Annotated in this window: 50 protein-coding genes and 1 pseudogene (1 of these 51 running past the window's edge); 19 read left to right on the plus strand and 32 right to left on the minus strand. The window is 39.1% G+C overall.

Annotated elements, in window-relative coordinates:
• The 3 genes from KV40_RS28035 to KV40_RS37060 all read right to left on the minus strand — a co-directional run.
• On the minus strand, window positions 1-1,481 hold a 1,481-nt coding region (locus KV40_RS28035), incomplete at its 3' end, for an NB-ARC domain-containing protein (RefSeq protein WP_172657356.1).
• Between the two features lie 192 nt (window positions 1,482-1,673).
• Complete coding sequence (locus tag KV40_RS28040) at window positions 1,674-2,120, minus strand: hypothetical protein (RefSeq protein WP_036488176.1); 447 nt, start codon at window positions 2,118-2,120, stop codon at window positions 1,674-1,676.
• A gap of 135 nt (window positions 2,121-2,255) precedes the next feature.
• Window positions 2,256-2,381, minus strand: a complete 126-nt coding sequence (locus KV40_RS37060; protein ID WP_256381174.1) for a hypothetical protein — start codon at window positions 2,379-2,381, stop codon at window positions 2,256-2,258.
• Between the two features lie 19 nt (window positions 2,382-2,400).
• On the opposite strand from KV40_RS37060, the pseudogene KV40_RS33825 reads away from it, so the two are divergent.
• Window positions 2,401-2,715: pseudogene (locus tag KV40_RS33825) on the plus strand (transposase); the annotation flags it as partial.
• Between the two features lie 124 nt (window positions 2,716-2,839).
• Here KV40_RS33825 and KV40_RS28045 read toward each other — a convergent pair.
• A complete protein-coding gene (locus tag KV40_RS28045) occupies window positions 2,840-3,124 on the minus strand; it encodes a hypothetical protein (RefSeq protein ID WP_156114220.1) in 285 nt (94 codons plus the stop codon).
• A gap of 477 nt (window positions 3,125-3,601) precedes the next feature.
• Between KV40_RS28045 and KV40_RS28050 the strand changes: the two genes are divergently transcribed.
• Complete coding sequence (locus KV40_RS28050; protein WP_036488184.1) at window positions 3,602-4,291, plus strand: IS1 family transposase; 690 nt, start codon at window positions 3,602-3,604, stop codon at window positions 4,289-4,291.
• 165 nt (window positions 4,292-4,456) lie between these two features.
• Here KV40_RS28050 and KV40_RS37065 read toward each other — a convergent pair whose 3' ends face one another.
• The 6 genes from KV40_RS37065 to KV40_RS28080 all read right to left on the minus strand — a co-directional run bounded on the left by KV40_RS37065 (window position 4,457) and on the right by KV40_RS28080 (window position 10,469).
• Window positions 4,457-4,588 (minus strand): hypothetical protein, encoded by a 132-nt coding sequence (locus KV40_RS37065; RefSeq protein WP_256381175.1) that lies wholly within the window; start codon window positions 4,586-4,588, stop codon window positions 4,457-4,459.
• Between the two features lie 533 nt (window positions 4,589-5,121).
• Window positions 5,122-5,916 carry a hypothetical protein gene (locus KV40_RS28055; protein WP_156114222.1) on the minus strand — a complete coding sequence of 265 codons (795 nt, stop codon included), beginning with the start codon at window positions 5,914-5,916 and terminating at the stop codon, window positions 5,122-5,124.
• A gap of 193 nt (window positions 5,917-6,109) precedes the next feature.
• Entirely contained in the window at window positions 6,110-6,496 is a 387-nt protein-coding gene (locus tag KV40_RS28060) for a type II toxin-antitoxin system VapC family toxin (protein WP_036488192.1), read from the minus strand.
• A 4-nt stretch (window positions 6,497-6,500) separates the two neighbouring features.
• Window positions 6,501-6,752: a type II toxin-antitoxin system VapB family antitoxin gene (locus tag KV40_RS28065; RefSeq protein ID WP_036488195.1), complete on the minus strand. Its 252-nt coding sequence runs from the start codon at window positions 6,750-6,752 to the stop codon at window positions 6,501-6,503.
• Between the two features lie 336 nt (window positions 6,753-7,088).
• Window positions 7,089-9,980 (minus strand): phage/plasmid primase, P4 family, encoded by a 2,892-nt coding sequence (locus KV40_RS32725; protein ID WP_052056026.1) that lies wholly within the window; start codon window positions 9,978-9,980, stop codon window positions 7,089-7,091.
• Window positions 9,981-10,241: 261 nt separating this feature from the next.
• Window positions 10,242-10,469 (minus strand): ribbon-helix-helix protein, CopG family, encoded by a 228-nt coding sequence (locus KV40_RS28080; protein ID WP_036488199.1) that lies wholly within the window; start codon window positions 10,467-10,469, stop codon window positions 10,242-10,244.
• A gap of 339 nt (window positions 10,470-10,808) precedes the next feature.
• Between KV40_RS28080 and KV40_RS28085 the strand changes: the two genes are divergently transcribed.
• The 8 genes from KV40_RS28085 (at window position 10,809) to KV40_RS28115 (ending at window position 14,351) form a co-directional block, all read left to right on the plus strand.
• Entirely contained in the window at window positions 10,809-11,519 is a 711-nt protein-coding gene (locus KV40_RS28085) for a hypothetical protein (RefSeq protein WP_036488202.1), read from the plus strand.
• A gap of 82 nt (window positions 11,520-11,601) precedes the next feature.
• Window positions 11,602-11,958: a hypothetical protein gene (locus KV40_RS28090; RefSeq protein ID WP_036488203.1), complete on the plus strand. Its 357-nt coding sequence runs from the start codon at window positions 11,602-11,604 to the stop codon at window positions 11,956-11,958.
• Window positions 11,959-11,972: 14 nt separating this feature from the next.
• The gene (locus tag KV40_RS28095) at window positions 11,973-12,176 is read left to right on the plus strand and encodes a hypothetical protein (RefSeq protein WP_036488204.1); all 204 of its coding nucleotides are present in this window, start codon (window positions 11,973-11,975) and stop codon (window positions 12,174-12,176) included.
• Entirely contained in the window at window positions 12,173-12,298 is a 126-nt protein-coding gene (locus tag KV40_RS37070) for a hypothetical protein (RefSeq protein WP_256381176.1), read from the plus strand. The genes KV40_RS28095 and KV40_RS37070 overlap by 4 nt, the downstream gene beginning before the upstream one ends.
• Window positions 12,295-12,819: a siphovirus Gp157 family protein gene (locus KV40_RS28100; protein ID WP_036488205.1), complete on the plus strand. Its 525-nt coding sequence runs from the start codon at window positions 12,295-12,297 to the stop codon at window positions 12,817-12,819. The genes KV40_RS37070 and KV40_RS28100 overlap by 4 nt, the downstream gene beginning before the upstream one ends.
• Window positions 12,819-13,034 carry a type II toxin-antitoxin system HicA family toxin gene (locus KV40_RS28105; RefSeq protein WP_036488206.1) on the plus strand — a complete coding sequence of 72 codons (216 nt, stop codon included), beginning with the start codon at window positions 12,819-12,821 and terminating at the stop codon, window positions 13,032-13,034. The genes KV40_RS28100 and KV40_RS28105 overlap by 1 nt, the downstream gene beginning before the upstream one ends.
• Before the next feature lie 31 nt (window positions 13,035-13,065).
• Window positions 13,066-13,971: a DUF5895 domain-containing protein gene (locus KV40_RS28110; RefSeq protein ID WP_036488207.1), complete on the plus strand. Its 906-nt coding sequence runs from the start codon at window positions 13,066-13,068 to the stop codon at window positions 13,969-13,971.
• Window positions 13,968-14,351 carry a hypothetical protein gene (locus KV40_RS28115; protein WP_036488211.1) on the plus strand — a complete coding sequence of 128 codons (384 nt, stop codon included), beginning with the start codon at window positions 13,968-13,970 and terminating at the stop codon, window positions 14,349-14,351. Before KV40_RS28110 ends, KV40_RS28115 begins: the two co-directional genes overlap by 4 nt.
• 44 nt (window positions 14,352-14,395) lie before the next feature.
• On the opposite strand, the gene KV40_RS28120 is transcribed toward KV40_RS28115, so the two are convergent.
• The 9 genes from KV40_RS28120 to KV40_RS28160 form a co-directional block, all read right to left on the minus strand.
• Window positions 14,396-17,641 carry a pPIWI_RE module domain-containing protein gene (locus KV40_RS28120; RefSeq protein WP_036488214.1) on the minus strand — a complete coding sequence of 1,082 codons (3,246 nt, stop codon included), beginning with the start codon at window positions 17,639-17,641 and terminating at the stop codon, window positions 14,396-14,398.
• Between the two features lie 6 nt (window positions 17,642-17,647).
• The gene (locus tag KV40_RS28125; RefSeq protein ID WP_036488217.1) at window positions 17,648-21,070 is read right to left on the minus strand and encodes a hypothetical protein; all 3,423 of its coding nucleotides are present in this window, start codon (window positions 21,068-21,070) and stop codon (window positions 17,648-17,650) included.
• Window positions 21,060-22,571, minus strand: a complete 1,512-nt coding sequence (locus KV40_RS28130) for a hypothetical protein (RefSeq protein ID WP_036488220.1) — start codon at window positions 22,569-22,571, stop codon at window positions 21,060-21,062. Before KV40_RS28130 ends, KV40_RS28125 begins: the two co-directional genes overlap by 11 nt.
• 533 nt (window positions 22,572-23,104) lie before the next feature.
• Window positions 23,105-24,928, minus strand: a complete 1,824-nt coding sequence (locus KV40_RS28135) for a carbohydrate-binding protein (protein WP_172657357.1) — start codon at window positions 24,926-24,928, stop codon at window positions 23,105-23,107.
• Between the two features lie 129 nt (window positions 24,929-25,057).
• The gene (locus KV40_RS28140) at window positions 25,058-25,315 is read right to left on the minus strand and encodes a hypothetical protein (RefSeq protein WP_036488224.1); all 258 of its coding nucleotides are present in this window, start codon (window positions 25,313-25,315) and stop codon (window positions 25,058-25,060) included.
• Window positions 25,316-25,342: 27 nt separating this feature from the next.
• Entirely contained in the window at window positions 25,343-26,104 is a 762-nt protein-coding gene (locus KV40_RS28145) for a DUF6753 family protein (protein WP_036488226.1), read from the minus strand.
• Window positions 26,101-26,871 (minus strand): hypothetical protein, encoded by a 771-nt coding sequence (locus KV40_RS28150; RefSeq protein ID WP_036488228.1) that lies wholly within the window; start codon window positions 26,869-26,871, stop codon window positions 26,101-26,103. The genes KV40_RS28145 and KV40_RS28150 overlap by 4 nt, the downstream gene beginning before the upstream one ends.
• Before the next feature lie 23 nt (window positions 26,872-26,894).
• Window positions 26,895-27,329: a hypothetical protein gene (locus tag KV40_RS28155; protein WP_036488231.1), complete on the minus strand. Its 435-nt coding sequence runs from the start codon at window positions 27,327-27,329 to the stop codon at window positions 26,895-26,897.
• 43 nt (window positions 27,330-27,372) lie between these two features.
• Window positions 27,373-28,491, minus strand: coding sequence for a ParM/StbA family protein (locus KV40_RS28160; protein WP_156114223.1), 1,119 nt, complete (start codon window positions 28,489-28,491; stop codon window positions 27,373-27,375).
• A gap of 662 nt (window positions 28,492-29,153) precedes the next feature.
• On the opposite strand from KV40_RS28160, the gene mobF reads away from it, so the two are divergent.
• Complete coding sequence (gene mobF / locus KV40_RS32730) at window positions 29,154-34,220, plus strand: MobF family relaxase (protein WP_052056028.1); 5,067 nt, start codon at window positions 29,154-29,156, stop codon at window positions 34,218-34,220.
• Between the two features lie 403 nt (window positions 34,221-34,623).
• On the plus strand, window positions 34,624-35,961 hold the full coding sequence (iscB, locus tag KV40_RS28170; protein WP_036488234.1) for an RNA-guided endonuclease IscB: 1,338 nt from the start codon (window positions 34,624-34,626) through the stop codon (window positions 35,959-35,961).
• Between the two features lie 131 nt (window positions 35,962-36,092).
• Here the strand turns inward: iscB and KV40_RS28175 are convergent, their stop codons facing one another.
• Window positions 36,093-36,956 (minus strand): hypothetical protein, encoded by an 864-nt coding sequence (locus KV40_RS28175; protein ID WP_036488237.1) that lies wholly within the window; start codon window positions 36,954-36,956, stop codon window positions 36,093-36,095.
• A gap of 167 nt (window positions 36,957-37,123) precedes the next feature.
• On the opposite strand from KV40_RS28175, the gene KV40_RS28180 reads away from it, so the two are divergent.
• Window positions 37,124-37,303 carry a hypothetical protein gene (locus tag KV40_RS28180; protein ID WP_036488239.1) on the plus strand — a complete coding sequence of 60 codons (180 nt, stop codon included), beginning with the start codon at window positions 37,124-37,126 and terminating at the stop codon, window positions 37,301-37,303.
• 10 nt (window positions 37,304-37,313) lie between these two features.
• Here the strand turns inward: KV40_RS28180 and KV40_RS28185 are convergent, their stop codons facing one another.
• The 3 genes from KV40_RS28185 to KV40_RS28195 form a co-directional block, all read right to left on the minus strand.
• Window positions 37,314-38,099 (minus strand): hypothetical protein, encoded by a 786-nt coding sequence (locus KV40_RS28185; RefSeq protein WP_156114224.1) that lies wholly within the window; start codon window positions 38,097-38,099, stop codon window positions 37,314-37,316.
• 207 nt (window positions 38,100-38,306) lie between these two features.
• Window positions 38,307-38,789: an RES family NAD+ phosphorylase gene (locus tag KV40_RS28190; protein ID WP_036488245.1), complete on the minus strand. Its 483-nt coding sequence runs from the start codon at window positions 38,787-38,789 to the stop codon at window positions 38,307-38,309.
• Window positions 38,789-39,208 (minus strand): antitoxin Xre/MbcA/ParS toxin-binding domain-containing protein, encoded by a 420-nt coding sequence (locus KV40_RS28195; RefSeq protein ID WP_052056029.1) that lies wholly within the window; start codon window positions 39,206-39,208, stop codon window positions 38,789-38,791. The genes KV40_RS28190 and KV40_RS28195 overlap by 1 nt, the downstream gene beginning before the upstream one ends.
• Before the next feature lie 102 nt (window positions 39,209-39,310).
• Here KV40_RS28195 and KV40_RS28200 point away from each other — a divergent pair, with 102 nt between their 5' ends.
• Window positions 39,311-40,375, plus strand: a complete 1,065-nt coding sequence (locus KV40_RS28200) for a tyrosine-type recombinase/integrase (RefSeq protein ID WP_156114225.1) — start codon at window positions 39,311-39,313, stop codon at window positions 40,373-40,375.
• Here KV40_RS28200 and KV40_RS28205 read toward each other — a convergent pair.
• The 5 genes from KV40_RS28205 to KV40_RS28230 all read right to left on the minus strand — a co-directional run bounded on the left by KV40_RS28205 (window position 40,365) and on the right by KV40_RS28230 (window position 46,088).
• Window positions 40,365-42,935, minus strand: a complete 2,571-nt coding sequence (locus KV40_RS28205) for an S-layer family protein (RefSeq protein WP_036488248.1) — start codon at window positions 42,933-42,935, stop codon at window positions 40,365-40,367. The two genes, KV40_RS28200 and KV40_RS28205, sit on opposite strands and share 11 nt — an antisense overlap.
• 8 nt (window positions 42,936-42,943) lie before the next feature.
• Window positions 42,944-44,278, minus strand: a complete 1,335-nt coding sequence (locus KV40_RS28210) for a cytochrome P450 (protein WP_036488251.1) — start codon at window positions 44,276-44,278, stop codon at window positions 42,944-42,946.
• 302 nt (window positions 44,279-44,580) lie between these two features.
• Window positions 44,581-44,901, minus strand: coding sequence for a hypothetical protein (locus tag KV40_RS28215; RefSeq protein WP_156114226.1), 321 nt, complete (start codon window positions 44,899-44,901; stop codon window positions 44,581-44,583).
• Between the two features lie 149 nt (window positions 44,902-45,050).
• Entirely contained in the window at window positions 45,051-45,830 is a 780-nt protein-coding gene (locus KV40_RS36455; RefSeq protein ID WP_052056031.1) for a Rha family transcriptional regulator, read from the minus strand.
• Between the two features lie 48 nt (window positions 45,831-45,878).
• A complete protein-coding gene (locus KV40_RS28230; RefSeq protein WP_216595758.1) occupies window positions 45,879-46,088 on the minus strand; it encodes a ribbon-helix-helix protein, CopG family in 210 nt (69 codons plus the stop codon).
• Window positions 46,089-46,294: 206 nt separating this feature from the next.
• Between KV40_RS28230 and KV40_RS28235 the strand changes: the two genes are divergently transcribed.
• From KV40_RS28235 to KV40_RS28240, 3 genes are all read left to right on the plus strand, one after another.
• Window positions 46,295-46,597, plus strand: coding sequence for a hypothetical protein (locus KV40_RS28235; RefSeq protein WP_036488260.1), 303 nt, complete (start codon window positions 46,295-46,297; stop codon window positions 46,595-46,597).
• A gap of 100 nt (window positions 46,598-46,697) precedes the next feature.
• Entirely contained in the window at window positions 46,698-47,000 is a 303-nt protein-coding gene (locus KV40_RS35390; protein WP_156114227.1) for a hypothetical protein, read from the plus strand.
• Between the two features lie 95 nt (window positions 47,001-47,095).
• Entirely contained in the window at window positions 47,096-47,746 is a 651-nt protein-coding gene (locus KV40_RS28240; protein WP_036488263.1) for a Uma2 family endonuclease, read from the plus strand.
• A gap of 6 nt (window positions 47,747-47,752) precedes the next feature.
• Here KV40_RS28240 and KV40_RS28245 read toward each other — a convergent pair whose 3' ends face one another.
• Window positions 47,753-50,029: a CHAT domain-containing protein gene (locus tag KV40_RS28245; protein WP_036488265.1), complete on the minus strand. Its 2,277-nt coding sequence runs from the start codon at window positions 50,027-50,029 to the stop codon at window positions 47,753-47,755.
• A 91-nt stretch (window positions 50,030-50,120) separates the two neighbouring features.
• Between KV40_RS28245 and KV40_RS28250 the strand changes: the two genes are divergently transcribed.
• Together KV40_RS28250 and KV40_RS28255 are read left to right on the plus strand one after the other, a co-directional pair.
• Window positions 50,121-50,822, plus strand: a complete 702-nt coding sequence (locus KV40_RS28250; RefSeq protein WP_036488267.1) for a DUF928 domain-containing protein — start codon at window positions 50,121-50,123, stop codon at window positions 50,820-50,822.
• A gap of 80 nt (window positions 50,823-50,902) precedes the next feature.
• Window positions 50,903-52,969 carry a CHASE2 domain-containing protein gene (locus KV40_RS28255; RefSeq protein ID WP_172657358.1) on the plus strand — a complete coding sequence of 689 codons (2,067 nt, stop codon included), beginning with the start codon at window positions 50,903-50,905 and terminating at the stop codon, window positions 52,967-52,969.
• On the opposite strand, the gene KV40_RS28260 is transcribed toward KV40_RS28255, so the two are convergent.
• The 3 genes from KV40_RS28260 to KV40_RS28270 all read right to left on the minus strand — a co-directional run.
• Entirely contained in the window at window positions 52,950-54,137 is a 1,188-nt protein-coding gene (locus KV40_RS28260) for a substrate-binding domain-containing protein (RefSeq protein WP_052056032.1), read from the minus strand. The two genes, KV40_RS28255 and KV40_RS28260, sit on opposite strands and share 20 nt — an antisense overlap.
• 13 nt (window positions 54,138-54,150) lie before the next feature.
• Complete coding sequence (locus KV40_RS28265) at window positions 54,151-55,539, minus strand: hypothetical protein (protein ID WP_036488280.1); 1,389 nt, start codon at window positions 55,537-55,539, stop codon at window positions 54,151-54,153.
• A 154-nt stretch (window positions 55,540-55,693) separates the two neighbouring features.
• Window positions 55,694-57,671, minus strand: the 3' portion of a protein-coding gene (locus KV40_RS28270) for a plasmid replication protein, CyRepA1 family (RefSeq protein WP_036488281.1). 1,091 nt of this gene lie beyond the right edge of the window; only the last 1,978 of its 3,069 coding nucleotides appear in the window; its start codon lies off the right edge, out of view — the gene reads right to left on this strand; the stop codon is at window positions 55,694-55,696.

Raw genomic sequence — 57,671 nt, forward strand, 5'->3', positions numbered from 1 at the left:
AATTTTAATCTAATAAAATTTAGATCGTATTCTTTGATTTTAATTCTTTTCGGTGCTGTTTCATAAAAGTTGTCAACCAATTTAACGAATTCTTGTGAATTTCTCTGTTCATAAAAAAAGTGACCAAGGATTATAGACAAAATAAACCTATAACTGTCTTCGCCAAAATTTTCTGTTTTTGCTAGCCATGTTGCTGCTATAGTAAGATTGTCATAATCAAAATTAAGTTTATCTATGATGTCCTTATAATTTATTTTATTTTTATTTGAGAGATCTTTGAGGTTGTATTTATCTTTAATTTTTTTATCTAATTCATTAAATGGAAAGAAATAATCTTGATTTACAAGATCTACAAAATAGCTGGCATGATTATTTTTTATATGTACATTATTTACATTTAGAGAATTAGAAATATCGAGCCATTCATAAAGTATTTCTTCTTCTAATAAGAACTTGGCAAAGTCATGAATAAGATTGTGTCTGGGTATAAAATAACCGTTACTTTCTTTAATCAAATAGTTGCTAACTAAATTTTTTCTTAAACACGTTTTTGCTGACTCTGGAGAATTAAATTCTGCTGTTCTACTAATTAGTTCCAGAGAAAAACCAGTTTTGGCGCAAGCTCCAAAACATACAAAAATTTTTTTTGCTTTTTGCTCTAAACCTTTGATAGCAAGAGCGAAAGCATACCAAGCATCTAAACCTTTTACATTTATTTCTTTATAAAGATGTTGAATTCTACTTTTCTCATCTTTTAAACTTTCCCAAAATTCATCTAAGTCATATTCCTGAAAATCAACTTCTAAAGTGTTAGAAATTAGTGTTATAGCTAATGGTAAATATCCTATTAAATCTAAAATTTTTTTAGCTATTAATGGCTTTTGCTCTATTTCATTTTTTCTATTTTCTCCTACATGATTTTTTAAAAGATTTAGTGAAAAATTTATCAGGTTTTCTCGCAAATCTGATGAATCTACTTCATTTGGAAGAAATAATTCTATCTTTTGATTATCTGTTAATTGATGCAAAAGACTTTTCTTAGTGGTTGTAACAATAATCGCGCATTTTCCGCCAGGAAATAATTTTATAACTCTCTCTGTCTCTACATTATCAAAAATAAGTAGTGCTTTAAGATTTGCGAAGCACTCTTTCATTTTTTTGATAATTTGTTTATTATTTGTGTTCTTATTTAGCTTTATTCCTAGCTCAGTCAGAAACTCTTTAGCAATTTCCCCAAGAAAGTCTTCACTTTCTGCAAACCTTTCTTCATTAACTCGAACTCCATAAATTCCATCAGGAAATTTTTTTTTATTTTGCAGTGCAAAATTACAGGCTAATGTTGATTTTCCTACTCCTGATGTTCCAGAGATAATTACTATTTTTTGATTGTTGTGCTGGTTTATTAACCATTCTTGCAGTTTCTTTTTTTCATTATCTCTTTCTGTAAATTTAATATCTAGACTAAATGTTTCTTCGTCCATAAAAGGATCTGGTAGAAGAATGTTCTGCCGCTTAGCTCCGCTAGTAGAAGGCTGGCGGTCTATGACTTTTATTCGTTCAAGTTCGTGTAGTCGTTGTAAATCTCCCTCTCTTCCGATGAAGTTTTGGGTAGCTAGTTGTGATATGTTACTAGGCAGCGTCAACTTTGTCCGTGCTGATTCGGACGACTTCAGCTAATAATTAAAGTGAACCCCTCCCTCTATATTTCCCGTAAAGACAGGGGCAGTTGGATCGTTAATCTGCACTGGCGACCCTCCATAGACGTTCTGCACGTTTTTACCCAAGATTTCACCAATTTCAATCTCTTGATTAATTTCCTTAGCAAGCTGCTGTATTTCTTCGGCAAAAACTGCGTCCTCTTTTATCCCTTCTTCTAATAGGGGTGTAAGCTCCTGTATTTCTTGCTCTGTTACCTTTTCATTTTTTTCTACTTTTCCCTGAAGTTTTTTGGCTACTGGATTCCCTCGTAGCTTTGCCCAGATTTTAGCTCGCAGAGCATCCATCTTACTAAGGACGGCAGGTGTTAGTTTCTTAGCTGCTTCTCCCGCACCAATCTCTAAAAACTTACTCAATGCTAGTGCCGCGATCGCTCCTACTGTTAACGTTCCTGGATCTGTCATGTTCTGGCAACATCTATTTTAAGCTTTTCCACCCTTCAGTTTATGACATAGATTAGCCACAACCTTGTATGTTTTTATATTTTTTTATACTTCACCCAAACCTCGACACAGTGCTACCATTATTTCTCAAACTGGCTATTTGGCAATCGCACTATAGAGCAAGCGCAGCGTATTTTCTCTATTTAGCCCTTCGACAGTATCATACCAAATAGTATTAGTTTGTAGAGCGATCGCCAGCCAACTTTTTCGCGTTGCTCCCATTGCGACTAGGCTCAAGTATGCTGGTCACGAAGCTGGAAAACTGCTGCGTTCGCTGCGAGATAAAACGGAGCAATGGTGGTATTTTCTAGAACATCCCCATGTCCCGCCTGACAATAATCTGGCTGAGCGGTGTTTGAGAACTGCTGTAACTAAGCGGAAAGTTTGTGGTGGCTCTCGTTCCATCGAACGATTTCAACACACGGCTAACTTGTTAAGTGTAATTCAGTCTTGTCGTTTGCAACAACGTTCGGTGATTACCTTTTTCCAACATACTTTACAAGCTACAGTTGGACATTGTTCTTATCCTTCTCTTATTCCTCAAGTTTGCACCTGAATCCTTACCGTGAAATGTAGTTGGGATGGTCTAATTGTTGTAAGAAAAATTCACTGGGTGGGATGCGATCGTAAAATTGAGTTTCTAGAATATCTTGATTTTCACTAATACTAAATGATTGATGTTATAGTCCTAAATATTTTTCAAGACTTTCCCCTAAATACTCAAGTCTTTTAACACACTTTTTGCGTTCTTTAATTCTTTTAGCTATTAAACAGTTATCTACTTTTATAGAGGCAAGTTCGTACATAATTGCATCTTCGTAGTCATCATCTACTCTATCAATATAATTTGTAGCAGCTAAAACCTTGTTATAAGAATCTGAAAAATCTTTTAAATAATTATTAATGGGGTTTACATTCACTAAACCTTTAAATTCGTCTGCTTTTACAGATAGTGGATAAAGCATTATGAAAAATACTAAAAAACTATTAAAAAAACGCATTTTATAACTTAATAACTATGTTTAGTTTTACATATTATATTTATTTAGCAGATGATTAAGATCAGCTTTATTCAGTGATTTAGATCATAGTTATTTATATAAAAACTTTGATTTATAATGATTAACTCTTATATATTATGTTCTGAATAGTTACATTTCTTACATCAGAAAACAAGTCATTATAAGAGTCACAATATCGATCTATTATAGAGACTGTAGGTATCGGCGATCGCTTTAAATGTTTGAGAATCTGTAATTCTACATCCATTGCCCTCTTTGCCTCACAGCTCCTAAAAATTTCTGTTATTGTAATTTATTTTTCGGAAAGTGACAGAAGAGGGCTATGATGTCGAGCCTTTAGCTTTAGCTTGGGGTCTTGATGAAGATATTTCTCAGCTGGCGTTGCTGAAAAGTAATGATAAATGATGCAGAATAAGAGACATGAAATGTCCTCAATGCAACTCAAATCGAATTTTTAAGAATGGCTATCGACGTGGAAAGCAAAGCTTTCGATGTCGTCAATGTGGTCGCCAATTTGTCTCTAATCCTCAAAACCGACCCTATTCATCAGAGGTTAAACAATTGTGTATCAAAATGTATCTCAATGGAATGGGCTTAAGGAGTATTGAACGAGTGACTGAAATTCATTATACTACTGTCATTAACTGGATCAAAGAGACAGGAATTAAATTACCTGATGACCCTCAAGACGATGAAATTCCTGAAATTACTGAGATAGATGAACTACAAACCTTTGTTGGATGCAAGAAAAATAAGTTTTGGATTTGGACAGTGGTTAATCATTGGAATCAAGGTATTTTGCTGTGGACAGTAGGCGATCGCTCGCATCAGACTTTTGAACAACTTTGGCAAATTATCAAGTGCTGGGGCAGTTTTTGGTACGTGACTGATGGCTGGAAAGTTTATCCGATGTATATTCAGTCTGAAGATCATTTGGTGAGTAAGACTTATATGACCAGAGTGGAGGGAGAAAATATGAGACTTCGACACTATTTGGCTCGATTGCACCGAAAAACATTATGCTACTCCAAATCCCTGGAAATGCTTAAGCACTCCATTCGTCTTTTACTTCATTATTTGAGGTTCAAAAGTCTTCCTCTTTTTATCTAAAACATTACAATTCAGCAACGCCCTTTTTCTTCTTCGGCGTTCTGAAGTTGATTCATCTTCAGCGTGGTTGTCAAGTAAAGAAGCTTCGTTCTTTTGTAAGCTAGAACCTAGTTTGCGATAGTTCTCTTTATTCTCTAAATCTTGTAGTAATACCTCGATTTTTTCTTAGTGTTCCTTAGCTTCCATCGCCTTAGCCAAATAATATTCATGTTCGTCTTGGTAATGGTCTTGTAATCTTTCTAAGCTTTCAATCGCTTTTAGTAACTCTTCTGACAACATTATTGATTTCTCCGACATTGAGATAATTTACCATTACAATCGTTTCCGTAGCTCGGACAACATACTGCGTAGCTCATTCTTTCTACAACACGGTCACATCCTTTACAGACGAACTTGTACTCTCGTTCGTACATTTTCCGTTCGTGTTCTTTGACTGTGTACTTTCTATAGTGTTCTGTCTTTGTTGCTTGAACTGTTTTTTCCCGACTCATTTGGCTCTAACTTGTTTTAAAAGGTTGTACTTTATTCTGGCTAATTTTAACGATTTGGAAGCAGTGAAAAACGACTGTGATGGATAAATTCAAAACTTCCTTAAATTTTTGTCTAGCTATAAAAATGCAGTGTTACTTTGGCTAAAGTAACACTGCTAATTGTAAGTTTTTAAATTTGCCGTCACATCAATCACATCCATAACTGACAAGGTTTCTAGCTATTGCGATTCCATCATACTTATCACTGTAGTTAAAACTTATTTATTTTATGTATACTACAAAACAAGTAGCTTATACTGCTGCTCATAATGTCCTTTGATTAGAGCTTTTTACAGGTTCTTACTTCAAATATTTTGGTGCTTGAGTTGTGCTATCTCCAATCTCTGCGATCGCCTCAAAGCAATCCTTCTCCGAGCAGAATTTAGCTTTCACGCGCACGAAATAGCGGGACATCTGCTGCTTTTTCTCAACATCAGGGTCGTATTTAAACGCATCGACTGATGAATCTGCCCAATCTACAGGAATATAATTTGGTTTTAGTATCTTCTTAGCTCTTTTACTCCCAACTCTTTCTACTGTTTGAGCTAATTTTTCACTATAATTCCTTAACACTGCTATGACTGAGGACTCACATACGGGTACATACTGCCAAAACCCTGACAGGTAAAACTCACCTGCTGCTAAATCTTGGAAAATACTAGTTCTGGCTTCTTCTGTGTTCGCGACCGTTACCAAATTAAAATCTACTTTGTAGCTTTCTTGTTTTTTGTTGTAGCTAATTTGAGGATAGACTGACAATTTTTTAGTGCTGCTGCCCTGTGAGTTTATTTCATCTACCAACGCTTTATATCTTTGCTTTGATTTGGCAGTGTAGCCCAAACGATATTTTTGTCCCTCTATAGTAACTGTAAGTTGTTCTTCGTTTTTAACCGCTACTAGACTCTCAAGCACTCCGATCGCTTGAAAAATACTATTAGATTCGGGATTTTGAGAGGTTTTAAGTTGGGTTTTGCTTGTATTTTCGGCTTTTAAATTAGATGATGAACTCTTCTTGGGACTAGAGACTTTATTGCCCCGTACTTGTTTCTGTGCTTTATTTTTCGTTGAAGGAGGCAAAGAGGTTTTATTCACCATCACTGATACCCAATAAAGTAAAGTAATTTTTCTTACTCTATCGAATTTTTTGAGCAATGGCGTTGCGGAAGCATACGCAAGTCATAGATTCAGCCATGCCGTAAGCTTATCGCCATTCTTTTTGAGACTTTTTTACTTCTAAGATCTCAAACGTCCTCCAACAACAACTCGACCGCCTCGATATTCTTCTTTATTAACAGCAATCGATATCAGTTTGGCTGAAGTCGTTGCCTTTAAACAATAAAGGTTCTCCAGTATGTTTGGCTAAAGCATAAGAAAAACAGTCCCCGTAATTAAGTCCTGCCCGATGCCGTCCTTTACCATATTGTCGATAAGCACGGCGGGCAATCTCTAACTGCTCTGCATCAAAGGGATATATTTGTATGGCTGCTTTGAGTAAAAAGAAGTCTAGTTCTCGGTACGCTTCTTCTCCAAAACGGTTTTCCAAAACAATGCTAGTTTCGAGAACCGAAGCAGCAGAAATAAGACGACGCGAAGCTGCTGCTATTTGGCGATTGAAATCGGGGCGTTCTGGTTCGTCACCAAAAATCGCTATTAACGCTGAGGAGTCAATTACCATTACGCTAAGGCAGTCCTGTTTCGTCATAGCCGATTATTGTTTCGGGCGAACGAGAATCCAATACGGGTAAAGCAGCACAACGCTGGGCAATGGCATCGAGTTCTTCAGCCAGAGAATAGGAAGAACGAGAAGTTTTCAAACGCTCTAACCGTTCTTTGACTGCTACAAAGACAGCTTCAGTAATAGTCTCACCCGTCAATTCGGCTAGCTGACGAACCAAAGCATCTGTTTTGTTGTCTTTGATACTAAGAGGCATTTTTCCACCTTATACCTTTATTTCTATATTATAGAATTAATCGAAAAAGGGGTATATTAGCTTCACCTGCTGCTAGAGCTACATTTCCTTTAGCGAATTTTTTATTAATGGCATTGCGGAAGCATACGCAAGTCGTAGACTCAGCCATGCGCCCTGGCTAATCGCTTCTATTTCTCTCTAAACCCGCTTTAATTGCCGTTCTACCACCTTGCTCGGCAGCGTTGGCACTGTAACAAACCAATTCAAAACTATAAACTTTTCCTACTTCATCTATGATTGAAAACTGATAACAATGTGCAGTTGTGTAATAAACCAGGAGAATATATCTATCAATCGCTATCCATTTTTCGACTCGGAATTTTTGTTGTGGCATATTTGCAATCGATTAATGTGGACTAATTCATCTACCAATTCTAAAGCCACCATATTACCCTCAATGGCTAACACCTGAAATGGTTGCGCCCATGACCAATAAGCAGGACAATCTTCTACCATCACGCGATCGCCGATGTTTATTTCTTCATCTACATCATCTACCTTGCTCTCTATAGTAGTTTCTTCGGCTTCTATTTCCTTAATATCTTCCTCTACTTGCGCTTGAATATCTTCAGCAGTTTTTAAGTTATTATTTTCTTCATCATTAATATTCTCATCCATTAAGCAATCGATCGCTTTAACCACCTTTTCCATCACTAAATTCCAGAGTTTATTAACGACATTTATACTACTAAAATCTGTCTTAGTTTTTACTGCACCGTTAGTTATCAACGGCGGTTCATCATCTGTTGCATCGCGAAGTCTTAACCCTCTGATGAAAGAGCCAAAGCGATCGCGTCCTTTCTCTATATTCAATCTCAACTGATTGTTTAACAGGTCAGATAGCAGGTTAACGAACCTACGTAACCCAATTGACCTAGTACCAGTATCGTGACAGTATTCAGCATAATTGGGATACAGCCATTCGTCATTGTGTAAGTACCAGTTATCTGAATTACTGTCTTTGTCGCGCTTGGCTACTCCGATATTAGTTCTCGCTTCGGGGTCTAAAATTACCTTATTATCTAGCCAGTCAGCGATCGGATTGGTTTCTACCAAAGTTTGTGCTTTCATCGCTAATAGAGATGGTACGGCAGTTTCATAGTTTTTAATAATGTTAGTAGCTTCTGCTTCGTCCATTGCTAGTACCCAATTGAGTAGCCCAGATAAATAGGGGACAAACTCACCAAACATTTCTCCATTGCGATGCTCGATTAGGTTTCTTTGGCGATCGCTCTCAATTCTATTAAACATCGGGATTGAAATTCTTCTTCTCTCTAATCCCGAAGTGTAGTCGCTACTCTGAATCACTTCATTAGTCGCCACAATGGTCATTGCTTGAGGAGTAAAGCCACCGCTACTTTGTCTGTACTTAACTTCATAGGGTAAAGTATCTTGACCAGTTAGAGCTTTGAGCTTACTAACTTCCCCTGCATAACGTTCCGAATCGTTGATTAAAACTAATCTTTTACCAGCAACCGAAGCTGATTCAAACTTTTCTCCTTCTAGTTTCTTCAGAGTGGTAGTATGAGTGTTCTCAGAGCCGACAAGAGCGATTGCCAGTCTAGTGAAAGTGGATTTTCCTGTTCCTCCAGGTCCTATTAATTCCAGATATTTCTGCCAATCGCTTCTTCCTGTTACTACACCTCTTAAATAAGCTCTCATTAGCTGGACTAGATCCTCGTCACCCCTACACATTTGGTTTAGCCATTGCTGTATTGGGTAGCAGGTTAACAGAGGGTTATAGCTATATGGCAGACACCAAGTTAACTTATGTTCGGGGGCATGGGGTAACAGCTTTTTAGTTTCTAAGTTTAAAACCCCATTTCGCAGTGGTAGCAATCCTGTAGCTTCATCCCAACAACGGACTGCTAGATCCATTTTTAACAGTCCGACTACACCATTGATAAAACTAATAGTGAAGCTTGGTTTTTTTCCTTTTGGATTTGACTGAGTTATTTTAATGGCGATCTCTTCTAATTCTAACTTTACTAACTGCCCGACAAATTCTGTAGGTTCGATGCTCCAGATTCCTGACATTACCGAGCTATAACGATACCACTGCTGTAACTCTGTATTCCAAGCTAGGTGCGATCGATACTTGTCTGCCAGCCATAAAGCCAAATCTGACTGCGACCAGTTAGGAACTTCGTTCGGGCAAAGGGAAAAAGGCAAAAGGTTAAAGGGTTCTTCACTCCTTTTTTCCCTTTCCCTTTGCCCTTTTTTCCTACACTCTAGACCTTTTATAGCAGCCTCTAATTTGGCTATTAGTTCTTCGGCATCTAAATGACCATGAGCTTTTACCCAATCAGCTAAATCTCCTTTCTCTGGTATTTCTGTCCAGATGTTTTTGGGATTGAGAACTAGACAAGGGAAGTCAACTTTAATAGCTGCTGATTCTACTAGGCTGGCTTTTTTTCTTCCTGCTTCGTCATTGTCGGGAAAGTAAACCAAACCCTCTGCACCAGATTTCTTGAGAGCTTTTATAGTTGAAGCGATTGCACTATGGTTCCAGTTAGAACCCTGCCATGTTATTGTCGCGATCGCTCTTTCTCTTGCTACTTCAACACATTTTTCTCCTTCTACTGCCAACACCCATTTGTTCTGACAATTAGCAGCAGCTTCATTTTGTCTGTAAGCGTTCCAATTTTTTGCTCCTTTTTTCCACCGTACTAATCCGTTCGAGCTAGTATGTGCCTGTCTAAAGGTTTTCTCTTTTCCTTTATTGGTTTGCCACTCAAAGCGTGAAACCCATTGAGTTTTTGAGTAATAGTAACGGGTTTCTAGTGCGTTCTTTGGTATCCCCTGTTTTTGTAGCCATTCGGGAACTTCTGTTTCGGTATTTGGATAAGGTGTTTCTTCGGCTGCTTTTGGTAGTCTAGCTAATTTGATTTCATTAGAAATCGCTTTAGCAGATTTAGATGAATGGTCGATCTTTTTCCGAGCCGAGCTACTTGAATTGCTGTTCTGTCTTTCTTCTTCGACTTCGCTCCAAGGGCGAATTGCTTCTCTGATATCTTTAACTTCGCAACCGCACTTGAAAGCTTGGTACTTGCCAGTAGGTTTGTCGATTTTAAAGCCACCATCATCACATACAGGGCATTTACAGTGGTATTCTGAACCTGTTTCTTTGACTATTTCGAGGCGATCTAAATAGTCCAGAATCTTAAAAGGTGCGATGAAGCCAATCATACTACACCTCCGCGATTCAGACAGTTTGTTTCCTGCTCTACTGAATTAGAGATGCACTTTTGCTGCACCTCTCGTAAAATATAGGTAATCATTTTTTCCCTCCTACGGGATTTGATTTAACTGAAGCGGTCGCTGTTCTTTTCCAGGGAAGGCGATCGCTTTTGCATTAGATAGGCTGTAACAAGCGTTGAAAACAATAAAAGACTTAAAAGAAATAACTAGCTTTTAACGAAAGACATTGCAATTAGAATTTTTCATTCTTCATGTCTGACATTTTCCAGTTTTAGTATCGAAACATTTAGCTTTTTCCATACCACTGCATCTAGCTGCTCTTTCTACTACTTCAGATCTACTAATACCTAGCTCTTTGGCTATTTTATCTATTGCTTGGGAAGCAGTATCGGTGAGCATAAATTGCTTGGCAAATTTTTTTTCGTTATAAATCCATTCTTCTGGTCTTTCTTGTTTCGCCACTACTGATATCAACATATCTACACCTAAAAATTTAACCTACCAATGTCGATATTTACAATATATCATGATAACTAGGTAACTTGACATCAACATATCATGATGGTACGATTTATTCAATGAGTTGAAGCAGAGCTATTAGTCCGCTAACAACTCAACAGCACCAAGAAAAATCAATAAAGCTCTTTTCTTAGAAACCTTAGTAGCAGATTTAGACCGAACCGCACAACAAAGTTTACCAGCAGGAGATTTCTTAAAATTAGCTATCGCTAAAGACCTAATGAACACAAAGGAGAGCATACAACTTTGGACGGTTCTTGCTCTCCTTGTCACTCACCAATATGAGGTTAATTAATTGTGACATACGTAGCAACAAAATCACCACTCTCAGCACTAACTGTAGACGAAACACTCCTCGTCACCATCGAATTTGCACCAAATATTCATCCTACAGAAACCGAAGAGTATAACTACCAACCAAAGTTTGTCTTTGGCGACGAAGTAATTAACAAATTTAATCCTTCCAAGATACTTACCATCTGCGGGATGGAACTAATTGAAAGTAAAACATCATCGGGCAAACTCCTAAACCAACCCCGTTGGAAATACAAGGTCGATGACGGTAGCTGGTACGAAGAATCAGTTTTAATCCGCCAATCTGACACCTGTGCTAAATGCACTTACTTTGAGGATTACCACGATGAAAGAGGTCGCGGATGGTGTCACCTATTTGACGACGCAACTCGAAAACATCATGTCCGCACCCATGACTGCGATTTAAATTCTTCATCTTTACAAGCTCTCCTGTATTCTGAATACGATTACGGAGATAGGGTTAAGATCGTTGACTCCGACGAAGACCATACTGAATGGGCAACGTTTGAGGTTGTTGAGAAAAGACACAACTCTCAATGCTATACCTCTGTTGTCAATTACCTAACTCAATCTGAGTGGTATTATCAGCTTTCTTCACTCGATGAAAAATGGATAGCTCCTGAATGGGTAGCAGAAAGAGAGCTTTGTCATGCCGATTTATCTCATACAGTCGGAACTGAAGAACTATTTTAGTACCAAGCTGTTGCAGGGGTGAGAGAGCATACTCTTTCTTACCCCTGCCATTCCAAACCCTTCAATTATCTATACCGTTAACATGGCTCAACCACAGCTTCTTTCGCTCGAACTCAAAACTTTTAAAAACATAGAAGATATTGAGTTAGAAAATTTGCCCACTATAACTATCTTCTTCGATTCAAAAGGTAACTTTTTTGCTACTACTGGTATCGAAGAGATTGAAGATGCAATTTTGAGCTTGATTCAAGATCGCGATCCTAATGATGAGGGGACAAAATTGTGCGACAGAGCCAATCGCTCTGTATTGTTTTCAGTCAATCTCTTACCTGGTGATCGGGCTTTGCCCGCTGGCTTCGCCAATCGCGTCGATAGCTATTTATCTTTTGTAGCTAAACGCACACTCAAAAAAAGAATCAGAAAAAGAATTACTAATTAACGGACTACTCGATCGTGCAATTTATCAACATTACCTGCCAAAATTCTACCCGAATCAAAATTATTAACCTGACCCAAGTTAGCTGTTTGATTTACACTCCAGAACTTACAGGGGGTATGGTCAAGCTAGCCAGTGGCGAAACCTTTAATTTAGACAGACAAGCTTTAGCTACTTTAATTGATTTGCTTCACCCTCGTTTAAAATCTCAAAAGTTATGAACCAACAACCGAACCATATTGCTGCTAAAGTTTGGCGACTGAAACTCCATCTACAACGTTTCCCCGAACTTAAAGCCAAAAGAATCCAACTACGCAAACTTTTACTACCTCAATTTTTATGAATCTCCTTGACTTGAACACGGAACTACAGCAGCTTAATGAGCTTATTGATTCAGTAAGTTCTTCCTTTATTCCTCCCGAATTGAAAACTGCCGTTGATGATTTACTCGACTGCCAAAAAGATACTAAAGCTGCCTACCTCGACAAGATAGACAACATCGCTGCATTGATAGAGTCTCGTAAATATTGGATTGAGGTCAGGCAGAAAGAACTCAAACGACTGTCTCGATTAATCAAAAGCGATAAAAATAAGGTCAATTGGCTTCAATCTTATCTGCTCGATCATCTTCAAGGTAAAGATTTAAACAGACTTAGAACTAGACGATTTAACTTAACCGTCGCTGATAACGGTGGTAAAAGACCAATGATTATCGATGACATACCTGCTAGTTCCATTCCTTATGAGCTTTGTAAGGTTCGCTTGGAAGTTGACCGCGATGCTGTAAGATACGCTCTCGAATCTGGACACAAACTTCGCTTCGCTCAATTGGCTACTCCAGGTAAACATTTGAGGATTAAATAATGAAAATTAGAAAGCTCAAATCGAAGTTATCCAAAGCAGGTTTTGTCTGCCTAAGAAACCGAGGAAAAGGTAGCCACCGCATCTATCGACATCCTAATTGTTCGGTCTTTGTCATTCAATCTGGTCAAGATGGTCAAGATGCCAAACCTTACCAAATAAAAAATGTTCGGTTGGCACTGCAACAAATTGACTGTTCTTACACGGCTCTGTCTTAGTACAATAGTATTAAATAAATCTTTTTTTATTATGAATACCAAACCTAGTTTGCTAGCTCAGTTCGATTCAGAAATCGTAACCTCATCAAGCATTCCGTTTTGCCAAATTAAGAATCCTCTTAATGTTCCTCTATCTCAAATCGAAAAACTAGATCTTCCTTGGGGCTGGTTCATCACTCAGGAAAAAGCAGAAATAGCAGAATTTAAACCTGATTCTAATTGGCAACCAATTAGTCTGACTTTTCGAGAAGATAGTGCCGACAGCAACTGTGAGGAAGGTTTTTTAGCCAAACGAATCAGAATTGTTGTTTTGCATCGCTCTCAAATCGAGGTTCAGCAAAAAATAGAAGATAATAAATGGCTATACGCTGGTTTGGCGTATCAAAACGGGCAAATGAGCGAGCAAGGACATTTGACCAGAAGCGATCGCCAAAACTATCGGCTTCGTACTCGCTATTTAATATTGTTCGTTGACGACAACAAGCAATTACTCCACAAAATTCCTTTCCAAATCGGCATGAATGCTGGTGCTGGTTCGGCATTTGGCGATGAAGTTAAAGCGTTCAGAAAAGAGATTGAAGCTGCATTTTTTGAGAGTATAGGTCAACCAGTGAGAGATTTAAGCGATCGCGCCCATGCTCTTACTGTATTGGATTTACAGCTTGGGCTTCACAAAAAGGAGGGTAAAGCTCCATACGTGTGTCCTAAAGTTCGTTTAGTTCCAACTATCAACAAAATTGGTGAAGAAAGAATCGTCGAACGCAGAGATAGAAAAGTCAAACTGATAAATCAGCCTCTCGAATCTTTTATTGTTTCCAAAGAATCTGAAACTGGTCAAACCATACTTAGACTGCAAGAAGAATATAGAGATATTTTTACTAGAGAGCCAGAAGAATTAAGTGACGAAACTGTGGACGAATTTGATTCAGACGAATGACCACAATTGATTTTTCCGAGCAATTGCGCGATCGCTTTCCCAACTTTAAAGACGATTTAGAGCAGGCGATCGCACTTACTCAAATGAAGCAAATTCGACATTATGACTTCTGGGTCGATCCTGACTCTCGCAAAATGCTCAAAGTACTAGTAAAAAACATTGATGCTATAGCTTGGGGAAAGAAATGCCAGAAAGAAAAAGTGGCTATTTTTAGAAAATCTGTAATTTTGTTCGCTGAAACCATCCAAAGTTTAATAGAAATGAACGGCGACAGCGAATTCATCAATATCGAACCAATACAAAAACTTTATTCAGAATTAGTGATGTTGTTGCCATCTAATGATGTCATACAACTAAGTATAAATCTCTGGCGTTGTTAAAATGTTCTTTTTGAGCAAAAAAACAAAGAATTAATCTAAAATTTTTAATATCTAATGATTGGCAACCCTTCTTCCTCTTCTTCTAAATTAAAATCGCTAATATAGTCTCGTACTACACGCTCGAAGAACAGTGGAGCAGCTAACTTTGTCCCTTCATTAAAATGACCATATCCATAGCGAAGAGACTCAACAAATCCAGCAATATAATTTGGTTTATCTTTTGGTTGACGCGATGCTACAACCATTTCCAAAGGATTTGGGGTAGCCCACTGATCCGTATATGGTTTTTGCTCAAGAAGCTTTTTGATTTTTAATTTTGCCGAGTTTGTAATTTTATTGTATTTCTTTTTATTCTTTGTACTTAATACTTTGGTTTCAAGATATTTGTCCTGTTCGACTTTTTGATAGCAACTAAAGCCTCTTTGTTTTTGATGAAGCGTTTTCTTACCAATAGAAAGATAGACAATACAGCCAGTTATATTCTGAAAATTAAGTTTATATAATCCTGTGGGGCTTGATGGGGCTAAAATTTCTTTCCGCCTATTTTTATCTGCTTTTAATTCTTCTATAGTTCGAGTATCTTCTAGGTATGTTTCGGCTAGATATTTAACTTTATCCTCAATGATACCTGGTGCTAAATCTTGTCTAATACGAACAATACGCGCTCCTTCCCAATTATTCTGCATATTAAGTTTTTGATTAATATCAATATCTTTTGTATTGAGTTTGCGATCGCTCAACCAATCCCAAAGTTGTACGCAATTTGAAGAGTCGATCATTACCACTGGATTATTACCCTCATCAACAGAATCAGAAATAATTGAATCCACAAACTCTTGAAAGCGATTAATACGAATATTTTTTTTGTTTCCAAGAGATATGGGAGAAATATCGGCTATGTCAAAAAGTGCTTCAGTGAATGGTAGCCAGGACGTAATAACAAAGTTATGTGTTTTAGGGTCTTCGTAACAACAAGACATTTCACTAACTCCAGTTTTAACATTTGTTTTAATTGCTATGGGGAGAAACGTTTTCTCTAGTCTTCCACTTCTTCTGCCAGCATTTCTTCGGATAATTGTAATGGCTATAATTTCCTGTGGTCTATTATTTGGTTCGATATCACCAAACCATTTATTAACTTTCTCCTGTATATTGTCGATACGCCCAGAATGCGCCCAAAGTAACTCTTTAGTAGAGGCTTGAGCGCGAATGATAAATTCCTCTATTTTTATATCTCCAGATGTCATCCAAAATTGCGGAGGGCGAATAAATTGTACGCAGCTACGACCTATTGAAGCTAAGGCTTTACGAGTTGAGGGTTTGTTTACTTTATCGTCATGTAATTGCTTATTTTCATCTTTAGGAGCGGGATAAAATTCATCTGCCATCACCAAACAAAATTTTGGACGCTCAATTTTAGCAATTTGTTCGGCTACTGAAGTCCAAGCCTCTACTCTTTTCTGCGCTCTTGCTTTGGTTTTTAACTTGTTTCCAGGTAGCACTGCTTTTGCACCATGAGTATCTTTGGGAAGTTTCTGTAATTGGATTTCTAGTTTATCTCCCCATAGCATTTTGATTACTGCTTCTAGTAGTCCAACAGTTTGATGATGCTTACCGTCATAGAAAATTATTAGTAAAGGTGTTTCATTAGGATATAGTTGCTGAATTGCTATTTTATTAGCTAATAATAATTGTTTTAACTCTTTCGTTTGATTTTTTTTCTCGCTATTAAGTCTTAAATTATTAATGCCTTTTTCACTCAATTCAAAGTTAAAGTGCTCCTTGAGCAAATTATTAATTTCTTGATGGCTCATTTCATCGGGAGATTTTTTTTCAGAATCAAAAACATCCCTATTTTCTAGAGACTCTAAGATAGTATTGACTGAAGTAGGAGCATTGATAGTTCTAGAACCAGTAATGTCTTTTGAGTGCGCCATTCCTTTATTAAATTTTACCTTAGAGTAGTCCTTAAAAGGCTTAATTCCTACAGTTGACAAAATTTGAGTTATGGCTTTAAAAGCTTCCAATTTATCTTTTTCAGGGACACCCGCTTTAATATCGTGTCTTTTTTCTTGAATACCATTACGATAAGTTAGAAGAACCTGACAATCTGCTGTTGAAGCTAGGTTTTGAACGATTTGTTTGACCTTAGAGATATTCAAGGGTAAATCAAGCTCGCGCTGTAAAGCTGCAAAAGAATTATCTGGTTGCCATTCCCATTGATTAGTTTTTTTGTCTAGGCGACGATTGAGTTGAAAATTAAAAATGCGATCGCTATGGTTTTCCGAAAAAATAAAACCATTGATAGCGTTAGAATCGAAACTATTTTCTTTGAGACTACTCAACCAACGCTTTTTGCCGACATCTACTTTTATTAATGGTTGGGATAGGGAAGGAAAAGTAATAATCTTTAGGTCTACAAATAAGCTAAATAAACCTTTATTCTCAAGCTCAATTGGATTAGTTACTAATTGAACGCTATTTCCAGATTGGCTAGTAATAATACGCTTAATGCCCCCTAATTCTGTAAAAATTTCGTGTTCGGCAATTAATCTGACCAAATAATCGGCTAATGCTGTGAAAGAATATTTGTTATTTGGTTTGGCAGTGCCACTTTCTTCGTGTTGTAACCAAGGAAAGATCTGAGATTGGAATGGATTAATTGATAAAAGAAGATTATCTAACTGTAGTTCTCTTAATTGTTCTATAATATCTTCATCTATTCCTTCTTTCTCTCTATAAGGAACGAGATAATTCTCCAGCCAATCATTGAGAATTGGTTTTAATTTTTTTACGATTTCTTCTCGATCTCCACCATCTAGATATGCAAAAGGATCTATTCTGTAGTCCCTGCCGTTTATTGCCGACTTACTCAAACCCATATTAGATTCAATTCGAGTGACGTTAGACAGCTTAATTTCCAAAAAACATCTTAAAGAAGCATAGGGGAGATTTTTTATTTGCTTTATTTCCTTCAGTATTTTTGAAAAGTTGGCTAATGCTTCGTTTGTCCAAGAAATTGTCCAACCGTTAACCGTGTCAGGAGCCAAATCATTAGGGATAGTAAAAACTAAAGGAATCGTGGCAGTTTTTCTTGCGTTTCCCAATTGAATATATTTTTTGGGTAGTAATACTTCTAATTTGGCTGAGATCAACCAGACAAATTGATGAAAATTATTTTGAGCCAATATAGAAAGAGTAAATATTCCTACCTTCTTACTGAAATCTTCTCTAGCAAATGGATCTAATTCGTACATTTTGATTTGTTCTAATTCTTGAGATTGAGTCATAGTTAATTACATATCTAGTAAAGGATCGAAGTCTTCGTAGTCATCGTCTTCATAAACTGAATCTTCTGACTGAAATAATTTTGGGGGATAAATTACCTTGCCTACCTTCCTTAAAGGTTCGAGAAAAGTGCCGTAAAGTTCTTGATATATCTGGCGAATTACAGGATCGGGGTGCTTTATGTACTCTTCTAAAATGACGCGCATTTGAACGAGCATACTGTCGCGGGGAGAATCAGGTTTTCCTCTCGCCGATTGGGGAGCCCAGGCTGCATCAATAAAGTAAACTGACACTGGACAACCATTCCTCATACCTCGTCCAATTGTTTGTAAGATTGCTACCATTTGATTGGCAGTGAAGGGTTTAAATAGCTCTGCACCCAATCTGCTAGCCATTAATGGCTCTTGTAGCAGTCGTTTTGTATCGCGGTAAATATCTCTTCTCGCAGTCTCCCAAGCTAGATCGATGTCTGCTAATTGGTCTTCTGGAGAAAATGTATAGCGGTCGAATGCTTGAGTCGCACGTCCTGCCAAACTGTACAATAGCTGCGTGTCATCAGTGGTAGGGTGAGGACGAGTTAGAAAATAAATCGAACCAATAGCAGCATCTCTTTCTCGCGCACCTTTGGTAAAGACAATATTGACTCCACGACCAATAGCCAACATGGGAAAAATAATTAGATCGCAAGCCTCATCATCGCCCAAAGCCTCGCATTGAGAAGTAGTAACATAATCAGAAGGTTTTTCTCCTTCTTCAAGATGACGCACCACAGCTTTAGTACGTTTACCCAGATCTGGATAATTTCGGTCGAGATATTTCTTAATATCTCTTACTTGTTGATAACCGTTAACTACAAAAGCAGCTTTACGATAAATATCATTTCTGACATCAAAGTTTCTAATCGCTTTTCTGACTTCTGACTTCTCACCATTTTTTACTAACTCATCAATCATTTTGCGTAGGTTAGTATCTCTTAGTTCGCCAGCACCGCTATAGCGTAATGGTTCATTTCGTCGTTCTTTATCTAGAAAATATTGAAAATAGTATTTACTCGATTCTGCTGGCTGCTGGTTTAGTTTAGGTTTGAGTAAATAGTTGGGATGAACATCAATATGATAAGCGGGACTGGCTTCCAAATAAGAAGTAGCAGAAGTCATCAAAACTACTGGTGCATCTTTTCTTCCGTCGGCAGCTAGTAAACGGTCAAAACGGTGCATCAACATTCGAGGCGCACCAACAAAAATAATATAAGACAGAGAAATATTACTAGAGTTGTTACGATTGGTATGAGCATTTTGTTCTTTATATTTAACTCCAGAAAGCCTTCCAATCAGATTTTCAGGAGTAAAACAGCGTAACTGGTGTGAAAGAGGAGGATTTAAAATTGGGTCTTTGATTAACCCCTCTGCAACCATCGTCCTAGTTTCAGGTACGGTGCGTTGATAGCCTAAAATAACGAAGGTAATAGCTACTAATAAAGGAATAACTTCACGGGTGAGATGGGGTGGTTCTCGATTTGGGAAACAAATGTTAAGAAATAACAATGTTATACGATCGACAATTTCATCTCTTTTCTTAATTAAATTTTCTGCTAAATATCGCCGAAGATGCTTGATAAGCTCGTTCCAGTTGGCTTCTAACTCATTTTTATTTATACCTAAAGTGCGAGAACATAAATCTTCTTCATAGCTTTTTTTCACTGTCTCCGTACCAGTGCGGTCGTAAAATGCCGTGTAAGCAGCAGTTGACCAAAAATCAGTTAAAGCATGACTTTTTTTAAATCCTTTAGTTATTTCGGCATCTGCTGAAGTATCTCTGAGGGAATAAAATTTATTCTGGTCAAAACCTTCTAATATTTCCGTAATAATCCGCGATACCGTTAGTAATTGACCTTTAAACCGTTTTTTGAGCCGAGGATGGATATTTTGTAATAAGCTGACTAAAGAAGTATTGTGATTGCCAAACTCAGCCATATTGCGACTGTAAAGTTCTATATGACGGTCTGCCAATCGATAATTTTCTGTTCTTGCTAAGGGATTGTGAACCTGTTCTAAAATAGTTCGATGAATAGAACTATCTGCACCAGAAAGATTTAATTCTGCTACGCCGTAAGAATCTAAACTAGACTGAACCATATCTACTTCATCAAAAATAACTAGATCGAAAGTTCTAGCCATCAGTTCAAAATAGCGAATCTCCTCATCAATCCCCTGATAAGGTACTGTGGTATCCATCGACCTGATATGCCCTACCCAAATATCAGCATCAATCAAGTCTCGCGGAGCTTTATTACGTCCGCACATCGTCCATACAGGACAAAGATGTGTTTTCATTTTTCCCTGAGAAGAACTTTGCAGAATACTACTACAGGGCGCGTTACCGTATTCCCATTGAGAAGTTTCTACAGTAGAAAAAGCAGGAAGAAGACAATTATGAGCAAAAGAATCTGTACCCTCAAGAGTATAAGCAAAGCCTCCTTGTCCTCCAGAAGCAGCAATAGTTTCGGCTATGCGATCGGCATGGTTTCTCCGTGTAGTCGAACTTTGACCTACCAGCATTCCAACCTTAACGCCATAAAACTTCAAATCCGCCATATATCGTCTGGCAACTTCAATGGAAGGAAAAACCAGCATTACTTTGTATCCTTTCTTTCCCAACCAAACCGCACTAACCATCAAAAGTGTGGTTTTCCCAGCCCCAGGTAAGCCAATTAAATGTTTTATATTTGATAATTCAATTCTTATTTCGGTTTTCAAACCTCGATCTGGTTCGGGTACTAATAGATCGAAATGTTCTAAACGTTTAGTCCAATTACCAGGTCTGCGTTCGGGATGTTCTCGATCGTTTTTATCCATCTCTTCTGCTATCTGATGTAATTCAGAGAGAGGAATAGAAATATTACCTTGTGGCTGTCGATTAATGTTATGGGTTCTGCGACTAGCTAGCGGTGTAGTAATCGGAGAGATTGGTAAACGAGTCGATGTAGCGAGATCTCCAAGCGATATTGCCATTTGTTGCTGTGGATTAGCAGTTGTTTTGCCATGAAACTTATAAGCCATTGGCGCAGACAAAATTTCTCTTGCCTGAGTAATTTTAGGATCTTCCAAAAAGTCGGTTTTCTTAAACTCTAATGTTTGACTATCAATTTCATATACTCCTTGAGTATTTTGTTGATAGTGAAAATCGTTATAAAGTGCGACGGCATATTTAACAGAATTTCTAGTGACATAATTCAAGGACATTTGACGAATATTAAATATTGCCTGTCGTGCGCCTTCTAAAACAGGTGCATTTAAAACACTCTCCATTCCCGACACGATTACAGGAACATATTCTAACGACTGAACTCCAACAAATTCTTCCATCAGGACGCATAGCCAGCAAATGCGCTCGTTTCCCGTCCAAAAATCGGGCTTTGGTTTAGCTCGCATACTTTCCCTCCTGTATATTCTTGATTACTAAAGACACAGGCATTATCTGTAAACTAGCAGTATCGCTTTTCTTATCCAGCAGAGAACGTAAAGTAGATAAATAGCCTGGACAGTCATCAATCAGTTCGTCTGTGATTGCCACGATTCTTTGCCGATAAAAAATCAGTCCGCCAATGCTACGATTGAGCTTGGAGGCTAGTAATACAGGACTGCGATAAGACTTGGCATCTATACCGACTGCCAGGTCGTTAATCGATACATCACATCGATCTGATTCTGGATATAATTCCGTATCTAAGCCTACCGACTGCGCTCGGTCGAAAATTGCTAGCTCATCGATTGCAGGAGCAGTCCAATAAGCCAAGATTTGCGGTTTAGCTACTAACAGTCGTTCCTGTTTTGGATCTAATCTTTCACCTACTTTTGGTGCATACTTGCTATTACATTGATGGATTGGACAATAGCCATCTGAATAAATAGACCGTTTGGGGTGAGGTCGCATTAAAGTTCCGCAATGAGCGCAACGATTGGCAAGATCTTTAATTAACCAAATTTCTGGAACTGGATCGTAAAACTCTAACACTATCTCTTGTAGAGGAGTTAGATTTTTTTCTTCTAAATAATTTACTAGCTCGTTTTCCTGAATTAGCGATCGCCTTCCTAGTAGTTGCCGTAACGCTGTATAAGCATGATGCTGTTTTCTTTTTCCCAGGCGTTCGGTAGCAGTTCTAATTCTGGTGTGTAAACGATTTTCGATTACGTTATCCTCTCCATAGCCACCAGAGATTTCAGCAATCTCGGCACAATCTGGAGTTGGTACTCGCAAATCGGTATCAATTAATTGAACATTCGCCAAGGGAAACTCCGAATCGCGAAAAATATCCAAATCCCAATATTCGTCTCGATTTAGGCTGTACCGAGAACGTGATAATAAATCATGAACGCAAGCAGCGCGATCGCATTTTCCCTCTTCGAGATAAAGACGACCTAGTTTGCACATTGCTGAATGTAGTTCTGATGGTAATTTATCATTCTGTCTGACGATTTTTGTACCAGTAAGAACGCAATCATATTGCCGTAAAATTCCTTGAGCCAGAAGAATAATGGCATCTTCTGCTAGAGCTAATTTGTTTTGTTTTCTAGGTTGAAAAAATGTAAATAATTCTTGGCTATGAATTGATTCTGTTTCATCTACTCCATCTATCCCAACTAAAATTTGCTGTTCGAGTTCTTTATCATTCCAAGAGGATAAAACTTGCGATATTGATACTAAAGTCCAGCCTTTTTTCAATAAAAGTAGAGTAGTCAATCCTTCTAATATCTGACGAAAGCCAAATTTTTGACCCTTCGGTTGAGATAAAAGCTTTTTAGATCGCCAAGCCCTAATGGTCCTAACGGTAGGTGATTCAACAGATAAATTTAGTCTGTTTATCTGACACTGCAATTCTTGCAAAAGATTTTCTGCTGTACCTTTCCAATCTCGAATATCGTCGAAATTCATTTTTTTACATCAATCAATGTAAACAGTATAGCCTGTAAAAAACATTTGGCAACAAAGTGTATCTTTACGCAAGGCTAGTATGTTCTGTCAACTATGATTAAAACTAGCGATGCTGACACATGAGGCAATCTAGCCTGAAATTCATGCCCCGTAAAAATTTCAAAATTGATTTTCACAGTTGTAAAGGAAAATTAGGAAATAATGTCAGATTCAACTAAATACAAATTAAGATTGGCTTATGTAGATTAGCTGATATATATTTATCAACAGCATCCTAGTCTGCGTCAACTAAAAATTCTCGAAGACCAACTCAAACGTGAGAAACTAAAAGATTGGGTATTTTATCTGTCTCTCAAAGTGAAACTAGCTATTTGCTAGTAAACAAATTTGGCTGGAGCCAATGGTCATAGCTCCAGCCAAATTTGTTAAACTTTTCTACAGCGCGAACTTTCCTACTACTGCATTTGGGCTTCTCGCCACGCTAAATTAGTTAGTTTAGACATTTGTTTATGCACAATGAAGTTTTTATTTACTCAAACAACTACCTCTAAAAGCATTACTTTATCCGATACGTTGACATCCATCGAATTTACATTGCTTACAGTTTGTTGAGACTCTTTACTAAGGTTAGGTTCGTATACTTTCGCCTGTTGTATGTTGCTGCCAAAATTTAGGGTCAGGTTTTTAGCAGGTACATTAATATTGGAATTAGTATTGAGGTCGTAACTAGGCACTTCTTGCCATAAAGCTAGATAAAATTTACCATCTTCCTTAGATAAAAGAGTTTGATGAATATCTTTGGTATCTCCGCCAATTGCAAAGTCCAAACTGTTTCTACCTCCCGAACTACCCACACCGCCTGAATCTAAAATATCAATCATATTTTCGATCGCCACAAATCCAGGTTTTTTAGAACCATCCGCCCGTAGTAAGCCAAAGTTAAATTCTCTGCTATCGCTGGCGCGATCGTTGATTAATTCATAAAGGTAAGTACGTTCGATACCAAGATTGAAATATTCTAAGAGCAGTCTCGGTAAATATTTACCAGCAGCTTCTTCCGATATGCCTTTAGGATATTGTGTAGAGTTAAAGTAGCCAGTTTCGGTGACAATCAGGGGTTTGTCTGCGCCACTAAGCTTATAGTAAATAGGTAAATGCCAGAAAAGCTCRTCATTRTATGGGTTTAAACCAGAKGGRTARTGATGGGCATTRTTRAAATCGGCTTTTACTCGTCCCAACTCTGCTACGTCGGTTTTAACTCCGAAAGCATTGGACAAGCTAGGAGCAATTACTGGAATATTGGCAGTATCAGGGTCGCTTTTTATTGCCCGATAAAGATCTGCTTGATAGTTACTGAGTCCATTGGGAAAGTTTTGTCCTTCGTAGGTTTCGTTTCTAGTATGATTCCATTCATTTGGTCCTTCTACCGACTCTACTGCCGCTCCAAATTCTTCTACAAGAGCGACAGACTCATCGAGATTGAGTTCTTCAGGGTCCATAACTAAATTGAATTCCATCCCCAGTTTTGCCAATTCTTTGAGCCTACTAATGGTTGTATCGTCGTCTGGGCTGACATTGGTTCTTAAATGACGCACATCTAATTCATCCAGCCTGGGTTTGATAACCGAATCAAAATTACCATAAGCAGTTTCTCGGTTTCCTGCTTGAACTATAACTCCTATTGAGTCGAGAAAATCATCGGTGCTGCGAGCTTTAACATTACTCGTGTTAACGTTATTAGTATTTTGAGCTTCAACTGCGTTGAGGACAGAAGATTTACTTTCAACGATAGCGTTTTCTACTTTATTATTTGCGGCATCTTTTGTGCCATCGTTTGCGCCTTGTTGCTCGAACGCCAGCCAGTTGAGGTTAAAGTAACCACCATCAACTTCCAAACGCAGAATTTTATCCTCGCCACCATCGAGTTCGACATCTTGTAGCTCTATTGTCCGCCAGTTTTGCCAGTCGTTGGTTCCCGTTACAGTAACTTGTCCGAGCAACTTATCATCTAGCTTGACATTTAAAGAACCAGAAGTATCATTGGGCGCGGCAACTCGAAATTTTAGGTCATAAGTACCTGCGGTAACGTCTGTAGTATATTCCAACCATTCATCGTTTGCCAGCCAGAACAAATTGTAACCACCACCGACATCATTAGTCTTTTCGATGTCTACACCCTTGCTTTGGCGATAGTCACCGCCATGATTGATTCGGTCAAAATCTTGATAGGAGACACCTGCACCTCCGTTGTCAAAATGTTCTACCTGAAGATATGCCTCTTTCTTAGTGTCACCGATGACAAATGCCTCTCCGTTAAAAGGAGTTTGTAGAGAATTTGCTGAAGATTTATTATCCATAATATTTTTTTTGCCGCACATATTGCTGTGCGGCATTTTTCGTCCAGACTAAAAGAAAGTATTAATGACGAGCGGAAAATTTTAATCAAGCACTAGCAAAAGCACCATCAAACACGTCAGGATTAACGCTTACATCCTTACCAAAGTCAAAATTGCCATCGTGGTTAACTTCAATAGTTCCCATAACATCGAAGTCATGTGAGCCACCACCGCATTTTCATCGGTCACTTCTTGAATATCTTCCTCGATTTCTTCGCTAAACTCATATTTATCCGAATCAGAGTAACTGTCTTTTGTTTCTTTCTTACTGTTATATAAGTTGTTGGTATTATCGAACAGATTTTCTAGTTGCTCTATTAAACTATTAAAGCCAAATGTTGTATACATAAAAAAACTCCAATGTTATTTGCTTTGCTAAAAATTTTGACATTCAGGACTGTTAGATTCTTTAATTCCTGCCAAGCAGTCCTGACGATTTGCTTTTTCAAGCAGCCACTTTACTCTTTGACTGGTATCTTCATCGATCCTTTTTTGACTCACACCAAAGCCAATAACTATAAATAGCACAAATGTAGTCAAGCTTAACCACATACTATCTTTCCAAGTCCAAATCTTCTTGAGTGCGGGTAGGCTGGATTTTTTCCACTCCTCTATGGTCGAGTTCAGGTCGGTTATTTTTTTCTGGAGTTGGGAAAGTTCTGTCTTGGTTTCGACCACTAAGTTCCTTAACTCGATTTCCGAGGTTTGTAATTGCGAGAGGGAGTTCGCGAGCAATCCATTCGACGTTTGTAACTGACTTATCAGCCCCTCGCAGACTTGCAGCAATTCGACCAAGGAGTTGCCGAGCGATTCCGAGTTGCTGGCTAGCCGCTCCGTTATTGTCGCTTTTTCCGAAAGGTGTTTCAGAGTCTCCAGATTCGCGTCTGCCCATTTTGATATTTCCCTTTTAAATCCTTCAAATAATTCCCGTATCTCATCGGGTGAATTTTCCAGAAATGTTTCTATTTCTCCCAAAGCTGTAAAAATGACAAAAAACTCGTTTTCTGGATCGATATCGTACTTCATCATATAGTCGAGTACGTTTACTTTTACCGATTCGGAACGCCCCTGCAAAAGTCTATCGATCGCCTCTGTTCTTTTTTGAATCCGAGAATTGATGTAACCGTTATTACTCATGACGATTCGGTAACATTTACTAATCCATTATTTTCTTGGTGTTTGAGAACTGGCTTGTCAATACTAGCAACTTGGAAAACCCCCGCATCATCAAACACCCGATACGCTTTCTTTAAAAAACTTTTAACTCGCTGACGATCTATCGAGTCAAACTGCTGTTCTTCCCTTGCCGCACCAAAAGTCAAATTTTTCTCGTCAATGATGTTTCTAGTTTTGTTGCCGATAAACTTAGGAAAGTCTATTACCTTTACCCCATACTCTTTAATTTGAGACTGGAGGTACTCATTAGTGTCTAAACTTTCCCAATCGTCACAAATTCCCCAGTTTTTAACCAATACATAGCTAACTCTTTCCCGAAAATACTTAAAATACTGCTTCAAAAGCATTAAGCTATCGTAACCGCCACTACAGACAAACCAAAGCACGAATTCAACTCCATCTTCGGGAGCAAGAACAAATAGCTCATTCTTTTCAAACCAATCTTGGAAAGGATTTGTTATCTGAGCGGGAAGATTTACTAAAGTCTGCTTATTAGTTGCCGTTAGGTAAATTGATTTGGCTTTATCTTCATATTTTTCATTCTCGCTAAAGATTGCTTCGCGACATCCCAAGCTACTATAAATTCTTTTAACATCGGGATTGCTACGATCCGCATCAAATAAAGCAAATTCAATTGCTCTATCTAAATGATATTGAACGGCAGTACGACAAACAAAAGATTTTCCAACTCCACCTTTCTCTCCGCCAAATAGTTCTAACTTTGCCATAATTCTCTACTCTATAATCTTTCTTACTGAGAAACCCCAAAAATCAAATCTAGATCTTTTAAATCTGGTTGCTCTTTTGAATCTCGTGCTGTAGATTCTGCTTGAGAATCAATATCTGTGACATCTTGGTTCTGGAAAACATTGTCAACATCAACAGGTATTGTTGAGGCTAAAGATGTCGGATTTTCTGACTTTATGCCGAGAACCTGCTTCATTGCGAATAAATATTGAAACAATCTTTCTCGTACCTCCCAATAACAACGTTCTACTTCTTCTTCTGTTTTTTGGTTGGCTTCTAGAGCATAGGGAAGTAAAGTCATCAGACATACTTCGGCTACTTTTTTTCTTCTTTCTCTAACAGACATACTATTCAACCAATCAGCTACTTGAGCTAGAGGTTTTCCTTCACTTGGTTGCCAGCGAATTGTCAAACTACGAAGTTTGTTTTTACTTGCCATTATCTAAGTTCTCAGTTTTTTATCTTGTTTGCCTACCAGGTTTTTATTCTGCTTTTAAATACTTAAATAGACTAAAAACATCTGCAAAGCGAACTGAAAAAGCCGACTCTATTGCATTTATAGATTTAAACTCCAAAGCTTCAGCTACATCTTTGATGATTCCACCATGAGCTAAGACAGGAGTATACGGTCTAGCTAGATCTATTGGCGAACAATCCATCTTTTCACCCTTTTCACCGAGCGCACAGTTAAAGTAAGCTTCTATAAAGGGTTTGAAAAATGGCAACGGTCCTCCGCATACATTGAGTTCTGTCAGTCGATTGGGAAATATCTCTTTAAGAAAAAGCTTCAGCTTTTCTTCCCATTCCCTCTCTCCAAGAGTTATAGCTTTATCTAGATCTTCTATTTCCGACTTTCTAAGATTGCTATTTCTGGCTGTAGCTAGAGAGCGAATTGCCTCAAGCTCACCCCACAAAGGTTTGKSARAATWGTATTCACCTTTGCTWGCCTCCGTTATTCCCTTGAATATAGCGTTGTTTAGTTTGTCTCTATTTAACAAACAAGGTGCAGTTTTAATAACTCGATCCAACAGAAAGGAAAAACCCATAAGAGGACTAGCACCTCTTTTTATCTGCCCCGATTCAAAACAGAGTCCCGTCCAATTGCGATCGCCTAGCATCAAAATTCCCAATCGCTGTTGTTTGAACCAATCTAGACCTTTTTCTGCAATCCTCGACACGGCTATACCACCTCCTTCTGGATAACAAAGAAAATCTTCTATCTTGACTCGGATTTTACGGCTGCGAAATTCATATTCTGGAGTCAGTCTTTGTAACTCTCCCAACAAACGCTTTCGGTCTTTATATTCGTCCCAAGGCAATAACAATCCTAGTTGTATTTTGATTTTTCTCCTTCTCGATACAAAATGCGTTTCTACTATTACTCCTATTGCTGCCAAAATTTTGTACAGTGCATTTTCATACTTGGGAACGCTTCTTCTATCGGTCGGACAAAACTTTTCCGCCATCTGTCCTACTACTACTAAGCTGTTGCCATTTCTTATCCATGCTTGTTGTTCGGGTTGGGGAAATCCTATCCAATTAGAATGTTTGAGTTGATTCTCCATTCGCTCGGATGAAACTTCGTCTATTGCCGATGACATAAATAAAGAGTTTGTTTTCTCTGTCTGTGAGAGCGAATAAACTATTTTAGTCCCACTATTACCCGTATCGATACATATACAGCAATCGACCATCTTTCTTCAACTAATAAATTTTTAGAAAAACATTAATCAAATATATTACGCCTAGACTACCGATAAGTTCTCTAACTAAAATGTTTAATGTAGCCTAGAATACATTTATTTTTTCACTTCATATAACGTATAGAGTGAAAAAAATTGATTCGCACTATTTTTTTATAACATATACCACTAATTTTTCTTCAAAATTAATGTATTTGATAATATTACACAGCAGTTTTTAGACAGTATTTTCACTTTTTTTTAGCTATATAGTGAAAAATATATTACTTAGAAGATAAGACTATATCCATAGTGCCAAAAACTAACTATAATAGCTGCAACAATTATTGCTGCGCCTTTACAGGCTACACTGATAACTTCCTTCGGTCGTCGCACAGTACGCAAAAATTTTGCTCTAACCTAAAATCTAAAAACATATTTAAACATAGTTTTTAGACAGGTTTTGTAAAAAAAGTAGTTTTGTAAACTTGACTTTTAAATACTAAAAAATAATCCTAAATTGAGAATATTAATTCAGTTTATTGTTGAATTAATCGCGAAATTATCTAAGTTACAAGTAGTTGCTAACCACTAAAGTAATTACTCCCAAACAGGGAGAATCTTACTATGCCCAGGAAAACTATTATTCGGCAGCAGAATCTGTCGCTAATTCTCAGTGGATGGGTAAGGGTGCGGTCAAACTCGGTCTGAAAGGTAAGATAAAACCCCAGAAGTTTAAGCAGTTACTCTACGGAGAACTACCCAACGGTACTCGCTTTAGAACCAGAAAAACCGAACGTCAAGGCTACAAAGAAAGAGCGGGACTCGACTGTACTTTTTCCGCACCCAAAAGCGTCAGCATCTTGGCTTTAGTAGCGGGGAGAAAAGAGCTAGAGCTAGCTCATAAACAGGCAGTTTTAGAAACTTTAGAAATTATCGAACGAGATTACGCTACTACTAGGGTTAGTAAGAATGGACGGGTAACGGTAGTCAATACCAATAACCTAGTAGTCGGACAGTTCCATCACGATACCAGTAGAGAATTAGACCCCCACCTACATACTCACTGCGTCATTATCAACATGAGCCTATACAACAATAGGTGGTATAGCTTTCGTAACGATGATGTTTTAGCTCACAAAAAACTTTTGGGGGCAATCTATCAAAATCAGCTAGCTCTAGCGGTAAAGAAACTCGGCTATGAAATCGAACCCTTAGCACACGGTCAGTTTGAGATTAAAGGGTTTAGCGAGGAACAGCTACAGTCTCTATCGAAGCGGAGACAGCAGATAAAGTCGCAGCTAAAGAAAGAATCTACTTGGAAAGAAAGGGAACGAGTTTGGGATAGAACCCGCAAGCGCAAAGGAGAAGGTATTCCCAGAGAAGAATTACAGGATTATTGGCGTAAAGAACTAGCTGATGTCACCTATCCCCAACCTAATCAGGAAAAAAAGCGCGGTTTACAGTCAAACCTCGAAGCTTCAAAATTGGTATCGGTAGATGTAAACCAAGCCGTTAGCGATGCTATCGAACACTGCGCGGAACGAAGCGTTGCCTTTAAGCCTCAAGCCATCCAGCAGTTTGTCTTTTCCGAGGTAGGCAAATACCAATACCGAGAATTGGAAACAGCGATCGCCACCAATAACGAACTGATTCATTTAGACAAACAAGTAACCACCCAAACCGCCTTACTTAGAGAACTAGCTACCATCAAGCTTGTCGAACAAGGGAAAAATCAAGTTAAAGAGATTGCTACAGCAGAAGCAATAATTCGCTCTACAGCAGGTCTGACAGAGGGACAGAAAAACGCCGTTACCCTAGCTGCTACAACTAAAGACCGCTTTATCGCTTGGCAGGGCAAGGCAGGTGTGGGCAAAACCTATGCCCTCAATGAATTTAAAAAACTTGCCGAAGCTCAAGGATATAGCGTTAAAGGTTTTGCCCCTTCAGCTAAAGCCGCTCAAGTGCTATCGGCAGAAATGAATATCGAAACTACTACCGTCGCTCGTAAGCTGGTTTCTCAATCTCTGGCAGCAGAACAGTCACAGCAGCAAATTTGGATTGTCGATGAGGCAGGGTTGTTGGGTGCGAAAACTGCTTTAAAACTATTACAACAAGCAGCCAAAGAAAACGCCAGGGTATTACTGGTAGGCGATACCAGACAGCTATCTTCTGTAGAGGCTGGCAATCCGTTTAAATCTTTACAGCAAGCGGGAATAGCTACCGCCTATCTCAACCAATCCCTACGACAGCGAGCTAGAGATTTAAAACAGGCTGTCGATTTACTTTCAGAGGGACGAGTTACCCAAGGTATCGAGATTTTAGATGCCCGTCAACGCTTGTTAGAGATACCAGAGGCAACAGCTAGAGCCAGTCGCATCGCCCAAGACTATCTAAATTTGAGCGAGCGCGATCGCCAACAGACCCTTATCGTTGCGGGTACTCATCGAGAGCGAGAAGCAATCGTAGACTGCATTCGTCAGGGACTCAAACAAGAAGGTAGTCTGGGTAAAGAGGTTACAGTCGAACGTCTCAAAGCAAAGAATCTAACTGAGATCCAAAAGCAGTACGCTTACTATTACCAAGCAGGTGATGTAGTTATTGCCTTTAGTAACTACAAAAGATGGGGACTGGAGAAAAACCAACAGTATCGAGTAAAGGCAGTAGAAAAAGATAGTTTGGTATTGGTAGATAGAGAAGGTAAAGAACAACGAGTATCACCTACCTGGTTTAAGCATAAAGAGGTCTATCGAGTCGAGGCTACCGAGATTGCTGTAGGCGATCGCCTGCGGTGGGGTAAAAATGAGCGTCAGTTAAATCGTATCAACGGTACGGAGTTTGTCGTCACCAGCATTGACGGCAACATTGCCACGATTGAAACCGATACGGGCAAGCAAGAACAAATAAATTTAGAAACCCCCCAACATTTAGAACACGCCTTAGTTAGCACCACCTATAGCAGTCAGGGAGCGACCGCCAATAGAGTATTAGTCAGTCTTACCGACGATCTGACCTCAAATCTAGAAAGCTTTTACGTCGCTGCTTCACGGGCTAAGTACTCCCTCCAGCTTTATGTCGAAAATCGCGCTCGATTTATCGAGAAAGCCAGTTTTAGTAGGGCGCAACTCAATCCCCTCGAACTGATTGGGGAGCATCGGCGACGGGTAGTTACAAAAACCCCTTTAGAAACAGCTAAATCAGATTTAAACCAAACATCAGAAACAAACTATGAGCCAAACCACCCCACCCAATCTAACCCTGAAAGAAATTCTTCAAGATGCCCTCGAACCAGTCGAGCAACGCCTGGAAATTATGAAGTCAAACCAGAACGACTTGAGAAACTTGCTGATGCAGTTAATCGATTCGCTGACGAAACCAAAATCGAGTGGCTTGAAGGAAGTTTTAGAGAGCTTAAACGAAACCTTAATAAGCGTATCTTACCAACTGAAAGAGCAGCAAGCCTTAGAAACTCAATTAAACGACTCGATAGAACGCTTGCAGCATACCATCGAGAGCGACAGTGGCAAAGAAAATTAGCATCCGTTAGAGATTCTGTAGAACATCAAACTCTGGCAGCCGATACCGAATTAATTAACGCCGTTACCAAACTAGACCGCGCTCTAGAAGCCAGGTTGCCCGAAATTGCTATTAACCTCCAGCAGCTTCAAGAGACGTTGGAGCGGTACGAGAAGCTACAGCAAGAGAAAATTGAGAATCGGTTCGACAATTTTGCCAAAGCAGTTACCGATATTTCCGAGCAAAAAGAATTAGAAGCAATAGCTCCTGCTTTCGTTCGATTAAATGCTCGACATGAAATCATCGGGCGGTCAGCAGGCTCTGGAGAGCCTCGACGTTTCTCCGAAACGGCGGCACGCTCCAGCGTGCGAGGAAGCCTCGAAACTACGCCCGTTCAACAATATACTGCCCGAAATTCTCTAACGACAATCGAACACCTGCATTACAGCATTATTCGAGAACAAATCATGCAGAATTTAAACCGTGTAGATCTTGCTGAAAGTGAAGTAGTAAAATTAAAAGCCGAAAAGTTGAGCGAACAACTCCAACAGCTAGATGTACAACCCAGAAAAAAACGCTACTTAGCAAGACAACTAGCCGATCTTCGTTCCTATACTCAACTTTCAACAGGACAGCGAGTAACTGTTAACACGAAACAAGGAACTATTACCGATCTAAAACTTTCACCAGGGGGAATGCCCGAAGCTTGGGTGAAATGGGACGATTATTCGGTTCCTATTTCAGAGCAACCAAGCAGACTACAAGTTTTAAGCCAACAGCAGATAAATAAACCAAAATTTGTAATACCGACTACGGCTAAAGCCAAACCAGAGGTTAGTAAGAGAAAAAGTGTCGGACGACCAATCAAAAAGACTGACACGCAGCGACAAAACGACGAGCGAGAACGTAGAGAATTAATCTCCAGAGCTAGAAATATGCTCCTAGAAGAAGTAGCTATAGATTTGGGATTGCAGTTAGACCGCTACGACAAGAAAAAGTACAGGAGCGACACTCATATTATCAGCATTGACGACCAAAAATTCTACGATCATCTAGCTAGTGTAGGCAGTGGTGGCGCGATCGATCTCGTCATGCACGTTCGAGATTGCAATTTTAAACAAGCAGTAGAATGGCTAAACAACAGACAATTGATTCCAGTACCCAACCATAAAGTAAACTCTGTTTCCAAGCAGCCTTCAATTCGTCCTCCTTTTAAACCACCAGCACCAGATACTACTAAATGGTCGGCAGTCAGAGATTATTTGATAGCTACCAGAGGATTACCCGAATCTTTAGTTACTGCTTTACACGAACGAGGTACGGTTTATGCCGATGAAAAACAAAATGCGGTTTTTATCAGAAAAGATTTAGATGGGAAGATAACTGGGGCTTCATTGCGAGGGACTTACCAGGATAGTAAATTTAAAGGGCTGGCTACGGGGACTCAAAGAGACAAAGGCTGGTTCTCTTTTAAAAAAGGTACAGGTGAACCACAACGGTTTGTGCTGACAGAATCTCCTATCGATGCGCTTTCTGCGGCAGCTATCTCTCAAAAACCAGAAACCACTTTATTTATATCGATTGATGGGGCTGGAGCAATACCCAAGCAGTTATTACTTCAACAGCTAGATAAAGGCAAGCAGGTTATTGTCGCCTACGATAATGATGAGGTGGGAAACCAAATGGCACGACAAGTATTAGAAGAATTACCAGGAACTCAGCGGATTGCTCCTAGTGTCGGTAAAGATTGGAACGAGCAGTTATTACTTCAATCTCAGAGTCAGCTAGAATCAACTAAGCAACTTTTTGAAACAGAATATCGAGGGTTTAGACAACAAGTCGAACGAAATCCTCAAATGTGTAATGCAGGAGATGAAAAGTTAGACACTGCTGTAGCTATGCTGGTAATTAAAGAGGCGGTTGAAAACAATGGCTCGGAACATTTACTTAAAAGAGTCGGACAAGTTTTATCTCAAAGCGATCGCCTTAAAGAATGGAAACAGACAATGCCAGAAGCGGAGTATCGTTCTGTGGCTCAAAAATATATCTCCCAGACGTACCAAAGAGCTAATCAAATAAGAGAGAGTATTCGCTCTGGCGAAAAAGAGCAAAAGTTTGAATTTGAGCGATAGTTCTGTCAGGCTGATAGATTCTGTTGCAGAAAACGAACGGCAAAGATGAACTACACACTCCACTACGATACTTAAAAAATTGAAATTTATAATTCTCTATCATGCACAAATATTTTGACTTTAAAGACCTAACGATAATTCTCTGCCTTGCTTTAGGAGGTTGTCAACAACCCACGCTTCATCCAATTGGATAGAATCGGAGCATGAAAATGCTTATAGTTGACCAGTCTAAGTCTTTACTGACTACGTTATTGAGGCTATCACACCTATAAATGCGTCGAGCCAGTTTGTAGCTCTGTGGTCTGTTATTAAACGTTCGAGTTGGGTTTAGACAGTGTAGCAGACATAACAAACCTTAATAACCTTGACGAGGCTCACATTACCCGTTTTACGGAGAATTCAAATGTCTAATTATATATTCGTAATTGACACCAACTTTCAACCCCTTAATCCCATACATCCAGCACGAGCTAGGAAATTGCTCAAAGCAGGAAAAGCTGCCATATACCGCAAGTATCCTTTCACGCTTGTTCTCAAGAAGGCAGTAGAGCCAAAAGAGATAAAACAGTGTCAGCTAAAGCTCGATCCAGGCAGCAAAACTACAGGCATTGTCCTGCTTCAAAAGAATAAACTTATTTGGGCAGCAGAATTAACTCATAGAGGACAACGGATTAAAAACGCTCTAGAATCACGTCGCTCTTTCAGAAGGGGACGTAGAAATAGAAAAACTAGATACCGACAACCAAGGTTTCTCAACCGCAAACGCTCCGATGGATGGATAGCACCTAGTTTAAAACATCGCGTTCTTACTACTATGACCTGGGTTAAAAGACTAATCAAACGCTGTCCGATTAAGTTCATTGCCGTAGAGTTAGTTCGCTTTGATACCCAAAAGTTACAGCAACCCGAAATTGAAGGAGCGCAATATCAACAAGGTACTCTCTATCAGTACGAAGTTAAAGAATATTTGCTGGAAAAATGGAGCAGAACTTGTGCTTATTGTGATGCTAAGAACGTACCTTTAGAAGTCGAGCATATAGTTCCTAAAAGTCGAGGAGGCAGCAATCGAGTATCTAACTTGACTCTAGCCTGTGTACCGTGTAATCAGGCTAAATCCAATAGAGATATTAAAGATTTTCTAGCAGATAAACCAGACTTACTCTCAAAAATACTCAAACAAGTCTTAGCTCCTTTAAAAGTGCGGAATGCACCGCCAGGCAAGCTCTTGAGTTCAACTCAAGAGAACCTGGCGGATGCTGCTGCGGTAAATTCAACTCGTTGGAAATTGTTTGAAGCCCTAAAAACTACTAATTTACCCGTAACTACTGGCACAGGTGGACAAACGAAGTTTAACCGCACTCAACAAAACTTGCCCAAAACTCATTGGCTAGATGCGGCTAATGTTGGGGAAACTCCCCAACTGAAAATATTAACTAGTCAACCATTACTAATTACCGCTAAAGGTCACGGTATCAGGCAAAGAGCGATAACAGATAAATATGGGTTTTCCAAACGGCACCGAGGACGATTTAAGTTATCTCACGGATTCAAAACGGGAGATATCGTCAAGGCAAACATTCCCAAGGGAAAATATGCAGGACATTATAACGGGCTAAGGATTGCCATCAGAACCAAACCTACTTTTGCCCTCTCTCCCCAAAACGGAGGCAAACAGTTCGACGCGCACTGTAAGTATCTCATTAATATCCACAAAGCAGATGGCTATTCCTATTCATATTAAAAAGTCGATTCCTCCGTCGCTTGACAATAGTACAAGCGCGGAACCTTCTCCACATTCTGCTGGAGTAAAGCAATATTTGACAATTTAACCTATGGTGTCGATCGCCAAGAACTGATTGATTCAGGGGCAATTTATCGAGATTGACTTTCACTGCTTTTTTTGCAACCAATAACTTCCTCGGTAGCCGACAAATAAATCTCCTGCCATTTATTGAGATGGGGAACGGGAGCAGTAGCAATTTCTCTGAGTAAATTGCGAACTGTATCGTCGATAAGATCGCTGGCTGCTATTTTTTGCACCCTATCTAAGATCGTGGTAGCTTCAGAATCACTTTCTCGAATAACCATCAAATATTGCGGATGAACGGTTCGAGCCATCCCCAGACAGGTTGCCACATCTACTGAATGTTCGTAACGGTTTAAAACTATGCCCCAACAGTTGCGGAACTGTTTTAAATCGGGATTGTTGCCGACGATTCTGACTGCGGTATCAATTTGCGGAATGGTTAGCGAGTTGGAATTTGATACGGCAGTAAAGGAAGCGACGGTATGGCGAATCTGTTTGGCAGTAATTTTATTCTCATCTGACTCCAATATTTCTTGCCAGGCTTGTCTTTGGAGTTCGGCGGTTTTTAATTTAGCAATTTCGCGACATTGAGACTCATTTCGCGGCAGAGGATAGTCTAGTTTTTCCGCAATTGCGGAAAATGATTGTGGAAAACTTTCAAGTTGCGGAATTAGATTTACTACTACCTCGGCGGCTTTAAGCAGATCGTAAGCGTAGGTTTTGTTTATCTTCCACTCGCCCGCGCAGTAACTAGTATAGCTACTGTAGCCCTTAGCCAGATAAAGCTCTCGCTTTTTAACTTCTGCTAGTGCCAATCCAACCTCGAAAAAAGTCTGACGCAGTACTTTAAGCCCTTTTTCAATAGTGCGTTCTAGCTGTTCTAAAGTAGAGAGCGAATCAGTAGGAACTACTTCACTAAGACCATTCATCTAATTTTAATTCTCGGTGTGGAAACCCCTTTTAAAATTAATTATATCCATGTCCTCACGGATATAATTAATTTATTTACATATATTTATATAAAGAATCTACGAGAACGGCAATATAATAAAAAAATACTCGACTCACTTTATGGAAGTAGAGACTGTAACTTTCGATGCCTAATCCCAATCCCTCGCCTAAAACTCGTTTTAAAAGTGACCGCCCCGAACCTCTATCTAGCAAAATTACGGTGCGATTGACTGACTCAATGTTGCAGGAGCTTAAGGCACAAGAAAATTATCGAGAATTTATCAGACAAGCGATCGCCGAAAAGTTACAGAGTAGTTCAGCGTGATGATTGGCAACTATTCTGCATCGTGGAATAGATATACATCTTCCAATACCTGAAGCAATCGCTCCTCTAAAAAATTGAGTTGAGAACGATTGAGCTTTTCTAGTCCCTTTAACAGCCATATTGCAGCTTCGTCTAAAGAACCTACCTCAAATAAAGCAGACATTCTCGCCCCCCAATCTAGCATTTGCTCCGATTCGGCGCGGTCGAATTTTAGGGACAAAAGATCGTCAACCGAAACGACAAATCGATCGTCCCACGTATTGACTACGCATTCGTCTTTTCTTACCTCGGCGACTACACACCAACAATTTTTCTTCCCTGGAACTCCCGAAGTTATGCGACAAATTTCCCCTGGAGAAAAAGGATTAACAGGAGGATATTTCTGTTTGAGATAAGCTTTAACTGCCTCTTTAACCATAATAGCTGGCGGTACTTTGCCCATCGCTAAACTGACAGCTATCACCCAAACTTCACCAGCTTCAATCGGATTTAAATGGGCTTGAAAAATTGGTCGCAGTTGCCTTTGTTTGGTGGGTAAGGGGTCGTTTAGACCATTGGTCTTTAAATATTCTTCTATAAAATAGTAAGTCTCGGCAGCTTTCATACAACGCTCGATGTAGAGCATCGTAAAACCAAAAACTGACTCGCAGTAAGACTCAAAATTATCAAAGCGATCGCGATACAACTTAAGTCGCCTAATACTTTTCAATGCCTGACCTCGAAGTACGAACCCCGTTCGTACCTGATGCTCTAATTTATCCCTTAACTCCGCTTCTTGTGATGATAAGACATACAACCTGAAATATGCCCCAATTGACTGTAATTACTTAACAATTTTACAGCTTTTGGTGTAAATAACAGGGATTCTACGCAGTAAGATTTTGGTGAGGGTTCTAATTTACTGGTATGGTTTGGGTAAGGGGGAAAGGGGGAAAGGGGGAAGTCGCTTCGCGACGGGGTAAAGGTTAACGCTTAACAAGTTGACTAAACAAATTTTGATAAATTATTCACCCAGTCCTGTAAAGGCGCGATCGTTATACAAACTCGATTCAACAGACGATAATCTTAACTCATCAATTTGGGGATGTCCAGGATTAATTATGGCAATATTTTCTAGACCAGCAGGTACGGCTACACTGGGTACGAACAAGATTAAACTACTACCTTCATTAAGCCACTGGCTACCAATTTTTTGCGTACTCGACGGATAGGGATATCGACTCCAATCTTGAGGTAAATCAATCACTTTAAGAGTTTGACTCGATACGGTATCTGGTAAATGATAAATTCCCAATCGGTAATCTACTGGAATCAGTCTGGGGTTGGGTAGGTAATTTGCCATTTCTAAAAGAGCGACACTGGGAGTTGAAGCGAAATAAAGTACTGGTATTCCAGGTTCGTTCCACCGCGCACCATTTAAGAAAGAACCACCGCGACCCGTATAATTTTCTAAATATTTAGTGCGGGTAATTCTAAACAGTTCCATCAGGCAAACTCGCCATATTCGATCGCACTTAAGGTTTCTCTAACCAATTTTCTGCCTTCAAAGGTATCGCACAAGCTAACTGGGGATTCTCCATTTAAAGCAGGAATACTAGTATGCAGCCATTCTTTAGCTAGGTTTTCATCCCCAAAAACATTGATAGCTTCATCGAACACTTTGAGAGTATCTAAAACACCCTCAGTTTGAACTTTACTTAATAGCTTAGAATGATACAGGCGATTTAAATTACCCGAACTGGTACTCAGTAAACGAACGAATAGTTCTCTCTCTCCTAAAGCTTTGACCGCTTGCTCGACAATTTTTCCAGAGACTCCTTGTCGAACTGCCTGAATGTATGCTCCGCGATCCTCTAAAATCTTGGGGTTTAAATCTGAAGTTTTTAGCAGTAAAGCAATATTCATCTGGAATTAGTCAAGCATTTGCTTCAATTGTACCTCATTATGATGTTGTATGGTAATCACAATGATGTATGTTAGCAAGCCCGAATTTTTGGTAAAATTCTCTTGAACTTTGCTTGGGACATAGAGATGGCAATTCAACGGTTAAATCGAGATCATAGATTTACCAGACGCAACCGCGCCACTGCTACTGTTTCTACTCTGCCAACAGTGAAGGCAATGGTAGATTGTTTCGAGCGATATCTCAGTCTGACTATTGCCGATGGAAATGCTAGCTCCGATACAATTACAACCTATCGCAATCGCACCGCTCAGTTTCTTAGCTGGTGTAGAGAGCGAGAACTCTATCCCGCTTTAGTTAGTACTTCAAATATCCTTGAATACCGCAAACACTTGATTGATGGGGGAAAAACATCTCCAACGATTCGATTATCTCTAATATCCATCAAGCATTTCTATACGGCTTGTTTGGCAGAAAAACTGGTCAAGGACAATCCCGCTCTTGGGGTGAAAGCACCAAGGGAAAAGCGCGAAGTGAGTAGCACGATTAATTATTTGAGTTTGGAAGAGTTACAACGGTTAATTGACAGCATTTTACCTACCTATAAAATTCGCGGAGATAAGACCAAACAAATACAGGTATTGCGCGATCGCATTTTGTTGGGGTGTATGGCACTTCATGGCTGTCGCAGCGTTGAAATGTATCGGGCGAATTTGGGGGATATTAGCGAATCAGGGGAAAGCTATTATCTTAAATTGGATGGTAAAAACAGCATTAGAACTATCCTGCTACGTCCAGATTTGGCAGAAGAAATAGTTGAATACAAGAAGGTTCGCTCGAAAACAAAGGAAAAACTCAACCAAAATTCGCCCTTGTTTATTTCCCTATCTAACCGTCGCTACGGTCAACGGTTGTCGAGGAGCGGCATCGGTCATATTGTCGATCGCTATCTAGAAAAATGTGGCTTAAAACATAGCGATCTTAATCGAAATCTCTCACCTCACAGCCTACGTCATACCGCAGGTACGCTAGCCTTGAGAAATGGTTCGGACTTAAGGCAGGTGCAGGATTTTTTGGGACACGCCGATCCTAAAACTACTGCTGTCTATACCCACGTTCTTAGTTCTCAAGAAGATAATCCTGCTGCTAAGATCGATATTAATTTTTGAGTTGTGACGGTTGGTTATTGCAGAGTAATTCTCTTGCTTCTTGTGGCGATAGTTCGGCTACCAGGTAAATTTCGCCTTTTTTATCGATTCTAACCGCGTTGCCTTGCACTATAGGATCTTTTTCTTTCCAAGCAGAAAGTTCCCACTCTTGTTGTTTTTCCTCGACGGGTGGCACGAATCCAGGTGCGGCAATATATTCTTCATTATCTATCGGATCGTAGGGAGATTCGGGAAATCCTCCTCTTCCCGTATATACCAGTCTCGCTCCTCCTCGATTGGGGTTTTCTTCCGAACATAAATTCATTCTCTTTTCTTCGCTATTGTCAATCTTTACCTCTCTTATGGCAACAATCGGATCTTGGATTGTCAATTGGGGATTGGTAATGGTTATCGTTCCGCTTTCCCCAAACTCCGAACTCGCATCAATATCGCTGGTCGTATTATTAGGTATTGCTTTTCTTTCTTCAATTCCTAAAATCCCATTGGCAGTGATATTTATGTTGCCTCCATCTCCTCGAAAAGCGTTGGCGGTTATATCGCTGTTTTCTAGTGCTAAGATGTTGTCGGAATTGATATCTATGTTACCGCCATCTCCCGCACCTCCTGCTGTAGCTGAGATTAAGCTATTGTTTGTGAGGGACAGGCTATCTGTGTTGAAATCGACATTTCCTCCCTGTCCCGATGCTGTTGTGGCGGTAACGCTTGCAGAGTTATTTAAATTGATTGAATTGGCATTCACTATAATGTCGCCAGCATTTGCTGTTCCTTGATTATCAACTCTTATCAAACCTCGATCTTGAAGAGTTAGTCGATCGGTATTTAAAGTAATTGAACCCGCTTGTCCTTGAGGTATAGAGGGTAAATTAAAAATTTCTCTTAAAAAAGGGTCGGCAATTTCACTAGAAGCCGTAATTTGACTAGAATTAATTGGATTATCTTCCCTAGTAATAAAGTTTTTGCCGCTAACTTGAATTGAGTCAGAAGCATTAATCACAATATTTCCCGTATCTCCAAAACCAGCAGTCGTAGCATTGATTTTTCCCGCATCTTCAAGTTGCAAACTTCTGGTATTAATTTTTACATTTCCTCCCCGACCTAAAGTTGTCGTTGTGGTTCCTATGGTACTCTCAGAAAAACTATTAGAAGATGGGTCGAATTGGAAAAAGCCCGATACTTTAATAGTCTCATCAAAAGCAGCGTTTATATCTCCACCTCTGCCATCAAATACGGAATTTGTTAATATTAATCCTCCTGATTCAAGTAACAAATTTTTTCCTACTAAATTAATATTTCCGCCTTGACCAGATCCTAAAGTTTCAGTAATAATTGAACTACCTACGGGAAAAAACTCTATTGGTGGTTTTCCATTTATCATTATGGTATTAATAGCACTTATATTTATGTTTCCTCCATTGCCAGTACCAAAAGTTCTAGCATTTATTACGCTATAATTTTCAAATTTTAAGTCAGCGGCAGAAATAATTATATCTGAACCTTTTCCATCTTCAAGCGTTTGAGAAACTATTCCTGGTAATCCAACAATAGAAGAAAAGTCAGCAGGTGACACTATTTCTTTCATGTTAAAAGAATTTGTCATTTTAATATTTATACTCCCAGATGGAAAATTTCCCAAGTTGGAATTTAAAATAACAGAATTTCTAGACATAAAAAAGTTTTTTCCTCTCAGGTTAATTTGTCCTCCTGGACTGCCACTAGCGTTCAAGAGAGATCTGTTCTTTAGAATGACATCTTGAAACTGAGATACTTGTTCATAATTAAAAGCTAAAGTTTCTGAAGATAAATCTATTTTCACCACCCCAGACTCTACACTGCCAATTTCTATTCGTCCTGAAGGACTTGTTATTATTTCACCATTAAGCTCTATTCCATTTCCTATTAGAGCTAAAGTATTTTTAGAAGAAACGTTTATTCCTAGTCTGTCGTTTCCAAAGTTTATTATTGGCGATCCAAAAGCATTTTCAATAGTTGATGTATCAGCAAAACCTACTTGATGCCCCGTTCCTCTTGCTATGATTTTGCCTGAATTGCTACCAAAATCTAGACCAATAGGAATTTCTGAGGTTAATAGTGGTATTTGAGACGGCTTGACAGCATCAAAGATAGTACTGTCGCTAAATTTAATACTTTCTGCTGTCGTCGCTATGAAAGAACCACCAACGTCTATAGCTGCATTTTCGCCAAACAGTATTCCATTGGGATTTATCAAGAATAGGTTAGCAGTACCGTCAACTCCTAATGTGCCAAATATCTCAGAAATATTTCCTCCTGTAATGCGAGAAAATATGTTTTCTATATTTGCAGGATTGGCAAAATAAGCTTCTATTCCTTCTGAAATTCCAAATTCTTTAAAGCTATGAAACAGGTTTTCTCCTCTAATCGCTCCGCCTTCTATGCGCTGGCGTGATTCATTAATCGAGTCGATCGTGGAACTTTCCTTACCTAACGTGCGATCGGGAACAATTTGAGCCTTACTAGAGCAAGGAAAAACAATTAAAAAACAAGCTGCTAAACAAGATTTTGTTAGAAAATTTAAAGACATTTTTTAATTCAAATATGTTTAAAGTTAACTTTTAAGCCACTACGAGGATGAGGAAAAGGTGTTTGCACTATTTTTAAATTTTGGTTTTTCGTTAATTCCCAATCATACTCACGTATTAAAATAGCCGCAAAAATTTTCATTTCTAAACGAGCCAGATTTTCTCCCAAGCAACGTCTTCTTCCTCCACCAAAAGGAATATAGCTTTCTACAGAATCTTGGTTTATCGAATTAAATCTTTCTGGGTCAAAAGTATCGGCAAAAGCAAATAAACTAGGTTCTTGATGAGTAAGAGAAATTTGATAAATAACTTGCCAGTCTTTTGGAAATAGACACTCATCGAAACTACATTTTCTGATTACTTTACGAAAACCACCTCCCACTGGCGGTATTTTTCTTAAAACTTCTTTAAGAACTTTCTCTAAATAAATCATTTTTTGGAGATTTTCTAGAGATAGAGATGAAGATAAATTTAGTTGTTGCTGTTCTTGACGACATTTAACTAATATTTCTGGATTTTTGGCTAATAACAAACAAAATGAAGTTAAAGCTGATGCTAATGTTCCATGTCCAGCAGACAACAAATTTAAGATTTGCTCCTTAATTTCTATTGAAGACAAAGAATTTCCATCTTCGTCGCGAGCTTGCAATAAAAGACTCAAAGCATCTTGATATCTATCTATATTATTAATTTTAATTCTCTGACTAATGATTTTTTCTAATTGCTGTAATATCTTTTCACGGCTTCGTAGCGCACGACCTAATTTTGTCCAGGGAAAATTTGGTGAAAAGGAAAATAACCCTTCGCTCCAAATTTTGTATAAATTACCCAAAGAGCTTGATGATGCAAAATCTTCACCAATGAAAAGTTTTCCAGCAATATCAAAAGAATAATTTTGTAGTTCGTAATACCAAGCAAACTTCCCCAACTTTTCCCATCTTTGACAATAATTTTGCGTAATTGCTTGTATGGTTTCTGTTTGTTCGTTTAAATATTGTCTTGAAAATAATTTTTGTAAAATCTGTTTTCGGTTCTTATGGATACTAGCTGTTTGAGTCGTCAAAGCTGAAGAACCGATGAGAGTTTTCATATTTGGAAGCATATCATTTTGAAAATAAACATTTTCGTTGCTAAGAACAAAACGACAAGCTTCTATTCCACTCACGAAAATCGTAGGCTGACCGAAAATAGAAGTTTTAAAAATCGAACCATATTTTTGATGTCTTTTTTTAGCAAAATTTTGAGGATTGCTAACTACAAAGTCAATAGCTTCTCCAAGAAACGGTAGACCAAAAGAGCCTGGAGGCTCAGAAGGTAAAGTATTTCGCTTTTCTATGGTAGTCATTACTAATTTAGTGGTCAAATTTATTATCGCAGCATTTTTACGAATGCGCGAATATTTAGTTTAGCAAGCGTAATTTGCTAAAATTTTATCTCAGTTCAGACTTTTAATTGCCTATTTATTTGTTTCTAGTTGATATTTCTCAATGAGGGCAATCGCTAAATACATTTACAAGTGTTGGCGATTGCCTTTAAAGCTATTGCTCTAAATGGATTTGGCTAAAATTGTTCTACAGACTTTCACAACAACATTGACGGGTAAAGGATGACGTGGAGACTGCGGAAGGGGAGACGCGGAGAATAAATTTAACTCTCATTTGTGTCTTGACAGAGCAGTAGTAGTTTGAGAGCCTGACCCGCAGTAAAAAAGGCTTGCGTTAGGGTATTTTCCAGCTTGTCTCTTTCTTCTATTTCTAATGGAGACAATGGCGATAGTTCTAGTTTTTGAACCAGACTGCCCACTAATCTCCATTCATCACGGTCGTTACAAACAACGCACTTGCCAAGCTCATTTAATCGTTGTCTGACCTCCATTACCGAAGCCTCAAGTATCAATGACAATTTTACGGCTGATATATAGTCGTCATGTTGCGATAACTCATCGCGAACCGAGACAATTGAAATCATTTTAGTTAGCGGATAAAAGTAAATAGTAAAGCGAGAAGTTGTTCGAGAAGTTATACCTGTTCGCTCTTCTTCTAACGATCGCACAAAATAGCCAACAGAATTTAAAATATAATTGTTACTTTTGAAATACAGATATTGCACTTGTCTTTTTACTCCCCAAGCAAGATCTGACGCGAACCAGATCTGCTTGCCCAGAGCGCATCTAGTTCGGTTAAATATTCAATCGGTACATATTGACAGGGAGTCGCTGTCAATCCCGACTCTAATAAATCTTCCTTGCCAACTGACTTTAGCCAAATAACAACATCTGCTGCTTTCTTCATACCGTATCGTTTTGCCAGCTTAGTTTTAGAGATGCCCTGGTAGGAAGCGACCGCCCTACCACTAGAATTAACTAGAACGGTTTTCTCGACAATCTCGGTTTTGGTTAATACTGCATCGGCTTTACCTAGAACTAAAGCTGGCAAAGCTGGATTGATAATCGCTAAAGCTTGAGAAGCTGCTAACAGCTGTTGTTGAGCTACTGCCGCCCCTTGTTGCGCTTTAGCAACCTCTAGCTCTAGCTTAAGTTTTTCTATCTCAGTTGTTTGAAATGGGATTACCTCTTTGATTATTTGTTTTGCTTGGGAAAAAGCTTTGACTAGTTCTAATTTACACTGAACAACCCGTTCGCTATTTCTTGAAAGAGTCATCAAAAAAGTTGCCTGGTCTTCTGTTAGCCAAGCACAACGCTCGCTAGAACGGTTGCCCTGCTTGGTTTTAAACTCTCGCGTTTCAAACGCTATAGCTCCAAAAAAAGATTCAATACGGTCTTGATACTTATCAATAGTAGCCAAAAAGTTTTTGTGTTTAATTTCCAACGATTCAGCTATTAGGCGCGAATCAATTACCAAAATATGATTCTTATTTTGCACTAACAAATTAGACATATGCTTTGTAAATAAAAACTATAAAGTTATTAATACTTCGAGAACTATTCATTCGTCTCCATCTCCTTGTATTTCTTGTAAAACTTTTAGATCGAGACAAGGGGTACGAATTAACCTTTCTATAACTTCCGATCTCGTAAGTCCCATTGCTTCAGCTACTGCATCTACTTTCTCGATAGCAGTTGGGGTAAGCATAATATTTGTTCTTTGTTTGGATTCGCCCCAACTACCAGGAGAAACCCTGTTGTCTTTAGGCATTGTCAGTGTCCTCATGTGTATATCTCCATATACTTACATCTTCTTAGAAAATAGTAACACTTACTTGTGTATGTGTGTATATGTGTATATAATAAACATAAGGAAACGGAAAGCACTTATCCGCAAGCCCAAAAGTTAATAAAAGTAGTGCAAAATCTTAAAACAAAAAGCGATCGCCTCTTGTAACTTATAGATAATCAAGAACTATGATACAACAAGATTTCGATGCCTTGTCATTCGAGCAAAAACACACAGAAGATTTCCTTAGATTCTGTAATATTCCTACCGTCCTAGACTTTCCAATTGAAATTGACTCCGACGAAGATTTTGGAACTAAGCATTATAGCGTGTGGTATGGAATGAGCTTAATTGGCATCTTTTGCCAAACTGATGAAGGCTTTCTGGTCAAACCTTTCTCTCATAACTATAGTCACCAAAAAACTTTCTGTAGAACTGAAACCGAAGCGCAGCAATTGATTACCAGAACATGTCAAGAAGTGTACGAATAAAGCAAAAATTTGTTAAGCGATAAGCAATCAAAAACTGGCTTATCGCTTTTTTCCTCAACATACCCTGCACTTCATTGTTAATACATTTAAAAACCTCGTCATGACACAACCACAGCTTTTGGCGGTAGAAATCAGAACTATTCAAAATCCTGACATCGATTTTGAAACCCTTCCAACCATAACTATTTATCATGACTCTCAAGATAATTATTTTCCGTCTACAGAAATTAAAGAGATTGAAAACGCAGTTCTAGGCATGGTTCCGCATCTGGATACTAGTTGCCGTTATCTATTACTCTTTTCCGTTCGGCTTCTACCAGGAACTGAGACTGATGCTATTCTTACCTCTATAGCTTCATCTAGACCTAGATGTAGAACTCGACGTAAGTTTAAGAATCACTAGCTTGATATTTGGTTCGGAAGAGCGATCGCACTTGAGTTTTGTCTCCAGATAAAATAGAGCTTATAGCTAAAAGTTAAATCGAAGTAGTATTAGTCATGCTTTCAATTAACGTTCCTCCCAAATTTAAACTAACAACCGAGCAGTTCGAGCTACTGGCTAGTTACGAACAAGAAAACCGCATGGAACTTACTGCCCAAGGAGAACTAATCATTATGCCACCTACAGGTGGAACCGCAGGTAAGAAAAATAGCAAATTAATCTATCAATTAGAAAAATGGTCGGAAGCCGATGGTACTGGGGAAGTATTTGATTCTTCAACTATGTTTATCCTCCCCAATGGTGCTAGAAGAAGCCCCGATGCAAGCTGGATAAGTCTAGATCGCTGGAATCGGCTGACTAAAAAAGAGCAAGACGGCTTTCCCCCTATCGCCCCCGATTTTGTCATCGAATTAGTCTCTCCGAGCGATCTGCGGTGCGACCCTGCTGACGTTTCGTCAGCCAAGGAACGCGCACCAAGAGAAAAAAATCAGCGTTATGAAGACTTACAAAATAAGATGATTGAATACATTGAAAACGAAGTCAAGCTTGGTTGGCTAATCGAACCAAACCAAAAAATTGTAGAGGTTTATTCGTTTTCTACGGTGTACGAGCAAAAATCTCCAGACATAATCTATTCACCTAGCTTTATGACAGCTACGAAATTGCTACCAGGCTTAAAGCTCGACCTAACGAAAGTTTGGGAATAGAAAGTGTCAACTTCCAATAAGGTTTAAAGCCGCCCAACTTGAAGGATGCGCTTGTCGCTCAATTAATTCTACTTGAGTGTTTTGAAGTGCTTTAGCTCGATTAAAATCTGCTTTTTGGAAATAAGAGTAAAATGATTCCATCAGTTCGGTTTGTTCTGCGTCTCGTACTTGCCAAAAGCTACCTAAAACCGAGTCTACGCCGCTTCTCAGACCCACTCCTGCCAAACCCAAAGCGGAGCGATCGCTTGAAATTGCCGTTTCGCAAGCACTTAAAACCAACAAGGCAATTTTTTCTTGACTTTGAGAAAGAGAAGTTTCGAGTTCTAAAGCAGATATAGGTTTATCGTAAGCGAGAATAAAAGAATTTTCGGCAATACCACCAAAATAACCGTGTGAGGCTAAATGTACGATAGAGTATTCTTCCTGTTTCAATTTCTCAGCAAAATTAGTAGCGGTGAAATCTTGGTTGAGAATTTCTTTCCCGCCAACAATGCGGGTAACGCTGTCTAGTTCGTCCGAGACATTAACCAGTCTCGACCAGCCAGCTTTTTTTTCACTCAAACCAAAAGCGATCGCCTCTAAATTTTTTTCATTGGCGGTTGCCGAGTTAAAATTTAGTCCGACTGAAGAAATACTTATCCATTTTTGAGCGAAATACTTTTGTCCATCATGAAGTGCCGCCATTGGTAAATTACGTAGTATTCCATCATGAATAAAAATTGTCATGGCGGGATTGACAGATGCTAGTTGCGACTCGAAAGGACGTACTAGAAGATTGTAAAATTTTTGTGACTGCCGCTTAAATCGATAGGTATTTGTTTCTTGTAAGCTTTCATACCACTCAGTAGCCATTTTATCTATTTCGGCTTTGTCTGAGTTAACTACCTGATGGTGCAGCGTACCGTCAGGTAATTCTAGAATCAAATGGGTTCGCTCGTTAAGTATAATTGAATTAAACAATACGGCATTTGAAGAAAGAACATCTTTTTTCGTCAAACTTTCTTCCTCAATTTCAAAACATTTATCGCCAAAGTAATTTTGTAGTTGCGCCAATCGTAATTTATCAAAGATTGATAGGGCTTCAATTAGCTCGGATTTTTGAGAAGCGGGAGTAAGTAGCATCTCTAGCATCTCTCTATAAAGTGGTTCGACTTGACTTTCAAAGTCCAATCTTTGCTCTAAATTGATGTTGTCAGAACTACTATTTAAAACATCTAATGAGGCTATTGCTTCGCGATAGTTAGAAATTGCTGATGCTTTTGCGCCCCTTTTTCGATAGATTCTAGCTGCTAACCATTGAGCGGGATAGAGACTATCATAGGAAAATTCTGACTGTGCCTCAAGTTGAGCAATTTGGGCGTATTCGAGTGCTTTTGATAGATTGCCAGAGCGTTCGGCAAGCACACCTAATTCTAGCAGAGCGAAGCTTTCTGCTCTGGCATCTCCGAGTGTTCGAGCTATCTTTCTAGCTCGTTCGAGCCAGTACGTAGCTCTATTGGAATCGAGCTTTGCCCAATTAATTGCCAAAAAAACTTTAGTTCTCGACGGTGGCAAATTATCCAGCATAGCTCTCCCTCTTGCGATCTGGTCTGAAGATAACTTGGTTGGGGATAGTTGACCCCACTCGATTAAAGCCCGAACCGCAGAAGAAGATTGTTGGTTTTGAGCGATAGAAAGAGCTTTACGAGCATATTTTAAGGCTTGATAATGATAATTTTCGGCTTTATTTTTATACTTACCTGCTTCCTCTTTTCTGGAACTGTCCGCTTGCAATTGAGCGCGAGAATACTGCTTTTTCAGCAAAAGTACTAAATTGTTTAAACTTGATAGAGATACGTTTGCACCGAGACTTGTTTTATAAGCATCTTCGGCTTTAGTAAATTCGCCATTTTTAGTGTAGGCATTCCCTAATTTTTCCCAGGCAGAAGCTCGGATTGAGGGAGTTATTTTGTCATTAGCAATCAGCTTCTCCAACAAAAAAATTGCCAGATCTGACTGTCCCAAACTCGTGTAACTTTGAGCGATCTTCAGGACAGTTTCAGCTTCTTGTCGTTCTAGCTTTTGTTGGCGATAAATTTCCGCTTCTTTTTTCCAAGCTGCAATCGCCTGATGTGCATCACCGTGTTGCCAGTGATAGGCTCCTAAATCTGCTTGGTGTTCGGCTTCATTCTTGGTTCTAGAAGATACGTTTTCTTCCGTTCTGCCCGAAGGAATGGCGAACAGCATTGAAAACACCACCAAAACCAGAATTTTAAAGTTGTTAACAATATAATTTGTTCCCATGAGAAATTATGTTGTAGAATTTTGCTATACCTTGAGGCTATTGCGCTTTTAGCCATCTTAGATCGAGTATTTCTTAAAAATAAATAAAGCTATGTTTCGATTAAAATTTCTGTCGAACTTAACTATTGGTTTATTACTGTGCTGTACTGCTATTGCTCCTACTACAGCAAACAATCTGTTAGGAGGCTACACCTCTTCACCCGATGCCAAACGAGTAGATCAAACCAGAAATACATCGGGAGGATCGCGTTCTGATTGTCAAAATCCTTTCCCTGAAGAAAAAGATTCTCTAACTTTATTGGTTCCAGCAGAAGAAGTAGCTCACCAAACGACGACTGCTCGTCCATCTTTTTTATTTTACGCTAAAACTACTTCAAACATTCCAGTAGAATTTACTTTAGTAGATCCAGATGCGGGAAAAACGCTAGTAGAAAAATCGATATCCGTAGAAAAGCAAGGATATTATGAAATAGCATTACCAAAAGCTATAGAATTAAAGCCAGAACAAATTTACTTATGGCACGTTGCCGTTCCGTGTGCCAATAATAAAGAAAGTTTTTGGTCGGTTTTGAGATCTTCTGTCGAGTACATTCCACCATCGGTAAATCTCGAACGCGAACTTCAAAACGCCGATTCCGAGCTAGAGAAAGTAAGAATTTATCTTAGCAATAGCGTTTGGTACGATGCTATCAGTCTTGCCAATCGCTCTCGTAAGGGATCGTCAACTAAATATTTACAGCAGTTATTAACTGATGCCAACATTTTTGTATCGAAGCAAACAGCTTCTCCCTAGTTCTTATAAAAAGATCTAATTGACGCTTATATTAAGCGTTTTAAAGTATAATGATTTTGAAAATTAATAATAGACTAGCGGTGCGTAAACGGTTTAAAAGCTTCATCCGAAAAACACCCGTTGAAACCAAAGAAGTAGTACTTACTTCAATAGGTATCATTTTGTCTCTAGCAGTTTTGCGAGGGTTGGGGTTGTTGCAGCCATTGGAACTAAAGGCATACGATTTACTTTTTTTTCTTCGTTCTGCTGAACCAAAAGACGAACGGATCGTCATAGTCGCCTGGGATGAAGAAGACTTGCAGATGGCAGAAGAAGGCACTATGTCTGATAATACCCTGTCGGTGGTTTTGGAAAAAATCAACCAACAACAACCCCGTATCATCGGCTTGGACTTGTTTAGGGATGTCCCCGTTCCTTCCAGGCAACTGACAGATGAAGAAAACGAAAAAGCCTACAACAATCTTCAAAATTCGTTTCGCTCGACTCCCAATTTGGTAGGAATTGAAACGGTTATTCCGCCGATTATCAATCCATCAAAGATTTTGAAAGACAGAGAACGAACGGCAGCCGCCGATTTGCTCCGCGATTCGGACGGTACGATTAGACGGGCTTACATTCATCCTTTAGAAGATGAAGCGGGAAATCCCGCTAGCATTCCATCTTTGGGAGTGGTTTTGGGATTTCAATATTTAGCGGACGAAGGGTTTGAGGCTGACAAAACTAGAAGTAATGCACTTAAGATATTTAACAGCAAAACTGGGGTTGAAATAACTTTAGAGCCTCTAAAAAAGTTGGATGGTAGCTATATCGAAAAAGAATCGGGAACTTTAATACCAGTCAACTGGCGAACGGGAAACTCGCGCTTTGAGAGAGTATTCGTCTCTGAAGTAGCTACGGGATTGGTTCCACCCGATATTTTTAAAGATAAAATTGTTTTAATTGGTAATGTTTCGGCATCTGGAGCGGATAAACACTATCTTCCTATCAATCGTTGGAACTCAGATTCGATTACAACTAATGGTGTTGAAATTCACGCTCAAATAGCCAGTAGCATTATCAGTGCCGCACTAGATGGCAGAGCGTTAATTAAGACGATCCCCGAATGGAGTGAATGGATTTTAGCGATCGCAGCAGTAGTGGGAACTGCTTTTATTGCCAAAAAAAATCGCGTCGCTCGTCCTGGAAAAATTATTTTGATTACTACCACTGGTGCGCTCGTCATCATTTGCGGTTTGGTAGTATTCGCGCTTTTAGCATTTTCCGAAGGATACTGGATTCCAATCGTTCCTGCTATTTTAGGAGCTTTGGCAACCCCACTGACAATTAGTTTGTCGATCTATATCAACAAAATCAAAGCTGCAAATAAAGATTTTAGACTTTTACTTAAAGATCTCAATCATTCTATTAAAAATCCCCTAAGCTCGATTGAAGGAAATGCTGAGTTCGGACTGGAGCTTTGCCAACACTTAGATAATGCGCGAACCAATTATGATGATTTTGGCTTTATTGAAGAATTAGAAAATATCGAACGCCAGCTAGGTCAACCTCCGCTTACCAATCTTAGAAAACTTTTAGAAAGCGTTTATGCACAAAGTTTACAAATTAAACATCTTCGCAATAGCTCTCAAGAATATTTCAGTGTGGCTTACTCAGAAGAAGTATTTAGAAAAGTATCGCTAGATTTAAACCAGTTAATTAGAGAAACGGTTAAAAGAATTTTTAAACTTAAATCACTAGAGTATAACTGCCATTGCAAGCTTCTAGAAGATTACGAAGAAGAAAATCTTCAAGTAACCGTAAATAAAGCAGCTTTCGAGCGAATTATTGAAAATTTAATCGATAACGCTTTTCGAGCTATTTACGAGCGTATTAACAAAACGCCAAAACATCAGGGTGTTATCAAAGTTCAAACTCGCAAAACAAGAAGAAAAATAGAATTTTGTATTTCGGATAATGGAATTGGAATACCCGATTCAATAATAGAACAGATATTTTTGCCATTTAAATCTTTTAACGCCTCTACAAGAAAAGGACAGGGAATGGGGCTAGCTCTAGCTAGAACTATACTTTACAGACATAATGGCGAAATAAAAGTCAAGAGCCAACACGGACAAGGAAGTAAGTTTATTATTCAGCTAAATACATAGGATAAAATCCAGCTTTTTCTAATATCTTTTGTCCTTCTTGAGAAGCCAGAAAATTAATATAGGCTATTCCTGCCTTTTCGTGTATGGTCCCATCTTTACGAATAACCACAAACAATGGTCTGGTCAGCGGATAATTTTGGCGATGAAAAGCCTGCAAATTGACGCTACCATCGTTTAGTAAAGCCGCTACGGGAATGGTATTTTCATCTCGAAGTAGCGATAGAGGTTGAATCGATTGCTGACCTTTTAAAATTGCACTCGAAGCATAAGAAATTGCTCCAGGATCTCCAGCCACTTCTCGGATTGCGCTGGTATAGTCTCTTACGATCTTCGTTTCGGCATCTAGTGTAAAATCACCTGTTTTCTCTTTTAGCAGTGGTAAAACTTCATCGACTTTGGGATCTAAGCTAACTGTGGTAATTGGCATATTTTCTCCGCCGACTTGCTGCCAATTGTCTATCTTTCCCGAAAAAATGTCTCTTAGCTGTTTGAGACTGAGAGACTTGATATCCAAAGATTTATGCGTATAAAAAACAATGCCATCGAGCGCAATTGGAGTTGCTTCTAAGTTAAATCCTGCCAAACGAGCGCGTTGGTATTCTTCTTCAGTTAAAGGCTTTGCGTGTTGGGCAAAGCTCAACTCTTTGTCTATCAGCATTCCAATCCCGGTAGCGCAGCCAGGATTCCCTAGTGGTTCTCTATAGCTAAGTTTAAACTGAGGATGAACGCGCTCGATTGCTTCGTTCATTCCCTCTCTTTGAAGGGCGGCGAAGCAAATCGAACCTCCGTAGCTAAATGTTCCAGAAGGTACATTAACTACATCTTTTAGTTGTCGATACGATACGATGTTTGTCTCTATCGAACTCGATTCGGATAAATTTGGTTGGGATTTATTAAATGAAAACCGAGCTACCCAAACTCCTGTAGCAACTATAACTAAAGCAGCCAGAACCATTGGCATTCTCGCTTTAGCCGACTTTAAATTTTTAAACCAAAATTGTAGTGACTCTTTATAAGTTTTTAAAAAATTTAGTTTCGCCTGCTGTTGTTGGGTAGAAGAATTTAAAGATGTCCGACACAACAAACATCGCTTGGCATCGGGTGGATTGCCTTCAAATAAGCAATTGGGATTGAAACATTTTTGATGAACCTTTGTAGTGTTACGCATGAAAAGTTTGACTTTAATATCGTTCCAGAATAAGTTTTAAACTTAATTTACGAGATCGATCGAGAATTTTTTTATTAATTGTCTCATGTTTTTCTTTAGGCAAACTGCCCCATTGATTGAGCGGTTTGCCTAAAGATTTCTCGAAGTTCGCTCGAATTGAAGGAATATCCAGTCGCTTTAGCTCTGCTTCAGTCCAATATACTTCTGGTAAAGTGGGATCGTTTGCTATGGTATCGAGTTTATTTTGGAGAGCTTTTTGAAAAGAGAATAAAAGCGTATCCGTTGTTAATACTTGTTTTCTATAAATACATAGTTCTTCTATCAGTTCGCCTGCAATTTGACTTGCCGCTCCCAAAACCTCCGCTCGAATTAAATCTTTGTATTGAAGCATCAATGCTCTAATAGCCGATTCAAAATCTTGCTCTGCTTCGTCTTTTTTTAGCTTATTAGAAAGGTTTTGATAGGCGGTCTTACTAAGATATAGTCGATTAATAGCTTGTTGGCGCGTTTGCTCGAAATTTATTTCCCACTTTTTCAGGCTAGATATAGTTTTGTTCGACCATTGAGATAGAGTGTAAGAACCTGCTCTATCCCACAACTTGAATAATTTTTGGATTTTAACAACCGATAACTTTCTAATCTGACGTGCATTAGAGCGAACAACCGCCAAACAGCAGTTAGGTAAGCAGTTTTCGTCGGTATACTTTTCTGGATTGAAAAACCATTTTGCTAGAGATTTTTCAGTATGTTCGAGTTTTTTGCCAAGGCTACCGTGTCTATTATCCTGACAAAGACTTTCAGTTATCCTTTCTAACTCTTTGACAATTGTAAATTTACTTCTGCCCTTTTTTAAATAGATGACAAAGTTGTCTACACCTATCTCGCGTAAAAAAGTTTCGATAGACAGGGCATAGGGACAGGGTTCGGAACGCCAATAATTGATTAGCTCGATTCCCGTACCAAACTGCCACTTTTCTACCTTTGGTGCGATCTTCGATTTGGGAATGACTATAAAATAGGGTTCTAACCTTTTTGAATCTACTAAGACGCATTCTTGATGCAAAGTTTGAAGCACTAACTTCATTTCGTCGTAAGAAATTTCAGCATTCGTACATGCACTAGCCCCTTGTTCTATAGCTTTAAGCATCATCGCTTTGTTAGGGGCGTTTATTGCCAAAATTTTTATCTGAGAAAAGTTTTGAGTTAAAATTTCAAGATCGTCATTAGCTTGAGCTTGAGTTGAAGCTAAATCCAATGCTACTACTTCTGGATTCATCTCTTGAAGCAGAGCAACTAAATCTGCTTTACCTAACTTCTGATTTATAATTGTTAATTCTGATTCGAGAAAAGAAATTACTTTATCTTTGGTCTGCGAACCTGAAATAAGATCGGTTTTGACCATAATTAATTATCTTTAAGATAAAAATTTAATTTTCCTGACAAAATTCTGTAGTGAAACTTTTGCTCTAAAGTAATTGTACAGATTTTGTCAAAATAAATCACTAGATAAATAGATTTTAGACTGGGGTGCCAACTAGAAAATGAGTAGATATTATTTAGACTTTGGTGCGAACCGAGGCTTCCTGTTCGGCAATAGCACAATCTCGCTCTAGCCACCTGGCAAAGATCGACTCGCGATTGTCGTCTGGTGCTAATGGTTCGAGTTTGTACATTCGCTGTTTATCGTCTCGACCGCCTCTCGTCTTGACAAAAACTAATTGCCTATTCATTTTTCTGAGAATTCTATTGGCGATACGAACTCCACAATCGCGGTCGTTAATGCCCACACCCAGGATACTTTTAATCTCCCAGCGCATCGCTTTACATCGTTGCTCAAACTCCTCTAGATTCCTCCTGCAAAATTCGCGGTCGGGGTTGAGAAACTGCTCAATCCCTAAGATTTCCATCGCTCTAATTTGCGTGGCGATTAACCGTTTATTAATGTCAGGGGTAAATGCTTTTTGGTTTTCACCTGCTAGCGACTTAAGCGAACGGCGATCGCGTTCTAGAAGATGCTTGCGTCCAACGGTAAAATAATAGTTTAGCCGTAGCTGAGAGTACCAAGCATTATCGTCTCGCTCTACCAGTTTCGCTGTTACTGCTACTTCGTAGCTCTTGGCTAAACTACCATTCCGCTCTTTGAGCCGTTCGATTTTAGTTTTAGCCCGTTTTTGTTTGAGATGTTCTAGTTCGGTATCATCAGGAGTTTCTACAGCCGCTACTTCTTCACAGTACACTCTATGGTTCTCCTGTCGAATCTGACTTTGATAGTCGGAGGCTTGTTTGATTTCTTGTTTGGTTTTTTCTTCGGATGCCATCGTTTCGTCTAACTGTTTCTCTAGTTCGGCTTTTCGCCAAGTATCGGATAAGCCTTGCACCTTAGCCTTTAGCTCCTCTTTTTCTTTAGCTTCCAGTTTTGCTATTTCGGCTAAATCTTTGATTTTGTAGCCCTCCTCTTTAAGTTTATTGAGAATTGTCCCCCGATAGTTAATTTTGCCAGCGTTAATTAAAGCAGCACGTTTAGCCCAAGCTTCTTCCGAAGGATAGTCTGTAAGTTTATAAGTCAATAGTTCTTCAAACTCGTCGTCATCTGCACTACGCAAACACATTAAATGCGTCTGAGAGAGTTTGTGTTGGGAATATTTTAAAGCTTTAGAGCTAGTCGCCCCATTGCCAATCGTCATATTCTTAGCCGACTTTTTGAACCAGACATGGCGAATTACATCATCGCGCAGTCTGGCGATCGCCTGAGCGACACTATCTACGGGCTGATTGCCCCAGGCGATGCACCAGACCGAGTTGAAGTGTCCTTTGATATCGATACTAACTCCCGTTTCAATTACGGGAGAGCAGATAACGATGTCGTAATCTTTGAGAGTATCGTTGAGATGCCCCATACAGCCGTAGGCAGGATGTTCGGGGTCGGCTACTGTCTCTCGATCTAAGACCAGTATTTTTTTATTAGGGAACATCTTACAGTAACGCGAATGTAAATTACTTGTCCCCCACTTCGACCGCCACTTTTGCCCCGAACAGTGAACTAGTACTTTTTTACCCTGTCTTATCGCCCCGTCTAGTTTGACTACCATTCGGCTTGGATCGTTACCGTCGTAGGCGATTAATTTTCGCCTTTCGCTTGGTTGATATTCATTTTCCAGCATCCAGGTTTCAACGGGAAAACCAATTAAGGCACGAATGTACTCAATCGCAATTGGAGTTAAATCGGCATCGGCTAGCCAGACTTTACCTCCCGTTCCTACCGCCGTTATCAAAAGCTGTTTGAGGCTTTGAATAATCGCCGTTCGGTTATGTTGGCACGTAGAGCTATCGAGCAGATGCCAAATAGCTTGTTCGGCTTCGTCGATGATAATTGTCGCCCCGCGCCATTCGTCGGGGTCAAAGGAGGGATTGGCGTGGGGATGAAGCGAATCAAAGCAGAGGGCATAGCCCAAAGCTCCTCGGACTTCGCTAGTTCTAATTTCGCTACGGCAATCTACCCCAAATCGTTCGGCTAGTTCTTTTTCTAAAGCCTGT

The sequence above is a fragment of the Myxosarcina sp. GI1 genome (assembly GCF_000756305.1).
GTDB lineage: Bacteria > Cyanobacteriota > Cyanobacteriia > Cyanobacteriales > Xenococcaceae > Myxosarcina.

Coding starts and splice junctions, on each gene's coding strand:
- KV40_RS28040 (WP_036488176.1), bottom strand. CDS start 2,120: ATGACAGATCCAGGAACGTTAACAGTAGGAGCGATCGCGGCACTAGCA.
- KV40_RS37060 (WP_256381174.1), bottom strand. CDS start 2,381: ATGGGAGCAACGCGAAAAAGTTGGCTGGCGATCGCTCTACAAACTAAT.
- KV40_RS28045 (WP_156114220.1), bottom strand. CDS start 3,124: ATGCTTTATCCACTATCTGTAAAAGCAGACGAATTTAAAGGTTTAGTG.
- KV40_RS28050 (WP_036488184.1), top strand. CDS start 3,602: ATGAAATGTCCTCAATGCAACTCAAATCGAATTTTTAAGAATGGCTAT.
- KV40_RS37065 (WP_256381175.1), bottom strand. CDS start 4,588: ATGTCGGAGAAATCAATAATGTTGTCAGAAGAGTTACTAAAAGCGATT.
- KV40_RS28055 (WP_156114222.1), bottom strand. CDS start 5,916: ATGGTGAATAAAACCTCTTTGCCTCCTTCAACGAAAAATAAAGCACAG.
- KV40_RS28060 (WP_036488192.1), bottom strand. CDS start 6,496: ATGGTAATTGACTCCTCAGCGTTAATAGCGATTTTTGGTGACGAACCA.
- KV40_RS28065 (WP_036488195.1), bottom strand. CDS start 6,752: ATGCCTCTTAGTATCAAAGACAACAAAACAGATGCTTTGGTTCGTCAG.
- KV40_RS32725 (WP_052056026.1), bottom strand. CDS start 9,980: ATGATTGGCTTCATCGCACCTTTTAAGATTCTGGACTATTTAGATCGC.
- KV40_RS28080 (WP_036488199.1), bottom strand. CDS start 10,469: ATGTTGATATCAGTAGTGGCGAAACAAGAAAGACCAGAAGAATGGATT.
- KV40_RS28090 (WP_036488203.1), top strand. CDS start 11,602: ATGGCTCAACCACAGCTTCTTTCGCTCGAACTCAAAACTTTTAAAAAC.
- KV40_RS37070 (WP_256381176.1), top strand. CDS start 12,173: ATGAACCAACAACCGAACCATATTGCTGCTAAAGTTTGGCGACTGAAA.
- KV40_RS28100 (WP_036488205.1), top strand. CDS start 12,295: ATGAATCTCCTTGACTTGAACACGGAACTACAGCAGCTTAATGAGCTT.
- KV40_RS28105 (WP_036488206.1), top strand. CDS start 12,819: ATGAAAATTAGAAAGCTCAAATCGAAGTTATCCAAAGCAGGTTTTGTC.
- KV40_RS28110 (WP_036488207.1), top strand. CDS start 13,066: ATGAATACCAAACCTAGTTTGCTAGCTCAGTTCGATTCAGAAATCGTA.
- KV40_RS28115 (WP_036488211.1), top strand. CDS start 13,968: ATGACCACAATTGATTTTTCCGAGCAATTGCGCGATCGCTTTCCCAAC.
- KV40_RS28120 (WP_036488214.1), bottom strand. CDS start 17,641: ATGACTCAATCTCAAGAATTAGAACAAATCAAAATGTACGAATTAGAT.
- KV40_RS28125 (WP_036488217.1), bottom strand. CDS start 21,070: ATGCGAGCTAAACCAAAGCCCGATTTTTGGACGGGAAACGAGCGCATT.
- KV40_RS28130 (WP_036488220.1), bottom strand. CDS start 22,571: ATGAATTTCGACGATATTCGAGATTGGAAAGGTACAGCAGAAAATCTT.
- KV40_RS28140 (WP_036488224.1), bottom strand. CDS start 25,315: ATGTATACAACATTTGGCTTTAATAGTTTAATAGAGCAACTAGAAAAT.
- KV40_RS28145 (WP_036488226.1), bottom strand. CDS start 26,104: ATGAGTAATAACGGTTACATCAATTCTCGGATTCAAAAAAGAACAGAG.
- KV40_RS28150 (WP_036488228.1), bottom strand. CDS start 26,871: ATGGCAAAGTTAGAACTATTTGGCGGAGAGAAAGGTGGAGTTGGAAAA.
- KV40_RS28155 (WP_036488231.1), bottom strand. CDS start 27,329: ATGGCAAGTAAAAACAAACTTCGTAGTTTGACAATTCGCTGGCAACCA.
- iscB (WP_036488234.1), top strand. CDS start 34,624: ATGTCTAATTATATATTCGTAATTGACACCAACTTTCAACCCCTTAAT.
- KV40_RS28175 (WP_036488237.1), bottom strand. CDS start 36,956: ATGAATGGTCTTAGTGAAGTAGTTCCTACTGATTCGCTCTCTACTTTA.
- KV40_RS28180 (WP_036488239.1), top strand. CDS start 37,124: ATGCCTAATCCCAATCCCTCGCCTAAAACTCGTTTTAAAAGTGACCGC.
- KV40_RS28190 (WP_036488245.1), bottom strand. CDS start 38,789: ATGGAACTGTTTAGAATTACCCGCACTAAATATTTAGAAAATTATACG.
- KV40_RS28195 (WP_052056029.1), bottom strand. CDS start 39,208: ATGAATATTGCTTTACTGCTAAAAACTTCAGATTTAAACCCCAAGATT.
- KV40_RS28205 (WP_036488248.1), bottom strand. CDS start 42,935: ATGTCTTTAAATTTTCTAACAAAATCTTGTTTAGCAGCTTGTTTTTTA.
- KV40_RS28210 (WP_036488251.1), bottom strand. CDS start 44,278: ATGACTACCATAGAAAAGCGAAATACTTTACCTTCTGAGCCTCCAGGC.
- KV40_RS28215 (WP_156114226.1), bottom strand. CDS start 44,901: ATGATTTCAATTGTCTCGGTTCGCGATGAGTTATCGCAACATGACGAC.
- KV40_RS36455 (WP_052056031.1), bottom strand. CDS start 45,830: ATGTCTAATTTGTTAGTGCAAAATAAGAATCATATTTTGGTAATTGAT.
- KV40_RS28230 (WP_216595758.1), bottom strand. CDS start 46,088: ATGCCTAAAGACAACAGGGTTTCTCCTGGTAGTTGGGGCGAATCCAAA.
- KV40_RS28235 (WP_036488260.1), top strand. CDS start 46,295: ATGATACAACAAGATTTCGATGCCTTGTCATTCGAGCAAAAACACACA.
- KV40_RS35390 (WP_156114227.1), top strand. CDS start 46,698: ATGACACAACCACAGCTTTTGGCGGTAGAAATCAGAACTATTCAAAAT.
- KV40_RS28240 (WP_036488263.1), top strand. CDS start 47,096: ATGCTTTCAATTAACGTTCCTCCCAAATTTAAACTAACAACCGAGCAG.
- KV40_RS28245 (WP_036488265.1), bottom strand. CDS start 50,029: ATGGGAACAAATTATATTGTTAACAACTTTAAAATTCTGGTTTTGGTG.
- KV40_RS28250 (WP_036488267.1), top strand. CDS start 50,121: ATGTTTCGATTAAAATTTCTGTCGAACTTAACTATTGGTTTATTACTG.
- KV40_RS28260 (WP_052056032.1), bottom strand. CDS start 54,137: ATGCGTAACACTACAAAGGTTCATCAAAAATGTTTCAATCCCAATTGC.
- KV40_RS28265 (WP_036488280.1), bottom strand. CDS start 55,539: ATGGTCAAAACCGATCTTATTTCAGGTTCGCAGACCAAAGATAAAGTA.